A 57,349-nucleotide genomic window follows, 5' to 3' on the forward strand; every position below is an offset into this window, starting at 1 on the left:
AGAGTGCCCAGACGCCGCTGTTTTGTTTACACTTTAGTTTTTAGCCGGTTCGGCAGGCTTCTGATCTTTGCCTTCCTTCGCATTTTTGGCATCCTGCTCCTGCTTGGCTTTAATATAAAATTCCTGGCCTTTTTCCTGCATCGTCTTGAGCGCGTCGTCCACCGATTTCTTGCCTTCGATGACGGACTGGATTTCGGTTCCGGCCAGCTCGTTAAACGGTTGATAAAATCCCGACGGGATTTTGCTGTAGTTTTTGTAAAGGCTGTTCTCGCTCATTTTCAGCATATAGAACGGCTCCATACTGCGGCCCTCGCGTTCTTTGGCATAAGCCGTTCGGGAAAGCATCGCCCCGTCTTCGGACTTGGTTAACAATTTGGCCATTTCCTCGCTGTTGATATACTTGACGAGCTCCCAAGCCGCTCTCGGATTGGACGAGTTGGCATTGACTGCGAACAGCCCGGAAAGGGAGACGGAGTTCGAAACTTCCGGATTTTTCGGATCGACCGGTACGGTGACGACATCCCAGTTGACAGGCGTTACATCTTTCAGCGTTTCCTTGGTGCGTTGAAGGCTGCTGATCATATAAGACCCTCCAACCGTCATGGCGAGTCTTCCGTTGGCGAACAAATCTTTCTTCATATGGTCTTCCATCGACATCGGCTTATTCGGATCGAATTTTTCGTCGTTGCCGGCAAACACCGCCCCCGATTTTAAAGCTTCGACTGTCGCTAGAAGCGCCTCTTTCCAGCCATCCGATTGGATCGTGACCGCTCCTTTGTCCGGATCAACGAAGGATAATCCGCTGGTCCCTCCGATACTGTTCATCATTTGAAAAGCAATCTGTTTCTTGTCATCCATAAAAGCATACGATGCGTTCTCCGCAAAGCCATAGATCCGGTTGTCGCCTTGCCCGTCCTTCGGGAACCGCTTGGCGAGGTCCAGCACTTCGTTCCAGGTCATCTTGTTTTTCGGCAGCGGGACGCCGTGCTTCTCGAATAAATCCTTATTATAAAATAACGCCTGGCCGTAGAAGGAAGGGGTCAGCCCGTAAATATTGCCGTTGCCTTTCGCTTTGATCTGCTCCACGACGCTCGGCAAAATATTTTCGATGTCGAACTTGTCCTGACGAATGACGTCGTCGAGCTGGTACAGCTTGCCGTCATTGGCCCACTTCTCGAACATATCCGGCGATTGGAACATCAGCACGTCCGGCTTCTCTTCTTCGACAAGCTTCTTGAATTCCTCGTCCGGATCCTTGCCGTCGGAGTAGAACCCTTGCATGGAAACAACTTGCACGTCAATATTCGGAAACTTTGCCGAGAACAAGTTGCCGTACTGCTGGAAGAAGTAGCTTTTGTCCCAGTATACGACCTTGATGCTCGCTTTCTCGTCTTTGCCGAGCTCCTTAAGCGTCTTGGACGGTTTGTCTCCTCCCCCGGAATTACATCCCGCAATCAACACGGCTACAGCCAGTCCGGCCGTGAGCCCAATACGACTTCGTTTCATTGCTTTTCTCCACCTTTTCCGAAAGACAGCATATTACCTTGCCGCGCCGTCTTTTCCAATTATTTCTTTATCCCACACTAATAGACGGATGAAAGGCAGAAAAGCATTCACTTTTCTTTCTAAAATTTTCTTTATAATTTCTTTACAATTTATGTTCAGGGTCGATTCGCAGCGCTTGGAGCTCGAAAAATTTAGCTAAAATAGGCAATCTTACTGCCCGCCAGCATGCAACATTTGGCAGAACGAAACGTCAATACCATTTAGATGCGAACTCCAAAGGGGGTTATTTTACTGAAAACGTATTTCCTAACCTTGTCGTCCGCCGTGGTATTTGCCGTCACTCTCTCGTTAGCCGGGTGCTCGGAAAAAAGCCCCGTTGAGCAGCCAGCCGCCATACAAGGAGGTCCGACAACCTCGACGGAAACGCCTTCCACTGCACTGAACGGTCAGGCGTCCTTAGGTGAACAAGCGATGAAGGAAGACGTGCGGATCCGGATGAAGGATGAGCCTCGGCTGCAAGCTCCCGTCGCGACGAATGTTGCTCCGACGAAGCAGCAGTTTACGTTGGAATTCCGCGAAGCGATGGACCGGGCTTCGGTAGAAGCCGCCTTGCTGGAACAAGCCAAGCGGTATACGGAGAAGGAAGGAGCCTTCGGGGATGGGATCGTGCCTTCCTTCGATTACCGGTGGGTCAACGATCGGGAGCTGGATTTGACGGTGGGGGAAATTTCACTGCCTGATCCAACGTTTCATTCTTATCAGCTAAGCGTCTCGGGAGCGAAAACGAAGAGCGGGAGGACGCTTGGCGAAACTCCATCGTTCAAAGGCGTGATAGAGCAGCCGAACCAATTGTGGAAAATGTCCGTAGACGGCAAAAGCTCGGAGCCGCTCACTTCGTTCGATCCGCCTTACGGAATCGAAATGCTGGACGAATCGGGAAAGTTTTTGCTGCTCAGCCGCACGACCAACTACTGTTCTTGCGACGCTCCTTTTGAAGGCATTTACACTGTGTACGACGTGCAGGAGAAAAAATTTATCCCGTACCCCAACAAATTGATGACCCGTTATATGGGTGGCGGGAACTTCATTGCCGACCGCCGAGGCTTCTTTTACGAGCAGCCGGAGCAGGGGACGGAAATTCCGGCGAGCGATACGGCCGCTGCGGTCCGATTGAACGATTACGTGCATGGAGCGGGCTTCAGCCAAGACCGGACCCGGCTGATTATGGCCGTTGGGACAAGAGAGCAGGAACGGGATCTCGACCTGCTTGTTTTCGATCTGAAGTCTGGCAAGGAACAGCGATTGTCCAAGGTCTTGGTCGGAAGAGTGCCTTTCAGTCAGTCCAGCGATGCGAGGCTTCCGGTTACCTTCACAGACGATGGGGAGCGCGTATACGTCATGATGGATACGGACACTGGCCACGAAAAGCGGTACGTGTACACCTGGAAGACCGGGAAGCTCGAGCCTTTAAAACTGCCGCTGCCCGACGATTCTTGGGGAGGATTTACCCGGACGACGGACGGAGTGTATCAATTTTATTACAACGCCGGAATTTATAAAGGTGCCGTCAAAATATCGGAGGATACCCGGGGAGACGGAAAGTGGATTAGCGGAACTCATCTGCTCCTCAGAACGGAAGAGAACCCGGATGCACCCAAGGATTCGGCTTATAATCGAGATATCGTCGTGTTCGACGCGGACAAACGTGCGGAGCGCAAGATTGCCTCGGGCGTGTGGAACGGTACCTCGGTGATTGGAAGCAGTCCTGACGGAAAGTGGATTTATCTCATTTCTGGCAAGCATTTAACGAAACCGTAAACGATCAAGAGCGCTGAAGCGATGGCACCGTGTTGTGTGCGGCAATCCATCCGGCTTCGGCGCTCTGCATTTCTTCGTCGCCTGTAGACGTGATTCACGAAAAACTCCCATCCAATCTATGAATTGTACAAGCAGAGTCCGACAGGTTTTGGTAATCTGGATGTTGTAAGTGTTGTAAAAATAAACCTTTTCAGGAGGTGCGACGTATGAAAAAAAGTTGGCGTTTCCGCTTGTCCTTTCTATCGTCCGTAATGCTGCTTGGCTCGGCGTTCCTCTCGGTTTCCGCTTCGTCGAAGGCGGCTTCCGTCACCTGCAGCACGGCTTCGTGCTTAACTAACGCACTGGCCCAGGCGGCGCCGGGAGACGTAATTACTTTAGCGGCGGGCGTGACGTTCAACGGCAAATTCGTAGCGGCGGCTAACGGAACTCCAACCGGCAAGATTACGCTGCAAAGCGCCAGTTCCTCGAACAAAGCCGAGCTGAACGGCGGCGGTACGGGGAGCGGCTATACGCTGCACGTGACAGGCGATCATTGGGTGATCAAGGATCTGAAAATTACGAACGCCAAAAAAGGGATTATGCTCGATCACGCGAACTATACGCTGATTGACGGGGCTGAGGTGTACCAGATCGGGGAAGAGGGCGTTCATTACCGGGACGGCAGCTCCTACAATACGATTCGGAATTCGTATTTTCACGACATCGGCACGGTAAACCCAGCGTTCGGAGAAGCGATTTATGTCGGATCCGACAAAGGAAAGTGGGGCACCTTTAACGCAGCGACCAACCATAACACGATTGCGAACAACACGATAGGACCGAATGTCGCCGCCGAGCATATCGACATTAAGGAAGGCTCAACGGGGACGCTTGTCGAGAACAACACGTTCGACGGTACCGGCATGAGCGGAGCCAACGCTGCGGACAGCTTCATCGATGTGAAAGGGAACAACGATGTGATCCGGGGCAACATCGGCTACCGCAACGGTAACAGTAACATTAAAGATGCGTTTCAGGTTCATCAGCGGGCGGCCGGTTGGGGACAAAACGCTATTTTCACGAACAATACGGTCTATTTGGACAACACGACCGCTTATGTCGTTAACGCTGCCAGCGGAACGACCGCCAGCGCCTCCGGCAATACGCGCTATCCGGCCGGAAACATGTACACCGGCAGCGTCACGGGCGGGGCAAAGACGGGACATTCGTCTGCGTCGAGCATGCCTTAAGCGTCATGCCATTGACTCGCTGAAGTCAGCCGAAAGCATAAAATTATTACTTATAAAAAAACGAAAAGAACCGTCTGCGCTTTGGCGCGGACGGTTCTAAATCTGTTGAGTGAGTGATCATTATATAAATAGAGAAGCATACGGAGGTGGGGTATCTACTGGAGGAGCGACAGCGTTCGCCTTTGTCTGCGGGAAATATCCGCTGCTAAGCGGCTTCCAATAAAGATTTCCTGCAGACAAGAGCGACCGGAAGTAGATACCCCACCCCCACGTACACCTCTATTCTCACAATTGACCACTTTCTCACCAGGCACAACCGTCCGCTTTACGTGGACGGTTCTTTTCCGCTTCCTCCTACGATCCGAACTGTGCCTGGTGCAGCCGGCTATACACGCCTCCCGAAGCCACCAGCTCGTCATGGCGCCCCTGCTCGGAAACCCCTTCCTCGGTAACGACGACAATCCGGTCGGCGCTGCGGATCGTGGCGAGCCGGTGGGCGATGACGAGCGTCGTACGACCGGCGGACAGCTCGGCGAGCGACTGCTGGATGGCCGATTCCGTCTCGGTGTCTAACGCCGAGGTCGCTTCGTCGAGAATAAGGATCGGCGGATTTTTGAGGAACATCCGCGCAATGGCGAGCCGCTGCTTTTGACCGCCGGACAGCTTCACGCCGCGTTCGCCGACGGGCGTCTGCAGGCCGAGCGGCAGCGAGCGGATGAACTCTTCCAGCTTCGCCCGGCGGGCGGCGTCCAAGATTTCGGCGTCCGTCGCGTGCAGCTTGCCGTAAGCGATATTGTCGCGCAGCGTGCCGGAGAACAGAAACACGTCCTGCTGCACGATGCCGATATGCTGCCGGAGCGACGAAAGCTTCATTTTCCGGATGTCGAGGCCGTCGATGGCAATGCTGCCGGATTCGATTTCGTAGAAGCGGGGCAGCAGGCTGCACAGCGTTGTTTTGCCCGCGCCGGACGGTCCGACGAAGGCGACGGTTTCCCCGGCCCGAATCGAGAGATCGATATTTTTCAGCACCTTGGCATGATCCTCGTACCCGAATGTCACCTTCTCGAAGCGGATATCTCCGCGTACCCGGTCAACCTTTACGGCGTCCGGGGCATCGGCAACGTCCGGCTCCGTATCCATAATTTCGATAAACCGCTTGAATCCGGCCATTCCTTTCGGATAGCTTTCCAGGAACGCGTTGATCTTCTCGATCGGCTTGAAAAAAATATTGATCAGCAGCAAAAAGCCGACGAACTCCCCGTAAGACAGCTCCCCCTGAACGACGAACCACGCGCCGCAGATCAGCACGAACAGCGAAATCAGCCGCATCAGCAGGTACATGCCGGAGGAGCTGACCGCGATGATTTTATAGGAGCGGAGCTTCGCCTCCCGGAAATTGCTGTTGCTTGTCATGAATTTGCCCATCTCGTGCTCCTCGTTCGTGAACGTCTGCACGACGCGGATGCCGGTAACGCTATCCTCCACTTGCGCGTTCACGTCGGCGATGTCCGAGAACATCCGCTTGGCGGCTTTGACCAGCTTCATATTGCAAACGACCACGAGCCAAATGAGCAGGGGCACGATCAGGAAGGTGAGACAGGCCAGCTTCCAGTTGATGAACAGCATCATCGTGAAGGCGCCGCAAAGCGTCATGATCGCAATAAACACGTCCTCCGGGCCGTGGTGGGCCATTTCGCCGATTTCGAACAAATCGTTCGTCATGCGCGACATCAGATGGCCCGTTTTGTTGTTGTCGAAGAAGCGGAACGACAGCTTCTGGATATGGCCGAACAGCTGCCGGCGCATGTCGAATTCGATGTTGATGCCGAGCCTGTGGCCCCAATACGTAACGATATACTGCAGCCCAGTACTGGCAAAATACAGCACAAGGAGGCCGACGCACGCTGCGACGATCAGCCCCCAATCCTTGCCGGGCAGCAGCTTGTCGACGATCAGCTTGACCGCCAGCGGAAAGCAGAGCTCCAGCAGCGCCGCCAGCACGGCGCAGGAGAAGTCGAGCACGAACAGCTTCTTATATGGCACATAATAGCTGAAAAAACGGCGAACCATGTCCTCACACTCCCATAATCTCTCAACGACGACGATTTTATTTTCACGTGACATTATATAGTCGGATCGGTACGGGCACAAGAGAAAAAACATTATAAACGCTTTCGTCCCCTCCGCTCGAAGGGCCAAATTCCGATTGACACCTTCGAAAGCGCGGTGGTACTATGAAAGTGTCAATTATATAAAACCTTGGTTTATTATACAAAACCAACTGCATTTTGGAGGAAGCATGGACAAGAAATATTGGGTACCTGCCCTCGAAAAATCCAACCTTGTGCTCCAAGCGATCTCGGAGCAGCCCTCCAGCCTGAAGTTGATCGATCTGTCGAAGCGGCTCGGGATCAACAAAAGCTCGATGTTTTCCCTGCTGGCCACGATGGAAGCGCTGGACTGGGTCGTACGGGAGGATGACGCGACGTATTCGCTAGGGTCCAAGCTGGGCTACATTGGAAACGCTTTTTTCAAGCAATTCAGCTTGATCGACCGGTTCCGCAAGGAAGCCTCCGTCACCAAGCACGTCATCAAAGAGACGATTCAGCTGGCGAAGCTGGAACGGAACGAGGTGCTTTATTTGGCGAAGGAAGAGATGCCTTCCCCGGTGCGCTTATCATCGGAGCCCGGGATCAAATATCCCGCTCACGCGACAGCGCTGGGCAAGGCGATGCTGGCATGGGTCGCCGAGCCCGAGCTCGGGACGCTGTACGCTTCGGAAACGCTCGATCCGTGCTTGACGCCGCACACGCTGCAGAAGCGCTCCGACCTGGTTCGCCAGCTTGAAGAGGTGCGGACGAATGGTTATGCGTTCGACTTGCAGGAAGCGGTCATGGGCTTCTGCTGTGTAGCCGCCCCGGTTCGTTCCGGCGACGGGAAAGTCGTCGCGGCGATCAGCTGCTCCATGTTCCAGCATGAATGGGAGGCGAAGCGCGAGCTGGCCCGCCAGGAAATTTGCGCGCTCGCCGAGAGGCTGTCGCAGTACCAAACCACCACTTAACCGAAGGATGTGAACCCTGTGAGATTGCAAAATAAGGTAACGATCATTACCGGGTCCGGCTCGGGCATCGGGAAAAGCACGGCGCAGCTGTTCGCCCGCGAAGGCGCGACGGTTATCGTCAACGATTTGGCGGAGGATAAAGGGCAGGAGACGGTCGAGGAAATACGCCAGGCCGGCGGGAACGCGCTGTTCGTGCAAGCCGACGTGACGAACCCCGAGTCCGTTCAAGCACTGGTGGATACCGTCATCGCCAAGTACGGCCGGATCGACGTGCTGTTCAACAATGCCGGCATCAGCGGCGTGGGGGCGATCCACGAAGTGGAGCCCGAGGCGTGGGACCGCGTCATGACGGTCAATATCCGCGGCACGTTCCTGCCATGCAAGTACGTTCTGCCGCATATGATGCAGCGCAAGGAAGGCTCGATCATTAACATGTCCTCCTGCATCGCCGAAATCGGGCTGGCGCGCAGGGCATCGTATTCCGCAACCAAAGGAGCCGTGCTGGCGCTGACCAAATCGATGCAGGTCGATTACGCTCCGTACAACATCCGCGTAAACGCGCTGCTGCCGGGCACGATCCTGACGCCGTTTGTGGAAAATTATTTGCGGAACTCCTACGACAATCCGGAGGAAGCTTATGAATCGCTGAAAAAACGTCAGCTGAGCGGCGACCTGGGACGCCCGGACGACGTGGCGAAAGCGGCGCTGTTCCTTGCTTCGGACGAATCGAAATTTATGATGGGCTCCCCGCTATATATCGACGGGGGCGTCGTTTTCGGCAAGAACGCGTAACGCATCGTTTTAAGACTAGGCCTACAATAAGCCAAGGAGGCATATTCGAATATGAAACTGCTTACTTTTATCGAGGACGGACAGGAACGGCTCGGCGTCAAGACAGAGCGCGGCGTCGTACATATCGCTAAAGCGCTTGCAGCGGTCCCTGCCGGAAACGCCGACGTGCCGCACACGGTACACGAAGTCATCGAAGGCGGTCCTTTCGCGGTTACGGCGCTGCAAGCTTACGTGGACCAAGCGCTGGCGGCCGGCGGCAGCGAGGCGTATGTGCTGGACGAAGCCGGGCTCACTTACGGCCCGTGCGTTCCGCATCCGAACAAAATCATCTGCGTCGGGCTGAACTACCGCAAGCATGCGGAAGAAACGAACGCGCCGATTCCGCAGTATCCGATCCTGTTTAACAAATTCAACAATACGCTGACAGGTCACGGACAGGATGTGCCGCTGCCGGTCAGCGTGACGAGCAAGGTGGATTACGAGGCGGAGCTGGTCATCGTGATCGGCAAGAAGGCCAAGTACGTGTCCAAAGAAGCGGCGCTGGATCACGTTTTCGGCTACTGCAACGTGAACGATTTGTCCGCCCGCGACCTGCAGATGCGTACCCAGCAATGGCTGCTCGGCAAGTCGTGCGACGGCTTCAGCCCGCTCGGGCCTTACCTGGTGACGGCCGATGAAGTCGGCGATCCGAACAACCTTGCCATCCGCTGCATCGTGAACGGCGAGGTGCGCCAGAACTCCAACACGTCGGATATGATATTCCGATGCGATGAAATCGTCAGCTACATTTCGCAGCATATGACGCTGGTACCGGGCGACGTCATTTTGACCGGCACCCCGGAGGGCGTTGTACTCGGATATCCGGAGGAGAAGCAGGTTTACCTGAAAGACGGCGATGTCGTCACGATCGAGATCGAGAAGCTGGGCTCGCTGACGAACCGCATGGTTAACGAGCAGGCGTAACGGCAGCGGACAAAAGGAGGAACGACGGATGGCAGGACCGATTATTGCAGGCGCGGACGCGCTCGTGATGGACCCGCGCGATCATGTGGCGACGGCGATCAAAGATTTGAAGCAGGGACAGCGGATCACCTTTCGGGTGCAGGAGCAAGTTCAGGAAGTATTGCTGCTGGACGACATTCCGTTCGGACATAAAATTGCGATTCAAGATATCTTGGCCGGGACAGATATCCGCAAGTACGGCGAAGTGATCGGGCGGACGACCACCCAGATCCTTGCAGGGCAGCATGTTCACGTGCATAACGTCGAAGGCATCCGCGGTCGCGGAGATCAGGCGAAAGCGTGAGAAGCGAAGGGAGAACGAATACTCATGAATCACATGATGGGCTATAGAAGACCGAACGGCGACGTGGGCATCCGCAATCATTTGCTGATTATCCCGACCGTCATTTGCGCCAACCAAGTGTGCACCCGGATCAACCAGATGGTTCCGGATACGGTAGCGATCCCCCACCAGCATGGCTGCAGCCAGATCGGCGCGGACAAAGACCGCACCTTCGACGTGCTGGCGGGAACCGGCCGCAATCCGAACGTCGGCGGCGTCATCATCATCAGCCTCGGCTGCGAGGTGGTCGACCCGCATGCGCTGGCCGACGCGATCCGTCTGACGGGCAAGCCGGTCGAAGTGTTCGACATTCAATCGGTCGGCGGTTCCGTGAAAGCGATTCAGCACGGGGTGGAAATCGCGCGGAAAATGCGCGCCCAGCTCGATGAAATGAAGCCCGAGCCGGTACCTTTCAGCGAGCTGATCATCGGGGTGAAGTGCGGCGGCTCGGACGCAACCTCGGGGCTTGCTTCCAATCCGGCGCTCGGCGCGGCAGCCGATTCGCTCATTCAGCAGGGCGGCGGTGTCGTGATCGGGGAAACGACGGAAATTATCGGTGCTGAGCATGTGCTCGCCTCGCGCTGCGCCGCGCCGGACATTTCGGAGAAGCTGTACCATATCGTCGACCGCTTCGAGAAGGAAGTCGAGCGGATGGGTGCCGACATGCGCGGCGGGAATCCGAGCCCGGGCAATATTGCCGGGGGACTGACGACGATCGAAGAAAAATCGCTCGGCTGCATCAGCAAATGCGGCACTGCGCCGATCAAAGGCGTTATCGAGTATGCCGAGGACATTCCGAAGCACGGGCTCTATTTTATGGATTCGCCGGGCAACGACATCGAATGCGTCTCCGGGATGGCGGCAGGCGGCGCGCATCTGGTTTGCTTTACGACGGGACGGGGGACACCTACCGGAGCTGCCGTCATTCCGGTCATCAAAATTACCGGCAATAAACGGATGTTCGAGAGAATGTCGGACAACATGGACGTCGACGTCAGCGATATGCTGGAAGGCACGCTCAGCCTGGAAGCGGCGGGTCAGGTCGTTTGGGAAGAAATTCAAGCGGTTGCGAACGGCAAGCTGACGAAGGCCGAAATTTTGGGCCATACCGAATTCAGCATCAACCGGATCGGACCGAGCTTATAAGGTTACTATACAACGAAGGAGGCTAGGATTTATGGGAAGATTGGCAGGTCGGGTGGCGCTCGTTACAGGGGCCAGCCGGGGAATTGGAGAAGCGATTGCCATTCGTTTGGCAGAGGAAGGCGCGCATGTCGCCGTTAACTTCACTTCCGAGCGTTCGCGCCCGTTGGCTGAGAACGTGAAGAAGCAGGCGGAAGCGTACGGCGTCAAAGCGATGGTGGTTCAAGCCGACGTAGGCAGCAAGCAGCAGGTGGAAGACATGTTCCGGCAGGTGCAGGAGCAATTGGGCGATGTGGAAATTCTCGTCAACAACGCCGGGATCGCGCCGTTCGAACCGTTCTTGAAATGTACGGAGGAAACGTGGGATCGGACGTATAATACAAACGTCAAATCGATTTTCCTCTGTTCGCAGTTGGCGGCGAAATCCATGATCGAAAAGCGCTACGGCAAAATCGTCAACGTCTTGTCGACCGCCAGCCTCGTCGTCACGAGCCCGGTCATTCCGCATTACCAATCGTCCAAAGCGGCGGCGAACATGCTGACGAAGGGAATGGCGATCGAACTTGGCAAATACAACATCAACGTGAATGCGGTCGGCCCAAGCACGGTCGACACCGACATGTGCACCGACTACTTGGCCGACGATGCGATCCGGGCCAAAGAAATCGAAGCGAATCCGATGAAGCGTCTCGGCACCGCCCGCCAGATCGGGGATGCGGTAGTGTTCCTGGCCTCCGAGGAAGCGATGCAGGTTAACGGCCATCTGCTGATGGTCGACGGCGGTCTGACCGTCAAAGCCGCCCAACCGGAAGATCATATGGAGCATTAATAGCTGGCATGAATTGAGCCCTCCGCAAGCCGGGGGGCTCTTTGGCACACCATAGCCTTTGAATATCCCCGTGAGCAGCACAGCTAACGACTCTCCGCATATCCTAATAAATGTTTAAATATTACACGAAACGACACCAATCGACATCAAATCTAATAATCTCCTAATATTTAACTGAAACTTTCATAAATATTCGGAGCTATAGTAGAGATATCAAGCGGAGGTGATTGGTATGAAAGACATGCAGCTGCTTCATCAGGGGAAAGTTTACAAGGGGCAAGTGTCCTATCAAGGTTCGGATTTAATGGAGGTTTCCTTCGCGGAGCCGTCCTCTTTTACAGGCGGGGAATCCGTCATCTGCTTTGATTTTCAGAAAAAAGTGCAAATGCGCGTGCTGCAGGTTTCCAAATCCAAGCTGATTTTAGTGCCGGCGGATTCGGAAATTTTCAATATACAAGCAAGACCGGATGCCGTACTGGACGATATGTATCGCGACGAGAACCTGGCGTTTCCCAGCTTCAAGCTGAACACATACGGCACGCTGATCGACGATTTCCGTACGATGGCGGTTCGCTTTTGCCGGATCAGCCGGCTCGGGTTCGGATTTGAAATTAACGATTTCTCCGTCAAAATGAACCATGTCTACGATACGATGATCATGTGCGACGAAGAAACGATTCATCCGAAGGTCGTGGTCCGGTACGCCCATATTCAAGAAAAAACGATTCGCTACGGCGCCGAAATTTACAGCATCTCGGCCAAAGACTTGAACAAGCTCCGCTTCTACATCGTGACGCAGCAATTTATGGCGCAATAAGCGATCGTCCTAAAAAACAATCCGGCTGTTCCGTTCGAGAAAAAACGGAAGCAGCCGGTTTTTTGTGCGCGATTATTGGTGCAATTCTCTTCCTTGGACCCAGACGCGTTCGAGGTCGAGCTCCGGCGTGACGAGCAGCAGATCCGCCTGCTTGCCGGTTTCGATGCTGCCGGTTTCCTCCAGCAGCCCGAGCTGCTTCGCCGGGTTCCAGCTGGCCATCCGGCTTGCTTCCTCGACGCTGACTCCGACCGTGTTGACCACAAAGCGGAAGGCCCCCATCATCGTCAGCGTGCTGCCTGCGAGGCTGTCGCCGTCGCGAAGCCTTGCGACGCCGTCCTTCACGACGACGGCGAGCCCGCCGAGTTCAAAATCGCCGTCCCCGAGACCCGCGGCGGACATGGCGTCCGTGATCAGCAGCAGATTGTCGCTGCGCTTCGTTTGGGTCAGCAGCCGGATGCAGGCCGGATGGACGTGGTGTCCGTCGGCGATGACTTCCGCGCAGATCTTGTCCTCGGTCAGCACGGCGCCGACGACGCCGGGCTCTCGGTGGTGCAGCCCTTTCATCGCGTTGAACGTATGCACGGCATGGCTCAGCCCATGCTTGACCGCTTCGCCGATCTGCGCATAGGTCGAATCCGTATGGCCGCAGGCGACGACGATGCCTTGTCCGGCGAGGAAGGCAATAACCGGCAAAGCACCTTCGGTTTCCGGTGCCAGCGTAACGAGGCGAATCAAGCCCGGATAGCGGCTGGTCCATTCCTTCACCCATTCGAGCTTCGGCGTGACGATAAAGCTCGGATTTTGCGCGCCGGGCCATTTCGGACTGATGAACGGTCCTTCCAGATGTACGCCGGCCAATTGTGCATACGGCATCCCTTTTTCCCGGTACGCCTTGACGCTCTCCAGCACTTGGCCGATCGCTTCGGGGGAGCCGGTTACCGTGGTCGCCAGCATCGTGGTCGTCCCGTGGCTGGAGTGAAAGCGGGTAATATTTTCAAGCGATTCGCTCGTTCCGTCCATAAAGTCGCTGCCGTAGCCGCCGTGCACATGCACGTCGATGAAGCCGGGCAGCAGCCAGCTTCCGCGGGCGTCGATTTTCGTGCCGGCCGCTTCGGCCAGCGCTTCGTTCAGCTCGGCCATCGAGCCGAGCGCTTCAATTTTACCGTCCTTGACCGCGGCATACCCGGCGGGGATCACCGTATCCGGTGTGACGACTTTGGCGTTGATGATCAGGGTGTCCCATGCTTCGCGACTCATTTTAGCAAACCTCCTGCTTCGGAATCCAGCAATACGACCACATGCGGATGCGTCTGCAGCAGCGAGGCCGGACAATCCGTCGTGATCGGGCCTTGCAGCGCCCGCTGTACGATTTCCGCTTTATCCGCGCCGCGGACGACGAGCAGAATCATTTTCGCTTTCAGAATCGTTCCGACTCCCATCGTCAGGGCGTGCGTCGGCACCTGCTCCGGCTTGTCGAAAAACCGCGCGTTCGCCGAGCGGGTCGATTCTTTCAGCTCCACGAGATGCGTGCCGCCCTCGAGCGTGGCGTCCGGCTCGTTGAAGCCGATGTGCCCGTTATGGCCAAGACCGAGCAGCTGCAGATCGATCTGTCCGTACTGCTCCAGCAGGCTGTCGTAGCGGGTACATTCCGCCTGCAGATCCGACGCGATTCCGCTTGGAATATGGCATTGCTGCGGGGGAATGTCGACGAGACCGAGCAGGTGCTCCTGCATGAACGTATAGTAACTGGCCGGATGCCCCGGCTCGAGACCGACGTATTCGTCAAGATTGAACGCCGTCGCTTTGGCGAAGCTGACCAGCCCTTGCCGATGCGACTCGACAAGCTCCCGGTAAATGCCGATCGGCGTGCTGCCTGTCGCAAGACCGAGCACGGCTCTCGGATTCGTTTGCAGCAGTCCGGTAATGATGCCGGCACCGGCTTTGTTCAATTCTTCTTGTGTGCGGAAAGTTAAAATGTTCATGGCTCATCTCCCTTTTTCTTTGCGGTATTTTTTCACTTCTTGAAACGATTGCTCCAGAAGCGGAACATAATCGTCAAAGTGCAGGCTGAGCAGCGCAGTAAACAAAATGTCCACCACGTGCAGCTGAGCGATCCGCGAAGCCATATCGCCGCGGCGCATCCCTTCCTCCAGCGAGGAGGCGTACAGCCGGATGTCCGCAAGCTGCGAAATCCGGTTGGCCCCGAACTTGGTCAGCGAAATCGTTGTGGCTCCTCGTTCCTTGGCGCACAAGAGGGCGTCGAGCGTTTCCGGAGTTTCGCCGGAATAGGAGAAAGCGAACGCCACGTCACCTTCGCCGAGGCTCGTTGCTGACGTGATCTGCATGTGGGAATCCGACCAATGCTGCGCCATTTTGCCGATGCGCACCAGCTTTTGCTGGCAATCGTACGCGACCATCCCCGAGGTTGCCATCCCGTACAGATCGATGCGCCGGGCATCGTGCAGCGCATCCACGGCCCGCTGGACTTCCGTGAGGTCGAGCTGCCGCGTCGTATCCGAAATTGAGCGCAGATGGTTCGTTTCAATCGCCTGGGCGATACTGTGAAGCGTGTTGCCTGCGACAATGTCCTGATAGGAAGGCTTCGCCGAAACAGGCTGGACGAGCTCGGCGGACAGCTTCATGCGAAAATCCCCGTAGCCCTTGAATAGCAGGCTGCGGCAAAAACGGGACACCGTCGCGGTGCTCGTTCCCGAACGTCCGGCCAGCTCCGTAATGCTCAAATGAACGGCCTCATGGGCATGCTCCAAAATAAATTGCGCGAGAATTTGTTCCTTCGGATTCATCTGGTGCTGCTGTTCCCGTAAGGCTTGTAGAATACCGGACATCAGATCACCTGTTTTGCAAAGATTTTGTAAATCATTTTCTTCATGCTGATAAAAATAATGAAAAATATTTTCTTCTTCATCATAGCCAATATGACTAGTTTTCGCAACTGTTTTCGGCCTAAAGCGGCATGATTTTGAGTCTTTCGAACTCTTGCGGATCGGGGCGCCGGTTTCTAAAATTATGACAATATTCACCCACAGGGGCAGTAAAATAAGGTAAAATAAAGTAATAGCCTCATAGAGCAATCCCTGTGATTTTGTGCAGAAGGAGTGAAGTACAAGTGGATTTGGTCGACCGGGTCGACGTTTCAGGTATTTATTCTCGTGCAAGCTTCAAAAGAAAAGGAATGCTTTGGATTCTCGCAATCATCGTCTGCCTCAGTCTGCTGCTGCCGCTTCCGGGGCGCAGTCAGGCGTACAGCCAGGACGGGTCGAATACGATGTTCGTTTCCATATCATCCTCTTATTCGCATACCGTTGCCGTACGGGAGGACGGAACCGTATGGACATGGGGAGCGAACGATTTCGGACAGCTCGGCTACGATACCGGCGGGGCCGACCAGCCGTATCCGCGGCAGGTTCCGGGGATCGCGAACGCCTCGGCGGCCGCTGCCGGCGGCAACCCGACGGAGGGCGCCAGAAGCGCGTTTACGCTGGTGCTGACAAAGGAAGACGGGGTCAAAAGGGTGAAGGCCTGGGGAAGCAACAACAAGTACCAGCTTGGTGACGGGACGACGAACGGAAGAACCGCTCCCGGCAATGTCATGCTTGGCGCAGGCTATGACCTGGACGCGGAAGCGGTAGCGGCCGTAGCCGCCGGCTACGATCACGCTGCCTTGCTGTTCGGCGACGGAAAAGTAGCGGCGTGGGGCGACAATACCTACGGACAATTGGGCAGTGGGGATCAGGCGCCAAGCGGTTTTCCGGTTTTTGTGAAAAACAAGGAGGGCACAGGGGATCTCACGGAGATGAAAGAGATCGCTTTAGGCGCTTACCACAGCCTGGCCCGGTCGACAGACAAAACCGTGCTGGCCTGGGGCCGCAACAACAAAGGACAGCTCGGCGACAACACGACGACCGACAAGCGCTTGCCGGTGGAGGTCGTCCGGTCGGAAACGTTAGGCGACAGGCTAACGAACATTTACGGCATTTCGGCGGGGAACGAGCATTCGGTCGCCAAGGGAGACGGGCAAAGCGTCTACGTTTGGGGCAGTAATGAATATGGGCAGCTGGGGCTCGGCCCGACTTTAGGTCATCGAAGCTATGCCAGCCGCATGACGATGGAAACCGGCGATCCGATCGGAGATGCGAGGGGCGCGGCGGCCGGCGGCGATCATACGCTGCTCATTCGCGGGGACGGAGAGACCGCTCCGCGCACGTTGTACGTTACAGGGCTTAACGATTTCGGGCAAGCCGGTCGTCCCGACCGTTCCAACGCTGCCTACCCGATCGCGGTTCCGTTGCCGGGGACCGGAAGTTCCGGAACGGGAATGGGGCAAGATTCGGGCGTATACTCAGGAGAGCAAGTCGAAGGCATTGCCGGCGGAGCGAAAACCACCTATATCCTCTCAAGCGGGAACAAGCTGTACGCTTTGGGGGATAACCGCCGCAGCCAGCTCGGAACGGGGAGAACGGTTGCTCCGGAGTACAGCGCGGCTCCAATCGAAATCGATTTGTCTCCTGTCAAATCGTTGACCGCAACGAATGGAATTCCCGTTCAAAAAGTAGCAAACCGTGAAGGTGCGGGAGCTTACAGCCTTCGTCTTCCGCGCGATATAAACGCTGTGGCCCTCGATATGGTGCTGAGCCATTCCGGGATGAATGTCGAAAAAGTTTCAGCGGGCTCCTCCGGCGCAACCGCGTCTTATACCGGAAACCGGCTATCGATTGGGCAACTGCCTGTGGGACCGAGCAGGATTACATTCGAGGTGGCCGATTCGGTTACGGGAACCAAGGCTGCTTACGAAATTACGGTTGTGAGGCAGCCCGCCGCAGGCGACTCCTTAATGTTGTTATCCGTTGGCGATGTCGTTTCTTACGCCGGAAAGCAGTGGTTGATGGTGGACCCTGCGAGCCGGACCGTGGTCTTGAAGCCGGGGACGCAGGTCGCCAGCCTATATTGGAATAATGCCTATAAAAGCAATATATTTAATGCCGACAATCCGGCTTATCGCTTCGATCCGGCCGCGGAAGGCTCCGTAGGCAAGTATTTGAACCAGGATTTTTACAATAGCCTGGGCGAAACGAAGCGATGGATTGCCGCTTCGCCGTTCGATATCAAGACCTATGATTTTGTGAAAGATCAACTTGTGGAAAAGGGTTCGTTTACCGTTAACGCGAATGTCGGACTTCTGACCAAAGATCAGTTTGCCAAATTATCTGGACTCATAGATCCTAAGCTGCTTTCCGGTCACTGGCTGATCAATCCGCTGAACGATGCTCAAGCGAACAAAGCGTATCCGCTGCTTGTAGGCGCCGAGGGCAAAGCGTGGTTCGATAACCGGGATCAGGAGGACAACGGCACGCGTTCGGTGCTGCCGGTGGTCGCTCTGAAGGAAGGTGTCGTGCTAACGGGCGGATCGGGTTCGGACGGGCAGCCGTATGAAATCACCTTGAATGAAATGAGTATTTCGTACGCCAACGCTCCCTTGACCTACAAACCGGAAACACGGACGTACTTGCTAAACGTGCCCGGGAATGTGACTCAGGTGCAGCTCGGTGTTATGCTGTACGATCCGAATGCGACGTTCTATGTCCCATCCACGGTGACCGGGGTAACCTACGACGTCTACGGGCGGACGATTACGGTATCCGATCTGATCGAGAACCAGACGAGATCGTTTTCCGTTGTCGCGAAAATCGGGAGCGGCTTTTCAAGCAGCTTCCATGTGGAGGTCACCCGGAAATCCGGTCCATCCGGGAATACGGGGCTTCGTTCCGTAACCTACAATTCGGCTCCGCTTGTCATGGTTGCGGCCGATCAATATTTGTTAACCGTAGGTCCTGAGACGGATGCCGTAAGCTTGCAGATCGTTCCGGACGATCCGAGGGCACGGCTTGCGCTCAAAAATCAGCAAGCCAACGTCGAATGGATCGGCGGCATGCTGCATGCCAAATCGCTCATTTTGGGACAAAGGCTTCCTGTCGAGCTGCAAGTGACGGCTGAGAACGGAAATACGGCGTTATACACCATCTTTATCGACCGGGTAAGACCTCCTTTGCCGGTCGTCACCGATTTGGATTCGGCGATGAAAGCGATTCGCGCTCAAACGGACGTTACCGGAGATGGCAAGTTCGACCGGGACGATGTGCTCTTTATTTTGAAGATGATTCATCCGGTTTACATGAAGGAGCCGAATTCGTTTGCGCCTTAAACTGAAAACGGCCGTTTCCCGTGCAAAGACGCACAGGAAACGGCTGTTTTTCCACCGTTATAATAATTTCGCGATTATTCCGTAAACAGCTTCCGCAAATTGTCCCCATACGGAGCCCGGACGATGCCTTTTTCCGTAATAATGGCGGTCACGTACTCGTTCGGCGTCACGTCGAACGCCGGGTTGAACACCTTCACGCCCTGCGGCGCGGTGCGCTTGCCGAACCCTTGCGTAATTTCGTCCTCGTGCCGTTCCTCGATCGGAATATCGGCCCCGGTCGGCGTGTTAAGGTCGATCGTCGACATCGGGCACGCGACGTAGAACGGAATGCCGTGAGCCTTGGCCAGCACGGCGACGCTGTAGGTGCCGATTTTGTTGGCGACGTCGCCGTTGGCGGCTACGCGGTCGGTGCCAACGATGACTGCCTGTACCCACCCCTTCGCCATAACGGCGCCGGCCATGTTGTCGCAGATCAGCGTCACGTCGACGCCCGCCTGCTGCAGCTCGAACGCCGTCAAGCGCGCTCCCTGCAGCACCGGCCGGGTTTCGTCCGCGAACACCTTAAGCGTGATGCCTTTCTCCAGCGCCAGGTACATCGGCGCCAGCGCCGTCCCGTATCTGGCGGTCGCGAGGCCGCCCGCGTTGCAGTGCGTGAGGACGCCCATGCCGTCCTCGAACAAAGACAGCGCGTGCTCGCCGATCAAGCGGCACGTTTCCTCGTCCTCGGCTTGGATGGCCCGCGCCTCGTCCAGCAGCGCCTGCTGCGCGCTCTCCACCGTCGTCTCCTCCAGTACGGCAGCGCCAAGCAGCGCTTCAGCCCGCGCCCGCATCCGGTCCAGCGCCCAGAACAAATTCACCGCCGTCGGGCGCGACGTTGCGAGGTAATCGCATTGGCGGTTGACTTCCGCCAGCAGTGCATCCCGGCTCCTGGAGAAGCTGCGCACGCCGAGATAGACCCCGAACGCCGCCGCGATGCCGATGGCTGGCGCACCGCGGACGGCGAGCTGCTTAATCGCATCCCATACTTGCTCGGAGGTCGTCAGCTCCAAATAGACGATTTCGTCCGGCAGGAGCCGCTGATCGAGCAGATCCAAGCGGTCCTCTAGCGAATTCCAGCGGACCGATTGCAGCCAGTCCGCTTGTTTGGTTTGTTCCGTAGTCAAGGTATCAGCACTCTCCTTTATCTATTTCACGGCCTTCTCGGCGATTTCGATCATTTCTCCGATCGAAGACGCCTGCCGGTTAAGTTTAATAAGCGACGTGCCGATGGCGAGCGCCAGCCGCTGGGCCCGCTCTTTGGCCGCTTCGTCTTGAATTTGATTGATGTCGGCTACCTGCGCCAGGCCGTGCACGCGGCGCACCATCTTGCTGCCGGTGAAGCCAAACGTGTCCCGCAGCACTTCTCTCATGTACCAGTCCTGGTAGCCCGGTGTCCGCGCGATCCGGTCGGTGCCGTGCTCGTTCCACAGCTCCCGGAACTCGCGCTCGAACGTCTCCCATACGTCGCGGATCGTACCTGTCAAGTAGCTGCGGAAATCTTGGCGCGAAGCCTCGTCCTCGCCCCAGCCTTCCTGCGCGGCGAAGTTCAGCAGCAGATTGGCCAATACCGCGCCGATATCGAAGCCCATCGGTCCGTAGTAGGCGAACTCCGGATCGATGACTTTGGTCGAATCCGGCTTGATGAAGATGCTGCCGGTATGCAGATCGCCGTGCAGCAGCGCTTGGGCGTGCGTCAAAAACTTCTCGCGCAGAATCGCCACTTCCAGATGAAGCCCGGTATCCTGCCAGACGGCGGCGACGGCGTCGCGAATGGCCGGCGGCACGTTATTGTTCGGCGAATCCGTATACGGATCGTCGAAAATGAGATCTTCGGTAATTTTGCACAGCTCCGGGTTGATGAACCGTTTAACCCGTTCTTTTTTCTCCTGCTGGTTCATGCCGAGATCGGACGTGTAAAAAAGGGTACGGGCCAAAAACGTTCCGATATGCCCGGCGAACAGCGGGTATTTGTTGCGTTCAATCAAGCCTCTGCGCATAATCGTATGGTCGCTCAAATCCTGCATGACCGTAAGCGCCAAGTCCGGCTCATAAGCGTATACGTGCGGGACAAGGTCGGGGCACAGCGATTCCTGAATCATCAACGCTTCGCTCTCGATGCGGGCGCGGTCCAAGGTCAGCGGCCACGATTCGCCTACGACTTTGGCATAGGGGAGCGCTTGCTTTAAAATGATGCTTTTCCCGGTAGAAGGCTCCGAAATATGGAACACCAGGTTCAAGTTGCCGTCCCCGATTTCGCGGCTCGTGAGCTCGGAATCGGGTTGAAACAGGTCGGGTAAACTTCTTGCATAATCGATAGCTTCCGATTCCGTCAGCGGATGATATGCGGACATGGGGTGAATTCCTCCTTTTTCCATATGAAAACTGCCATTCTCTCTAGTATAAATCAATTTGGTTTGCGTTGGAATAGAGGAAATGCGTTTCCCGGACGGCGATTTGCCCGATCTTGGCTGTGCCTTTTACAAAATGTTCATACCCCGATAATATGCGCTTAACGCTGGAAGATACAATAAAGGTAAATACGCGGAGCTGGAGGTTTTTGATATGGAGAAACTGCTCGGTAAATTGCTGTTTGTCACGGCGTGCTTCGCCATCCTGTGCATGCTCGGGTGGACCTCGCCGGAAAATCCGTCCGTAGCCCTGCATGCCAATCCTTTAAAAGCGAGTCACGAGCAGTACCAGCGAATCTCGGCTTCCAATTATTATGTACAGAACGGAAATTGATCGATCGAACGATTGCATGTGAAAAAGGGGAGGCCTGGGCGCCTTCCCTTTTTGTTTGCCGGAGCAATAGCCCGGGGGTTACTCCGTTCTTCTGCGATGCTCCACCAAGTCAATGGCTCCCAGCACGACGTGTGCGAGCCCAAAACCGACGACCGCCGCGGCCGCCATCGGGAATTTGTTTCGCATAGCCGCGCCGGATGCTGCGACAGCCGTACCGAGAACGGTTGGAATCAGACCTTCGCGCATTGCTCTTCACTCTCCTCGCAGCGAATTGAATGATGTAGCCTTTTTAGCATCGATTTTTGCGATCGTTTTTATGCTCTTTCGGAATTGCAATGTTTTGGCTGGAAATCTATAATAGCGTAAACGAATGGGCTAAACTACGGAAGGGAGGAGACGGCAACAGATGATACCGCAAGGACAGGCGGTCGGGTTGAAGGAATGGGCCGTGGCCGTTGAAGCTTTGAAGCAGGGGAAGCAAATCCTCATTATGCGCAAAGGCGGCATCCGCGAGGAAACCCGGGATTTTCAAGTGGAATCCGACAGCTTTTATTTGTACCCCACCTACGAGCACCAGCGCAAAGAGCTGATCAAGCCGGAGTTCGCGGAGCGGGTGGACGAGCGGGCGCCCGAATGGAGCGGCGAACAAGCGGAAATCGGATGCTACGCCGAGCTTGCCGAGGACATCCTGATCGAAACTGAGGAACAGCTCGCGAAGCTGAAGCCGTTTCACATTTGGACGGATAGGCTGGCCGAAGAAAGGCTGAAATGGAAGCGGACGAAGCCGCTGCATGTCATGCTGCTCAGGGTGTATGCGCTGGACGAGCCTGTACGAATTCCGGTGCTGGACGAATACAACGGGTGCAAATCGTGGATCGGGCTTCCCGAGTCGCTGCATGGGGCACCGCGCCGACCGGTGCTGACTGACGAAGCTTTTGTGATGGAGGCCAACCGGATTCGGGAGGCGCTTGCACAAAAATAGTTCCGGGAAATCCGCGGACGGGACTTTCTTGATTTTACATATTGAGATATAATATTATTATTGAGAATCATTGATAATCAGTTTGTAATGATTATCATTAAATAATAATTAAAACTCGGAGGCACGAAACTATGGCAAACGTACCGCATTTTACTATAGACGGTTTGAAAGCGACTGTCGAGGGCAAAGAGATTTTGAAAGGTCTTAGCTTGACGATCAAGGGCGGCGAAGTGCATGCGATCATGGGACCGAACGGAACGGGCAAAAGTACGCTGGCGTCCACTCTCATGGGCCACCCGAAATACGAAGTAACGGAAGGCAGCGTGACGCTAAACGGCGAGGACGTGCTTGAGATGGCGACGGACGAAAGAGCGCGTGCCGGCCTGTTTCTTGCCATGCAGTATCCGAGCGAAATTACCGGCGTGACGAACGCGGACTTCCTGCGCAGCGCAATCAATGCCCGCCGCGAGGAAGGCAGCGAAATTTCGCTGATCAAGTTCATCCGCCAGATGGAAGCGAAAATGAAAGAGCTGGAGATCAACCCGGAGTTCATGCACCGCTATTTGAACGAAGGCTTCTCCGGCGGCGAGAAGAAACGTAACGAAATTTTGCAAATGATGATGCTGGATCCGAGCATCGTTATTCTTGACGAAATCGACTCGGGCCTCGATATCGACGCGCTGCGCATCGTGGCGATGGGCGTGAACGCGATGCGTTCCGAAGAGCGCGGCTTCCTGATCATCACCCACTACCAGCGCCTGCTGAACTACATCACCCCGGACTACGTTCACGTGATGATGCAAGGGCGCATCGTGAAATCCGGCGGACCGGAGCTGGCTCAGCGTCTGGAGAACGAAGGTTATGACTGGGTTAAGGAAGAGCTTGGAATCGTGGACGAGCGGGTAGGCCAGGACGAAGAGGAATTCAAGATTCCGATGAATACGACGGCTCCGAAATACTAAGCTATCGAAAGGGAACAGGAGGATTAACCATGAGTACACAAACCGTTCTTCCGATCGATCGCGCAAGCTTGGTAGAGCTGTCCAAAGCGAGACAAGAGCCGGAGTGGATGACGACTCTGCGCGGGCAAGCGTTGGAGCTTGCCGGAACGCTCGAATTGCCGACATTGGAGAAAACAAGAATTGACCGTTGGAACCTCGCTTCCTTCGGAACCTATAAAGCGGGCGCCAAGCTCGCATCGCTCGAAGAGCTGCCGGCCTCGGCCAAGAGCCTGCTGCAGAACGACGGGCAAGGACACCCGGACAATCTGATCGTGCAGAAAAACTCGGGCGTCGTCTACAGCAGCGTCTCCGAGACATTGAAGCAGCAGGGCGTCGTGTTTACGAGCCTTGAAGAAGCGCTCCAAACCCACGGCGAGCTGGTGCAGAAATATTTTATGTCAGTCGTAGGCAAGGATGAAAACCGCCTAACGGCGCTGCATACGGCGCTTTGGAGCGGCGGCGTGTTCCTGTACGTTCCGAAAAACGTGCAGGTGGAAGTACCCGTACAAGCGCTGTTCGTGACGGACGACGCCGAAGCGAGCTTTTCGCCGCACGTCTTGATCGTTGCCGAGCAGCATGCGTCGGTGACTTACGTCGACAACTTCGTTTCCGAAGGCAGCTTGAACGGCCTGGTGCAGAACGGCGTTGTGGAAGTCGTCGTCAAGCCTGGAGCGAAGGTGACCTTTGCTTCGGTGCATAATTTGGACGAATCGATTACCGATCTGACGTACCGTCGCGCGCTCGTAGAGAACGACGGAAGCATCGAGTGGATCGTCGGCGAGATGCACTACGGCAACGCGATGTCGGATACGACGTCGATTTTGAAAGGCAACGGCTCCACCTCCGATGCGAAGGTGATCTGCGTCGGTACCGGCGAGCAGAAGCTGAATGTGTCCACCCGGGCCGTTCACTTCGGCAAAAGCTCCGACAGCCAGATGATTACCCGCGCCGTCATGCGCGACGGGGCAACGGCGATCATCAACGGCATTACCAAAATCGAGAAGGGCGCGACCAAAGCGAACGGCGAGCAAACGGAAAAAGTGCTGATGCTCAGCCCGAAAGCGCGCGGCGACGCCAACCCGATTCTGCTGATCGACGAGGACGACGTTACGGCGGGCCATGCGGCCAGCGTGGGTCAAGTGAACCCAGAACAGGTATACTATATGATGTCGCGCGGCGTTTCGCGTGAAGAAGCCGAACGGTTGATCATTTACGGCTTCCTGGCACCGGTGGTGTCTCAAATTCCACTGGAGCAGATCGCGTCACAGCTGCAGCTTCTCGTGGAAAGGAAGCTGGGACAATGAATACGGCGGACATACGCAGTCAATTTCCCATTCTTCATCAGGATGTGAACGGACATCCGCTCGTTTACCTGGACTCGGCAGCCACATCGCAAAAGCCGGTGTCGGTTATCGAAGCCGTCAAACGTTATTACGAGCTTGATAATGCGAATGTGCACCGCGGCGTTCACACGCTCGGCTCCCGTGCGACGGACGCTTATGAGGGCGCGCGCGAGAAGGTGCGCCGCTTCATCAACGCTTCGTCCACGGAAGAAATCATTTTTACCCGCGGGACGACGACGGCGATCAACCTGGTCTCCTCCAGCTATGCGCGGGCCGTATGCGGCGAAGGGGACGAAATCGTCATTACGCCGATGGAGCACCACAGCAATCTCATTCCATGGCAGCAGGTCGCGAAAGCGACCGGCGCTGTCTTGAAATATATCCCGTTGCAGCCGGATGGTACGATTAGTCTGGCGGATGTGGAAAAAACGATTACCGAGCGCACCAAAATGGTATCGGTCGTTTACGTATCCAATGTGCTCGGCGTTGTTAACCCGGTAAAGGAAATCGCGGAAATCGCCCATCGCCACGGCGCCAAAGTGATGGTGGACGGCGCACAAAGCACGCCGCACCTCAAAGTGGACGTTCAGGCGCTGGGCTGCGATTTTTATGCGTTATCCGGCCACAAGATGTGCGCTCCTACCGGGATTGGCGCGCTTTACGGCAGGAAAGAGCTGCTGATGGAAATGGAGCCGATCGAATTCGGCGGCGAGATGATCGACCATGTCGGCTTGTACGACTCCACATGGAAAGACCTTCCTTGGAAGTTCGAAGGCGGCACGCCGATTATCGCAGGCGCCGTCGGGCTGGGAGCGGCAATAGATTTCCTCGAAAGCATCGGCTTGGAGGCCATAGAGCAGCATGAGAAGCAGCTGGCGGCTTACGCGATGGAACGGATGCTGCAGATCGATGGCTTAACGATTTACGGTCCACAGCAAAATCGTGCGGGGCTGATCACGTTCAACTTGGACGATGTGCATCCGCATGACGTAGCCACCGTGCTCGACGCCGACGGGATCGCGGTACGTGCCGGCCACCATTGCTGCCAGCCGCTGATGCGCTGGCTGAATGTCACGGCAACCGCCCGTGCAAGCTTCTATCTGTACAATACCGAAGCCGATGTAGACCGGTTGGTCGCTTCCCTTATTAAAACAAAGGAGTACTTCGGCTATGCAATTGGATGATTTATACCGCAGAGTCATTATGGATCATTACAAAAACCCCCGCAACCGCGGCACTTTCGAGAATCAGTCTGTCAGTATCGATCTGAACAACCCGACCTGCGGCGATAAAATCCAGCTTCAAATGCAGGTCGAGGACGGCAAGGTCAAGGCGGCCAAGTTCGTAGGCGAAGGCTGTTCGATCAGCCTTTCTTCCGCTTCGATGATGACGGAGGCCGTAAAAGGCAAGACGTTGGAAGAGGCGCTGGAAATGGCCGAGAAGTTTTCCGGTCTGATGAAAGGCGAGCCTGTGGAATTCGAATACGAAGATTTGGAAGCTTTGTCCGGTGTGAACAAATTCCCAGCCCGGATCAAGTGCGCGACATTGGCTTGGAACGCGCTGCGCAAAGGAATCGACCAAGTGAACACCAACAAATAAGGAGGTATGGCACCCATGGCAAAGAAAATGCCGGAAATGGAAGAATATAAATATGGGTTTCGCGACGAGCACAAAAACGTGTTCCAGAGCGGAAAAGGCCTGACCCGCGAAATCGTGACCGAGATTTCCAGAATGAAGGGCGAACCGGAATGGATGCTGGAGTTCCGCCTGAAGTCGCTGGAACAGTTTTTGAAAATGCCGATGCCGCGTTGGGGCGGCAACATGGACGATCTGGATTTCAACGACATTCAATACTACGTGAAACCTTCCGAGAAGCAGGGGAAAACGTGGGAAGAAGTGCCGACCGAAATCAAGGAAACGTTCGACAAGCTCGGTATCCCGGAGGCGGAGCAGAAGTTCCTGGCGGGCGTATCCGCCCAGTACGAGTCCGAGGTCGTCTACCACAGCATGCAGAAGGATCTGGAAGAGCAAGGCGTGCTGTTTATGGACACGGACACGGCACTTAAGGAGCACCCGGAAATTTTCAAGAAATATTTCGGGACGATCATCCCGCCGAGCGACAATAAATTCGCCGCATTGAACAGCGCAGTATGGTCCGGCGGCAGCTTCATCTACGTGCCGAAGGGCGTGAAGGTGGAAATTCCGCTGCAAGCTTACTTCCGGATCAATTCGGAAAATATGGGGCAGTTCGAGCGTACGCTCATCATTGCCGACGAGGGCAGCTTCGTGCATTACGTCGAAGGTTGTACGGCTCCGGTCTACAGTACGAACTCGCTGCACAGCGCCGTCGTTGAGATCATCTGCCTCAAGGATTCCCGCGTCCGCTACACGACGATTCAGAACTGGGCACCGAACATTTACAACCTGGTTACGAAGCGTGCGGTTGCGGAAGAAAACGCGACAATGGAATGGGTCGACGGCAACATTGGCTCCAAGCTGACGATGAAATATCCTGCGGTTGTGCTGAAAGGCCGCGGCGCAAAAGGCATGGTGCTTTCCATCGCCGTTGCGGGCAAAGGCCAGCATCAGGATGCCGGTGCGAAAATGACGCACTTGGCGCCGGACACGACATCTACGATCGTATCCAAGTCGATCAGCAAGCACGGCGGCAAAGTAACGTACCGCGGCTTGGCTTCGTTCGGACGCAACTCGGAAGGCTCCAAGGCGAACATCAAGTGCGATACGCTCATTATGGATAACGAGTCGACGTCTGATACGATTCCATACAACGAAATCATGAACGACAACATTACGCTGGAGCACGAAGCGACCGTCTCGAAAGTATCCGAGGATCAGCTGTTCTACCTGATGAGCCGCGGCTTGACGGAAGCGGAAGCGACGCAAATGATCGTTATGGGCTTCATCGAGCCGTTCACGAAAGAACTGCCGATGGAATATGCGGTCGAGATGAACCGTCTCATCAAGTTCGAGATGGAAGGCTCGATCGGCTAAGTTTTCATTTTCGGGGAAACATGCAAATACGTGTCCGCAGCGACGTTTACGCTTAGGTGTAACGTCGCCCGGATACGTATTTTTTTTAGGACGAATGAGGGAGAGAAATGGACAAAATTCAATACCTGTCACAATTCAATCTGCTGAACTCGCTGTCGATGGAAGATTTGGTCGAAATGGATCAATTAACTTCAATAACAACGGTTGGGAAAAGTCAGTATATCCAAACACCGGATACTTTTGCCGAGGGGCTTTACTTTGTGAAGAAAGGGAAGGTCCGCCTGTACAAGCTTAACGCTGAAGGCAAGCAGTTCACTCTGGACATCCTAAGCGAAGGGAACGTATTCGGTCAAATGGCCGGAATTTCTTTTGGCACACGGGAGCTATACATAGAAACGGTAGAAGAATCTCATATTTGCTTGATGAATAAGGATAGATTCGAGAGTTTTTTAGTTCATCATCCCCGATTTATGATGAGCTTAATGAAAGTTTTGAGCGAGCGGATGATCGATATGAGCAATTTGGCTCAAAATCTGGCCCTTGCGAAGCTGCATGATAAAATTTTGTTTATTCTTGTTAAGCTTTCCGATCAGTTTGGAGTCACGGAGGATTGCGAGTTTTACAAAATCGATATTCCTCTTTCCCATCAAGAAATCGCCAATTTCGTCGGCGCAAGCCGAGAGGCCGTCACGGCAGCCTTGCAGGATCTTGTGAAAGAACAAGTGATTAAGACCGGATTCAAAACAATCTACATTCATCGAGGTAAGCTTTCGGAAAGGAACATCATGTAATGCTTCCGGCAGCAGTTGTAAAGTGGATTACATCTTTCCCTAAAGAAAAAGAAGTATCGTATAGAAGCGAAAACCTATACGATATGGAGAGATGATCTTATGGAAAAGTTGCCGTTTCAAAAATTGCAATCTGAATTGGAAGCAGCGACGGCACAGATGAAGCAGATGCTGCCTCAAGAAGTGCTGGATGCATTCGAGATATCGATCCGGGAGCTTCGGGAATCCGGTGCTGGTACCGGCTTGGAGCTTGGAACTCAGGCGCCTGACTTCACTTTGAACGATCATACAGGGAACATAATCACGTTGTCCGAGGAAACGGCTAAAGGTCCCGTTGTACTTACCTTTTACCGCGGCGCATGGTGTCCCTTCTGCAACTTGCAGCTGCTAGCCTATCAGAGAATATGGAATGACATTCAAGCGACCGGCGCTCAGCTCATTGCAGTTAGTCCCCAAACTCCGGATCAATCCATTCTCCTCAACGAAAAACACCGATTCAGCTTCCGGCTCGTAAGCGATGTGCATAATCAAACAGCAGAAAAATACAATCTGAAGTTTAGAATGCCCGATCATTTGCACGACATTTACAGGTCGCTAGGCATTACACTGGATGTCCTTAACGGAGATCATTCATGGGAGCTCCCCGTACCCGCTACTTTTGTTATCGATACAGCACGAATCATCCGTGCAGCGCAGGTGGATGCAGATTACAAAAAGCGCATGGAGCCTGCCGAAATCATGCAGATTTTGAACTCGATTTCGTCGTAGCAGGGGGCAGCGATGGATCAGGAAAAGACAGTTATTATATCCGACGTGATTTTACAGCGGAAGGGAGCCCGAAAGGCTGCCGATATCCCGGAAGCCGTGATTCAACTGCTGCAAAGGGGGGAGCTGCAGACCGTCAATCTTACGGAGTGGCTGGCAATCGATCATCTCAAGCTGTTGCGGCATGTACTCTGCACGCTCGAATTGCATAAAGAATCGGATGAGATGCTATCCGGTTTGGAACGATTGAACCAAAAGAAGATTATGAGTATGATCCCCGCCATTGCGAGAAAGTGGCTCAGCCTGTTGGACCATGTACCGGAAAAGGAAAACACCCGAATCTTCCATGCATTAGCTGACCATCGTTCAGACAGCATGCGCTGCTGGGCGGCTTATATGATCGGATTGGACGAACGATTAATGGTCATGCAGAAACTAACAGGCATTCGTCCGTTCGCTGCCGATTCCCATTTTGGCGTGCGCGAGATGGCCTGGATGGCGGTCAGGGAATCGATTTCTAACGAATTATTGCAAGCCCTCGATATTCTGCGTGAGTGGGTGTGCGATGAGCATTCGAATATCCGGAGGTTTGCGGTCGAATCGCTCCGTCCGCAAGGGGTCTGGGCCAAGCATCTTTCCGTATTGAAAGAGCAGCCCCAACTGGCGCTCTCGCTTCTGGAGGAGGTCAAGTCCGATCCGGTCAACTATGTTCAAGATTCGGTAGGAAATTGGCTGAACGATGCCGGTAAAACGAATCCGAACTGGGTGCGTCGAATTTGCGATGCATGGCTGGAAGCTTCGGATACGAAGGAAACGAAACGAATCGTGGCTCGGGCGACTGAAAAAATCAAAGAAGCAGGGGCATTAAGCTAAAGTTGAAAAACCTCCATCGCCACGTTAACGAATAAAGCGGCTATGGAGGTTTTCACGTTTAATTATAGCCCAGGTAGGCAACGACGGTGAAATCACCCGGCGAGTCTAACACAAGTCTATACTGTCCGTCGGGCTGATTCGAAGCCAAAGGAATCTTGAGGCGCGCATATTGACCGGCCACAATGGTTCCTGTCGAGTTGCTACCTACCAGCACATCTCCGGTCGGGGTAACCCGGTACAGCTTAACATTAACCCCGAGGCTGATCTGCCCGACGTTTATGAAGTTACCTTCGATATAAATATTGCCATGGGCTTGGACCGGCGCCCAAGTATCGTTACCTGTACCCGGCCCGCTTGAGGCCGCCAAACCAGAGGAAGCAAAACTGAACAGCAGGACAAGCACGAAAGCGATAGACGCGATTTTTCTTTTCATACCATCTCAAGCTCCTTTTTTCATAGAATGAATTCCACATGCGTTGGTTCTTTTGTTCCAGGCGGATGGTCTTCAACGTTTTGAATTCGCTTTCAATTTGAATGTTGTCGGTTAGCCGAACACCTCCCAATAGTAGCGTCATTGGGATATTCTGGGCTGTCGCAATAAACATACATTACCGTTAATACTAGTGTCTATACAGTTTACCTTAATTTTGTATGAAGTTTTTCTATAGACTGCAATCTTCCGGCAATTTATTCAGGAGGATTGCGCTTATTTGTTTCCAGCCAACCGGACGCATAGCCCCCTGACTCCTGCCTCATCCTATAAAGGGACCGAATTCCGGTGAAGTCACGAATGAGAGGAGGATGGTGCGATGATCGGATCATGGCGGCGTCCGGTGGCGGCCTCGCTGGTTGTATGCTTGCTGGTGGCAGGCTGCGGGCCGCAATTATCGAAGGAACAACGGCTTTCGAATCAACAGGGCATTCCAAGCAACCAGGGCCAAGCCGCAAACCGGTTAAAAAGCGAAGAAATCAACGGAAAAACGACAACGATCGGCCTGAACGGAGGATTTATTCGCATGCAGCCGCAGGGCCGGGTGGAAATGACGATTCCGGCCGTGACGATAGGTGGGACCTCTTATGTGGTCGGTTCCGATTTTGCCAAAATTGTCGGGTTCCGTTCCAATTGGGATCAAGCCAGGGGAGTATTTCAGCTGGGGGAGCACGATGCGTCTTACGAGCTGAAGCCGGGCCAAACGTCAGCACTGAGAGAAGATGAGACGGTGGCGCTTAACGAAGCGCCTGTACTTTTTAATTCCCAGATACATATCCCCGTGTCGGCGTTAAACCCGGTGTTCGCGAAAGATTTATCATTCGAAATTAAGGAACAAGCGGCGGTCGCCCAAGCGACCGACTGGGCGGTGAGCGGGGCGATCGACGGCCCGCTGGAGGCGAGCGCGGGAGCGGAGCTTGATTTCGGCGACGATCCGAAGGACCCGTTTCAAACAACAGGAGGGGCTTCAGCGATGAGGCTGGAGCGTGACCCGCTGCTGGAGGCTTCCGATGCCGTCGAGGCCATGAAGGAGCTGGACGGTTTCTCGGGCAAGGATGACATGGCAGTCCCCGTTCTGAGGCAGGTCGATATGAACGCTTTACTGACCCGGGCGCAGCGATACGTCGGCGTGAACTATTCGTTCGGCGCCGCACCCTATTCGACCTCCGGCAAGTTCGACTGCTCCACATTTACGCGATATGTGTTTACCAAATCCGGCATCACGCTGAACCGGACAGCCCGGGCCCAAGCCAAGCAAGGGACCGCTGTCAACCGAAAACAATTGCGGAAGGGCGATCTGTTGTTCTTTTACGTTCCCGGTAAGTTTCGCAGCCAGAAGACGGTCGGTCATGTCGGCATTTATCTAGGGAACCAGAGAATGATTCACTCGGCTCCGGAGCCGAAAGACGGCGTGCAGATTACGCATATCAACAATGCGTATTGGAAGCAGACGTTTTTGGCCGCCAAACGGGTATCCTCATAAGAAAGAAACAGCCCTGCCGATTGTCATCGGTCAGGGCTGTTCTTCGTATGTAAGGCAAACGTATATTAATCCGCGAAAATGTGCTCGACTTCCAAATCCGTCCGTTCCGACAAATCGATGAACATGCCGTCGAAATTGACGAGCGGCCGGAAAACATCGGTCGGATGGGTGAGTACGATCGTACCCGTTTCGCCGGAGGCCAGTTGAATTTTTTTGCCGATAAAATTAGGGACCATGTGCTGGATAAACAATTGCGTAATATGAGGATCAATTTGTCCGAAGCTGCACCGGTGAAGCTCACGCAGAACGAACAGCAGATCGCGTTTTTTCTGGTATACCCGGCTTGAGATCATCGCGCTGTAAATGTCCGCGACAGCGACGATCTTGGCCAGCGGATGAATTTCATCGCCGCGCAGGCCGTACGGGTAGCCGGACCCGTCGAGCCGTTCATGGTGCTGCAAAGCAGTCAAGCATACTTCCGCGGGCAGTCCCGAACGCTGCAGCAGTTCGTAGCCGTAGATCGAATGCTTTTTCACGCGTTCATATTCTTCCGCCGTCAATTTTCCAGGCTTTTGAAGAATAGCCGGATCGATGAAGCCTTTGCCTATGTCATGTAAATAACCGGCTTTACCGGCGAGCTCAGCATCCGCCTCCGATTGTCCGAGCCATTTGGCAATATAGTAGGAGATCATGCCTACTTGAACGCTGTGCTGATACGTATAATCGTCTGTACTGTTTAACACGAGCAGGAGCGAAACGACGTCCCTCTCCTGATGAACTTGCTCTACAAGTGGATTGAAACCGCTGTCAATTTGATCCTGGTATACGATGCCTTTTTGGGTCGCTTGCTCAAATATGCTTTTCATGCCGTCTACTGCTTCATGGTAGGCTGCTACTGCGGCAGCTGAGGCAGTGTGTTCCGTCTGCGCGGGTGAAGATTCGTCTCTTGCAGCGTCGGGCTCCGGGTCATCCGCACGAACGGCGATGTCCACTTCGTCGATATGATGCAGCTTCAGCTTCTCAATGTCATCGACGGAAAGCTCGGTATGGGCGGATAGGACCAGCAGTCCGTACCCGTTAAACGTATCTGAGCCGAGCCGATCGCCAACCTTGACTTGATGGATCGAAATGAGCACAACGGGTTCACCTCTGTCATGGGGTCACGGGACGTTTGCTGGAATAAACAAGTTGTCCCTTTTGTCTCATGATAACAGGAAAATGAACCCGAGGCACTCGAATTTTGTCGAATAAAAGGTAAAAATTAATTAATATTTAATCTATTTGTAACAATTACATTCCGATATAGCGGCTGTACAAGCTTTTGGCCACAGTAGGGTCTTCGGTGCCCTGCACGATCATCCTGCCGTCCGGGAAAAGCACCAATGTCAACGCTTCGTCCAAATGAAGCTTCAGAAGAAACGGGTTTTTCTCGATCCTTCCAAGCGGCTGAAGCCGTTCCGCCCATTCTTCCAAAGAGAGCGCAGCAGAGGCAACGGGCTGAATTTGGACGGAATTCCGGCCGCACAGCGTCTGGATCGTATCTTCCTCCAGCGAAGCATCCAGGTATTCGAATTGACGTTTCGCGCAGCAAGGGCAATCCGCTTTGCGCGCTTTCGACACGTCGATGGCGGCGTATTGGTTGTACCAGAGGTCCCAATGGACCATCTTGCGGTTTAACTGCTGATGGGCCCCCACAAGCAGCTTGAGCGCTTCGGCCGCTTGGTGGGAAGCGACCGTATGAATGATCGATCCGATCACGCCTGCTGTATCGCATGTTTCCGTCGTGCCCCGGGCCGGCGGTTGGTCGAACAAGCACCGCAGACAAGGCGTTTCGCCGGGAATGACGGTGTGCGAGACGCCGCGGGAGCTTACGGCGCCGCCGTAGATCCACGGAATTCCGTGCTTGACGCTGACGTCGTTAACTAAAAAGCGCACCACAAAATTATCCGTGCCGTCCAGAATAAGCTGGACGTCGGCCAGCAATTGCTCGGCATTGGCGAAGTTCAAGTCGGCCACGACCGGTTCGATGACCACGCCGGAGTTCGCAGCGCCAAGCCGGGCGGCAGCCGCTTCCGCTTTGGGCGCGGAGCCGGCCGCATCGGCTTCGTCGTAAAGCATCTGCCGCTGCAGATTGCTGCGCTCGACGAAGTCGCGGTCGATCAGGCGTACGAAGCCGATGCCGGCGCGCACCATATGATTGGCGAGCACCGTGCCGAGCGCACCCATGCCCACGATGGCGACACGGGCTTGCAGCAGCTTGGCTTGCCCGGCTTCGCCGATAGGGGCGAACAGCATCTGGCGCGAATACCGTTCCCGGTCCGCGACTTGTACGTTCTCCTGCTCCGTCATACTGTCAGATACGTTCATGCCCGCTTTTCTCCTTCCTGCGGCAGACCGGCCGCCGGATTCCAGGGGCCTTGCTGATGTCCCTTCCACTCCGAGCCGTCCTCCCATATTTCCTTTTTCCAGATCGGCACGATTTGCTTCAGCCGCTCGATGGCATAGCGGCTCGCTTCATAGGCGGAGTCGCGGTGCGGGGAAGATACGGCAATGACGACGCTCGTCTCGCCTACCGGCACCGTACCGAGCCGGTGCGTAATCGCGAGCCGCGTACCCGGCCAGCGCGAGGACAGCTCATCGCCGATTTGACGCATCGTTTTCAGCGCCATCGGCTCGTAGGCTTCGTATTCCAGCATCGTGGTCCTTTTGCCATGGGTGAACTCCCGAGTGGTGCCGACAAATGCCAGTGTCGCGCCATGGTCCGGGTGCAGCACTTTGGCCGTCACCTCATCAGCACGAATCGGATCGCGGGTGATAGTGTAGGGCTCCGGCTCGCCGCCGGAAACCGGCGGGATGAGCGCGACTTCATCCTGGCCGGTGATGCGGACCGCATCGTCCGCATATTGCTGATTCACCGCGACGAACGCTTGCTTAAGCACGTCCGTTGCGGCGGGGTAGCGGGTGGCCAGCAGCGCTTTGAGCTCCTGCGGCGTCAGCCCGTCTTGTTCTATGTCCAGCTCCAGTACCGGGGAACCGAAATGCTCGGCCAATCCGGCGAAAAGCAGCAGCTTTAGCTTCATGGTTGTCTACTCCTTTGTTCCAGCGGCCTTTCGAAGTCCGGCGAATGGGTCTCTGTGCGGCAGATGGTTGCTCCGGCCGCGTTAAGCTCGCGATTCACCGGCTTTGCGGGCTGTTCTTTTAAGTTTCAGCATACCATATTTTTAGCGAAAAATGATATAATGGTTGGTGATGTTTCAAGGGAGATGGAGGCGTAGCATGACTATAGAAATCGCAGATGAATACGTCGGCCGCGTCCGGTATACCGTAAGCGAGCTGGCGGCCATCGCTCCGCGAAGGTTCCCGGTGCAGGAGCGGGTAAACGGCGTTACGGGAAAAGCGTTCGACTGGCTCACATGGTACGAAGCTTGGGTTCGAGCTCAGCAGGCGGAGCCGGGACGGACCCCGACCCGTCTGGAGGTTGAAGGAGCGGACGAATTTCAAGCGGGCATTCCTTGGAGCGAATTGAAGCAAGCCTTGGTGCTCTATGAGCAGGAGGACGGCAGTCCATTGGCCAAAGGCTATCCGATCCGCTTGTACGTCCCGGACGGAAGCAGCGAATGCCTCAATGTGAAAAGCGTCGTGCGAATCCGGATTCTCTATGATGAAGAGGCCGCGGAAAAATCGGCGACGTACGGGTTCAAAAATACGATAACACCGGAGCAGCTGCTCAAGCCACGTTCTTGACGGCACGCTGCTCCGTTCATCCACTCGCTACTTGAAGGAAGGTGCCTTTGTGATCGAACGAATGAGGCTGCGCGTCCTTCATACGAACGATATTCACAGCCACTTTGAACAAATGCCCCGCATCGCCTCCGTTCTGCGGAGACTGCGCGCGGAAGCCGGTGAAGAGCGGACGCTTACGCTCGATATCGGAGATCATATCGACCGAATGCGCCCGGAAACCGAAGGGACGGACGGCCGGACGAACGTCGCGGTGCTGAATGCATCCGGGTATGAAGCGGTCACTCTCGGCAACAACGAGGGATTATCCTATACGGAGGACGTCCTTGCGGAGCTGTATGGCCGACAAGCGAGCTTCACCACAGTGATCTGCAACTTGCCTGCAACCGCAACGGGAGCGCTGCCGCCGTGGGCGGTGCCGTTTCATATCGTCCGAAAAGCGGGGGTGCGCATCGGGCTGATCGGAGTCACCGCCTGCTTTCCCGAGTTTTACAACCTGCTCGGATGGGACGTGCGGGAGCCGTTCGACGTCGTGCCGCCCCTTGTCCGGCAGCTTCGTCCACAGGTGGACATCCTTATCGTCATGTCCCATCTCGGGCTGCGCAACGACGAGCGCATGGCGGCCGAAGTGCCGGGCATCGATCTGATTTTGGGCGGGCATACGCATCACTTGCTCGAAGAACCGCTGCGCATCGGCGGGACGCTCGTCTGCGCGACAGGCAAGTTCGGACAATATGTCGGAGTCGTCGATCTGGAATGGGACCCCGCCGAGCAGAAGCTGGTGCGTGCGGAGGGTTCCGTGCAAGCGGTGGCTGCCGAACCGGAGGATGAGGAGATCCGCAGCCTGATCGGGCAGTATGGCGTTCGTGCCGCCGCCGAATTGGACCGTGAGGTTGTCCGCCTTTCTGTCGATATGCAATACGATTGGTATGGCGAATCGCCGCTCGGCAATTTGCTGGCCGGGGGATTGCGCCGATGGATGGGAGCCGAGATCGGTCTGGTCAACGCCGGGCAACTGCTCGGCGGGCTGCCGCAAGGCCCGGTATCGGCCGGTATGCTGCTTCAATTGTGCCCATCGCCGATCAACCCGTGCCGAATGAAGCTGACCGGGGCGCAGCTGCTTCGCGCACTGGAGGAATCGCTGCTTCCCGAGTTTATGGACAAACCGTTGTACGGCTATGGCTTTCGCGGCAAAGTGCTCGGCACGCTGTGCGTAGACGGACTCATCGTTGAGTACGATCCAGAAGGGGCCGATTATGCGAAGATTCGCGCCGTGGACGTCGGCGGACAGCCGCTGGAGGCGGAGCGGCAATATTTGGTCGGCTCCATTGACATGTTTACGTTCCGGGTCGGCTTCACGTCTCTCGGAGAAGGAACGGAGCCTGAGTTTTTCCTGCCGGAATTTTTGCGCGATGTGCTGCTCCGTGAGCTTCGCGACGAAACGTCGCTTCAGGACAGCTTTTCCCGACGGTGGCGTACGCTGGGCGAATCGCGGCACACTCTTTAAGATATGCCCTTCCTTGTGTACAAACCGTAGCAAACAAGCTAAAATATAAAAAGCGATACATGATACGAAATGGATCAATTCGAGGGAGAGAGTAGGAGGAGCGCATGCACGATTGGTGGGTAGCGGTGATCATCGGCATCGTGGAAGGCTTGACGGAGTTTTTGCCCGTTTCGTCGACGGGTCACATGATTTTGACGAGCACGCTGCTGGGAATTCCGGATACGGACGAATTGATCAAAACGTTCGAGATCGTCATCCAGCTCGGCGCCATACTGGCCGGGGTCGTCGTATACTGGAAGCGGATATTGCGGCTGTTCGGCCTCAGCAAGGAGAAGCCCAAAGCAGGCAAAGGGATGAACTTGCTGCACATTATGCTGGCGATCGTGCCGACGCTGGCGATCGCGTATTTGACGAAAGGCTTTATTAAGGCTCACCTCTTCTCGCCGTCCACCGTCCTTATAGGCTTGATCCTTGGCGGTGTGCTGCTCATCGTCGGGGAGAAATTCCAGCCGGAGGTAACGGCCCACGATGTCGACGAGCTGACGTACAAGCAGGCGTTCTTCATCGGTCTATGGCAGATCATTTCGATTTGGCCGGGCTTCTCCCGTTCGGGCTCGACGATTGCCGGAGGAATGCTGGCCGGGGCGAGCCGCAAGGCGGCTGCCGACTTTACGTTTATTATCGCCATCCCTGTCATGGTCGTGGCTACCGGATACGAGCTCCTAAAAAACCTGGATATGTTCTCTTCCGGAGATGTCGGATTTTTTGCCATCGGCTTTATCGTGTCGTTCGTCGTAGCGCTGCTCGCGGTTGTCACGTTCATTAAATTCGTACAAAAGTTCAGCATGTCGTATTTTGCGTATTATCGTTTTGCCGCTGCCGCGCTGTTCTGGATCTTCGTGCTGCGGTAGTTTGTTCGGAATTCGACGATATTTTGCCGGAAATAGGGGAAATTCTCTTATTTCCGGCTTTTTTCGTCCGATGTTCATATAAATTTTGTCAAAACCTGAAAAAACATATTGCTCTTTTTAGTCGAATTCGATACGCTTAATCATATCGATATTTTTCTAAATTTTTCTTTAGAAAGAAGACGTGGTTCGTTGATGCGTTTGCTTCCGCTAAGCATGGTCAAACCCGGCATGCGCCTTGGGAAAAAAATATACAACTCGGACGGGTTGACGCTGCTTGGCGAGCGGGTGGAATTGACGCAAACGCTTATTACCCGCCTGGGCGAGCATGGCGTGGACTTTGTATATATCGACGATCCCCGAACCCGAGATCTGATTGTTCACGATGTCCTTACCGAAGAGACGCGGCTCCAAGCGATTACCGAGATCCGGACCTCCTTCCGTAAAATGATGGAGGATCAGGTCAAGCGCAAGTTGGTGGGTCAGCTGCAGGTCGGCAAGGCGTTTCGCGGGATGATGAGCATGATTTTGGACGACTTGAGCCAGCACAAGGATGCCATGATTATGCTGACCAATATCAGCCTCATGGACGAATATTTGTTTCAGCATTCGCTCAATGTATGCATCTATGCGACGATGCTCGGCATGGCGCACGGCTACGACCGGGAAGAGTTGATGACGCTCGGTCTGGGGGCGCTGCTCCACGATGTGGGCAAAACCCAAATCCCGCTTGAGCTGCTGCGCAAAAAAGGAAAGCTGTCGGATATCGAATATGAGCGGATCAAGCATCATACGGTATTCGGCTTTCAGTTTCTGAAGGACGAGCCCAACATTCCGCTGCTCGCCGCGCATTGCGCTTTTCAGCATCACGAAAGACTGGACGGCAGCGGGTACCCGCGCGGACTCAAGGGCTCGGAAATTCACGAATACGCCCGCTGGATCGGCCTGGTCGATTCTTACGACGCCATGACGACCCACCGCGTGTACCGCAGCGCCATGCTTCCGCATCAAGCAATGGAAATTTTGTTTGCCGGATCGGGCACCTTGTACGAGCCCCGGCAGATCGCGCTGTTCCGCGATAAAATCGCCATCTATCCGATCGGAGTCACGGTCACTTTAAATACGGGCGAAACGGGAGTGGTCGTCGATTTGAATGCGAACGTGCCGCAGCGCCCGGTCGTACGTCTGCTGCTGGATGCGGAGGGACAGGAGCTGAAGGATACGCCCGAAATCGATTTGTCCAAAATGCTGTCGGTCATGATTACCGGCGTCAACCATAAACCTATATAGTGTCAAGTCGTGCAGAGGCAGCTTCCCGGAAGCTGTCTTTTTTGGCATTGGGGGCGCTTTGAAGGGCTAAGTTATTGGATTTTAATTTGAAGCATAGCTGATTTTTTAGTATAATGTTAAATTATAAACTAACTTCTCTTTCGTAAGGAGGTGATCAAGTGGACCCAATTTCAAACGAAGAGGAATGCATGGCTTCCGTGGAGGAGGCGCTCCAAATTTTCGGAGGCAAATGGTCGTTCCTGGTTCTCCGTCAGCTGTTTAAAGGGCCGCAGCGGTTCAATCAATTGCGCCGCAATCTGGACCATATCAGCACCAAATCGTTGACCGATATTTTGCGTCATCTGGAGGAGCATGAGATTATCCGTCGTCAAGTGTTTCCTACGGTACCGGTAACCGTCGAATATTCCTTAACGGATAAAGGCAAAGACTTTCAAACCATACTTGTGGAAATGGGAAATTGGGCAAGAAAATGGGGAAAGCCGCGCGGCATCGACCTTTCCGAACAGACAGAGTAAGGTGCAGCGCGACAGGACGTCGGTTTTCTTTTCAATCGTATTACGATACAATGGGTAATATATTATTGTTAGATTTTACTTTTTAAAGAAGTCAGGTGTGAAAAAACAACATGTCCGATCGCTTAATCGTCAACGATTTGCCCGTATTGCCCCAGATAACGCCCGAATACGATCCGTGGGACCCGCTGCGCTCCTTGCAAACGCATGGCGAACATCGGTTGACGAGCGTCGAGCTGACCGTGACGAATTTATGCAACATGCGCTGCGAGCATTGCGCCGTCGGCGAATCGCTCCTGGTATCGGAAGGGCCGCGCATCCCGCTGAATGTCATCTTGAAGCGGCTGGACGAAGTCGAGGGCTTGGAGACGATCAGCATTACCGGCGGAGAGCCGAGCTATCACGAGCAGACGGTGCGCGAATATATCGTCCCCCTGCTGCGTTACGCCAGGGAGCGGGGAGTTCGTTCGCAGATCAATTCCAACGTGACGCTGGACCTTTCACGGTACGAAGCGATGGCTCCTTATCTCGACGTGATGCATATTTCGTTCAACTATTTGAACGCCGACGATTTCTACGAAGTCGGGTTCGTCCGGACAGACCGAAGAGTATCCGCCACGACGGCGGCCAAGTTATATGAACGGATGGTCGAAAATGCGAAAGCGCTCGCTAGCGGCGGGATGTTCGTTTCGGCGGAATCGATGATCAATTACCGGACGCACGGGAAGCTAAGCGGAATCCATAAGCTAATTCGAGAGATGGGATGCCGCCGCCATGAGGTGCACCCGATGTATCCAAGCGCTTTCGCCTCCAATTTGCCGGTGCTGACGCTGGATCAGACGCGGGCTGCGATTCATCGGCTGCTCGACGACCGCGACCGCGATCTATGGATGCTTTTCGGCACGCTGCCCTTTTATGCCTGCAGCCCGCTGGAGGAGGACCGGGAGATGGTAACCCGTCTTCGCCGCGAGCCGAACGTGACCGTGCGCAACGACCCGGACGGGCGCAATCGCCTCAACGTGAACCTGTTCACGGGCGACGTTTTCGTCACCGATTTTGCGGATGTGCCGGCGCTCGGCAACATTCATGCGGACCGGCTCGATCAAGTATTCGCGCGCTGGAAAGATCATCGCCTGAGCAAAACCGTAAGCTGCCATTGTCCGGCGGCCAACTGCTGCGGACCGAATCTTCTGGTCGTCGATACGTATTATAAAGACGTCGATTTCGGCCAGCGGAAAGCACTTGTGTAATTCAGCCATTATTCCATTTTACTTTTGCAAAGGAGACTGATCCTTCTTGGAAAGTCACAGTACAGGGTTCGATTTCGGATTAATTTCGCTTAATCTTTTACTGGTCGTGTTTTTGGTGCTGCTGAACGGTTTTTTTGTCGCGGCGGAGTTTGCATTGGTGAAAGTCCGGGCTACGCGCCTGCAGCAGCTGGAGAGCGAGGGTAACCCGAAAGCCAAGTATGCGCTCGCCGTAACCAAAAAGCTGGACGCTTATCTGTCCTCCACACAGCTCGGCATTACGCTGGCGTCGCTCGGCTTGGGCTGGGTAGGAGAACCGGCCGTCTCGCATCTGATCGTTGAACCGGCTCTGGCGGCTCTCGGACTCGGAGGAGCCTGGTATGCCAATGCCTTGTCGTTTGCGATCGGATTCGCCGTGATCACCTTCATGCATATCGTGCTCGGCGAGCTTGCGCCCAAATCCATGGCTATTCAGAAATCGGAAGCAACCTCTCTATGGCTGTCGGCTCCTTTAATGCTGTTTTACAAAATCTTTTATCCGGCGATCTGGCTATTGAACGGCGCCGCGAACAAGCTCTTGAAGCTGGTCGGGATTCAGCCTGCGACCGAGCAGGAAGCCCATACGGAAGAAGAAATTCGGATTTTGATGGACCAAAGTGCCCGCAGCGGTATCATCGATAAAGACGAGCTGGCGCTTTTCGACAATATATTTGAGTTCTCCGATCGGGTGGCGAGGGAAATTATGCTGCCGCGGACCGATATGGATTGTTTGTTTACCGAGCTCAGTTATGAGGAAAACTTAAAGATCGTTTACGAAACGAAGCATACGCGCTACCCGGTGGCTACGGACGATAAAGACGAAATCATCGGATTTGTCCATATGTCGGACTTGCTCACGTGCGATCCGGACAAGAAGCACGATATCAAAGATTTCTTGCGTCCGGTGCTCATGGTGCCCGAATCGATGGAAATCAGCCACGTGCTGCGGCTTATGCAGAAGAAGCGCTCCCAGCTTGCCGTCGTGATCGACGAATACGGCGGAACGGCCGGGCTCATTACCACCGAAGACATTCTGGAGGAAATCGTCGGCGAGATTCACGACGAGTTCGACGAAACGGAGCGGCCTGAGGTGGAGAAGATCGGAGATGCTTACTCCGTTGACGGGCGCGTGCTGCTGGAGGATCTTGACGACAAGCTTGCCCTTGGAATCGAAGACGACGAGGTGGATTCGATCGGAGGCTGGCTGTTCAAGCAGCTGGAAGGCTCCGTCTCCAAAGGCAGACGACTGGAGCAGAACGGCTTCCTGTTCGAAATTACGGAGGTCGAGCGATTGCGTATTTTGCGTGTGAAAATTCAACCCGTTCAGAAACAGCCCGTTTCGGGTCCGCTAGCCGGTCAAAACCATCCTGACGAATAGGGAGGTACCCGTTCGATGTCGCTTAGAACGATCGTATTTTGTGTGCTTGGCGCCGTGCTTTTGTACGGAATGTTCACCATCGGCTTCCCGTTTTTGCTCGCCATGTTGATTGCCCTGTTGCTCGAACCGATCGTTCTGCTGCTGACACGAATGTTCCGCAGCGGACGTGTGACGGTTTCCGCCGTAGTCTGTACGCTTTTTACCGGCTCGCTGCTTGGTTTCGTTTATCTGATCGGCTTCAAAATCGTCACGGAGCTCATTCAATTCTGGAAGAACGCTTCCGTATATTTGAGTGACGCCAAGTTGTTTATTGAGGATTCTTCGGTAAGAAACAAATTGTTTTATAAGCTGCTGCCGTACGACGTTGCCGAGCAGGTGCAGCGATACGTGGAAACGGGAACCGGAATGCTTACGGAAAATTTAAAAAGCATCGTGGCCGCCATCTCCGGCTATTTTCTCGACGTAGCCAAAACAATTCCGAATGGGTTCGTGTTTTTTTTCGTATTCGTGATCGGTCTTTACTTGATTTCGTTCAGCTTGCCGCAGCTGCATCAATCGTTTCTGAACCTGTTCGAGAAGCAGTCGAGGCCCAAGGTGGCCGCGGTGCTGAACGATCTGCGCCGTGCTATTCTAGGCTTCCTGTTCGCGCAGGTGCTGATCAGTCTGTTAACGTATGTGGTGACGTTGATCGGCTTGCTTGTTCTGAATGTCGATTATCCGCTTGCCGTTGCATTGCTTATCGTGCTGGTGGATATTTTACCCGTGCTTGGCACAAGCGCCGTGCTCGTTCCGTGGGCGGGGTACAGCATGCTCGCGGGAGATATGCGGCTCGGAATCGGGCTGATCATTCTGCTGCTCGTCATCATGGTGTTCCGCCGTCTGATCGAACCAAAAATTATTGGCGACGCCGTCGGGATCAATGCTTTGGCGGCGTTGATCAGCATGTATGTAGGCTTTCAGCTTGCCGGAGTGATCGGCCTTATTCTGGGGCCGGTGCTAATTATCGTGTACCAGGCGCTTCGCCGGGTCGGCTTGCTTAAAATCAACATCAAATTGGAACAGTAACTATAACAAAAAATCTTGTCGTTCATACGGTCTTACGGCAATCTAAGGGGGAGAAGCAATGCAGGCAGGTCTAGAAAAAGCCAAGCAGCATTCCAAATTATCGTTGCCCAAACTGGTGAAACGCGCCGTCATTATTTTGTTGGGGGCGGCGCTCGTCTCGGTCGGCCTGGAAAACTTTTTGGTGCCCAACAACATCATTGACGGGGGAATCGTGGGCATCTCGATTATTACCTCGCATTTGTCGGGTATTCCGATCGGCGTATTTCTCTTATTATTCAACCTTCCGTTCCTGTTTATCGGGTATAAGCAAATCGGTAAAACGTTCGCGTTATCTACTTTATTTGCGGTTTCCCTAATGTCTGTCGGCACATGGCTGCTTCATCCGGTGCCGCCGCTGACGACCGATCCGCTGCTTGCGGCCGTATTCGGCGGCATTATTCTCGGTATCGGCGTCGGTATGGTCATCCGTTCGGGAGGCTCGCTTGACGGCACGGAAATTATGGCGATTCTATTCAGCAAGAAGACGCCGTTCTCGGTCGGCGAAGTGGTCATGTTTTTTAACCTGTTCATCCTGAGCAGCGCCGGCTTTGTGTTCGGATGGGATCACGCGATGTATTCGCTTATCGCTTATTACATAGCCTTCAAGCTGATCGATATTACGATCGAAGGCTTCGACGAATCCAAATCCGTCTGGATCATCAGTGAGAACAGCCGCGAGCTTGGGGACGCCATTATGCACCGTTTGGGCCGCGGCGTCACGTATCTGCAAGGCGAAGGCGGATTTACCGGCGGCAACAAGCTGGTCATCTTCTGCGTCATCAACCGGCTGGAAGAAGCGAAGCTCAAGTCGATCGTTGAGGAACTCGATCAATCCGCATTTCTCGCGGTCGGCAACATCCACGACGTGAAGGGCGGGCGCTTTAAGAAAAAGGATATTCACTGACGAAAAAACCGTCACGGTCATTCGTTCCAAGGCAGGGAGCGCATTATGCACGCCTGCTTGGAACGAGGGCTGCGGACGGTTTTTTTCGTAAACGGCGATCGACGCCGGGCTCGTTCAAACCGTCGAATCCGGGAAAACGGAAGAAACCGCGATCAGGCAAGAAGCGGAGACGGTTAGCAGCAATCATTTTGTAAACGCTTTCCTAGACGAGGCACTTCAGCTCCTTTTTTTACTTCTGAAGGGGGCAGATTAAGTTGTCGTCATTTTATACGCATAATGGACGAGCGGCAATGTATAGATATTGGTAGATCGCTAAAGGAGGCATTTCCGGCCATGGATCTTGAGAAAGAATGGTATCCGTATGTCAGCCCCTTCGACCCTTGTCCGCCGATTACGGTGAAGACCTATGTTATTCCGCCAAATCTGTATATTCAGTTTCAACCGCCGGGGCTTCCTCAATATCCCCCGCTTCAGGCGCTCCGGTGCGGTACGCTCTGGCCTGCGCTGTATAGTCCTTACGAATCCAAACATTGCTAAAAGGATAGGAGGTGAACCGTATGAAACAACCGCTGCCCCCTCATTACTACACGCTGCTGGAGGAGCTGCAAGCGATTGATTTCGTGTTGGTGGAGCTGACACTCTATCTGGATACGCACCCCGAAGACGCCCAGGCATTGGAACAGTTTAACCAATGTGCGCAGCAACGCCAGCTTCTGGCCCAACGGTACGAGTCCGAATTCGGTCCGCTTCTACAGTTTGGTCACAGCTATTCGGGATATCCATGGCAATGGTGGGAGCCGCCGTGGCCGTGGCAGGTCTGATGCAAAGCCGAACCAGGAGAGGAGACTTGTGCGATGTGGATCTATGAGAAAAAGCTGCAGTACCCGGTCAGGGTTAGCAAGTGCGACCCGCACATGGCAAAGCTGCTGATCGAGCAGTACGGCGGTGCGGACGGCGAGCTGGCGGCGGCGCTGCGGTATTTGAATCAGCGATATACGATACCGGATAAAGTGATCGGGCTTCTGACGGACATCGGGACGGAGGAGTTTGCGCACCTGGAAATGATTGCCACAATGGTCTATAAGCTGACCAAGGACGCTACGACGGAGCAATTGAAGGCCGCGGGACTAGACGAGCATTACGTGAACCACGACAGGGCGCTGTATTACAGCAACGCGGCGGGCGTACCATGGACAGCGACCTATATTCAGGCCAAAGGCGATCCGATCGCCGACTTGTATGAGGACATTGCAGCGGAGGAAAAAGCGCGCGCCACTTATCAATGGCTGATCGACATGACGGACGACCCGGATTTGCAGGACGGCCTGAAATTTTTGCGCGAGCGCGAAGTCATTCATTCGCTCCGGTTCCGCGAGGCGGTGGAGATTTTGAAGGCGGAGCAGGGAGCGAAAAAGGTGTTTTAAAGGAAATTCGGGCTCGGAGGGTAAACAGGGGCGAACGGAATGAAGCAGTAAATCATACCGTTCGCCATCGTTTATTTTCGCGGTTCGTAGCTTTAAGTTAGAGCCTGCTGTAAAACGGCGCGGTGCCGAACGATCCAAGCGGCTGACCGGAACGCCAAGCCAAACCCCACAAAGACCCTTGACGATCCGGAGTAATGCATACTTCGATCGCTTCTTCGGAAGTTTCGCGGACAACGATCTCCAGAATGAGATCGTAGAGCAGGCGCCGCTGATTGGCGGGGAGGCCAAAGGGTAAACAAACATATTCATTTTGTATGTGAGGACATCGTTTGACAATCTGTGACAATCATGGTTCTATAAGACGTGATATGTTTATGCGGATGTCAGGAGGAGAAAGGGAATGTCAACCAACAAGAGAACGCCGGAAGCGATGATCTTCGATTTGGACGGGACGCTGTTTCAGACGGAAACGCTGCTGCTGCCGGCTTACCACGCTACATTCGAACAGCTGCGTGCGGAAGGGCTGTTTCAAGGGGAAACGCCGGATGAGAAATACATTTTGAGCGGGCTTGGCATGCTGCTGGAGCATATATGGCAGCTCGTGATGCCGGACGCCGATCCGGCGGTTCACCACCGTGCGGACGAGCTATTGCTGGATCTGCAAGTAGAGGGGATGGCGCGCGGTGAAGGCAAGCTGTATGACGGCGTTGCCGACACGCTGCAGGAGCTGCGTCGGAGGGGTGTGCGGCTGTTCATTGCCAGCAACGGTCTGGAGGCTTACGTCAAAGGCGTTATCCGCCATCAAGGTCTGGAGCCGCTTTTTGAAGCCGGCGGCTTGTACAGCGCAGGGGAATATGCGACCCGCTCCAAGGTGGATCTCGTGCGTCAGTTGTTGGACAAGTATGGTATCGAAAACGCTTGGATGGTCGGTGACCGTTCCTCGGACGTCGAGGCAGGACATGCGAACGGGCTGTTCGTGGTCGGCTGCGATTATGCGGGCTTCCGCGAAGAGGGAGAACTGGATCGGGCCGACGTCCGCATCGCGGATTTCCGTGACCTTCCGGCATTGCTTGAGGCATAAAGGGCTTGGCGGCACCAAAACATCGATGACTCATCGACCGATGACGCATCGGTGTTTTTTTTTATGGACAAAACCGGAAATCCGGTCAAAAAGAAAAGACCGCTGCTTCAAACAGACCGGTCTCAGTGTGATTCGTTTTGTTGGGATTGCGGTGCAAGGTCCAACGGTTTGGTATCGGCTTTAGGCGCTGCTTTCTTTTCGAGCAGATGGAGAGCGAATTCGATGGGTCGGCGAATTGCCCTGCGGTAGGTTTGCAGATCTCCGGTTAGCCGGAACACGTCGCGCGAAGGCTTCGGATTGACTTCCAGCAGCCAAACATGCCCCGACGGATCGACCGCCAGATCGATGCCGGCTTCGCAAAACGTGCCGAACTTCGTTTCGAGATGCTCTGCGATATGGAGCCCGAGGGTGTAAGCCGCTTCTTTGATGCTCTTTACTTTTTCCTCTGTACCGAAACGGTTTTTGAGCATCGTTTCCATCGAGATCGCGGTCCCGCCGCCGTGCAGATTGGAAGTGACGGAAAACGGCGGTCCGATACGGCCGGCGCATCCGGTTACCTGCCACTTCCCATGGCCGTCTTTTTGCACCAGCATCCGATAGTCGTGCACCCGGCCATCCTTCAGCTCAAGTGGAATGCCCTGCTGCACGATGTATTTGCTCTGCAGCCCCCAGCCGGCAAGCCGCACCGGAATGTTTGCTGCGGTCACCTTGGTGGCCGGCAAAATGCGACGCTCCGCATCTCTCCCCTGCATGAGATAGCCACGGCCTCCCCGCAGCCGCTGCAAGCGGACAATACCACGCCCCCCGGTGCCGCTTTTCGGTTTCAAATACACGATCGGGTGCTTCTTCAGAAACTGTTCCAGCTGCTTCCGGCTTTTGTAATGAATGGTGGAAGGCAGATGCGGAACGATGTTTTCATTTTCTGAGAGCAGGCGGTGTATAATCCATTTGTTGGCAAGTGGCCGGCTCAGGTAACGGAGCTTGGTATATTTTTGACGGAAGCGCGTGATTTTGCGGTAATTGTCCGCCCCGTGATACCGGCACCGGTCATAGATGATCGGCGGAAAGCCGATCCACCTGCGGGTCCATGATCGGGCCGCTTGGTTATAGGCGAGCGCGTGAATCCGCGATCGGTTGTCATCCACATCATCCGGGGTAAATACGAACACGTCCACCCCGAGTTTTTGTCCGTAGATGCTAAGTTTACGGTAAAAGGAAAGCTCTTCCAGCTTTCGTCCAGGCATATACATAGCCAGCACGCCAAGTTGGGTACTCAAGTGCCGCTCACCTGCCTATCTTTCTTATTTATCGCGTTCGCCGTTGGTTTGAGCCAAGGGAAAGGCATCCGTTTTTTTGAGAGGGCGTTTCGGCTTGCGCTTGGCCAAATAGATGGAGTACAGGATCAGATTTTCGAGCGATTTTTTGCGGATGGGCGGCTCGTCGAATTTCATCGGCTTGGAATTTGCCTCGAAAAACCAAATGTGCCCTTCTTGATCGACACCGAGGTCCATGGACATTTCGCCTAACATATGCCCGCTGGACTTCTCGATCTGCTTCGCGATGGTGAGCGCCGCTTTTTTGGCACGGGCGATGATGCGTTTGCTGCCGAGCCCGCCGAAGGAATAGGTAAGCAGCTTGGCGGGATCGTCAATCGAACCGCCCCGAGGAACGTGAGTCGTGATGCTGAGCTTTCCGGCCAATCTGGCGCCGACCCCTGCGACGCTCCATTGGCCTTTGCCGTTCTTTTGCACGAGAACCCGCAGATCGAACGGACGCTGCTTATAGCTGGAGAGGGGAATTCCCTGTTGGATGATGTAGTCCTTGCCCCCGATCAGCTCCTGTACTTCCGACCACAGCCGGGAGACGCTCGGGTAACGGGAGATGTGACTTTTTGTCTTTTCCTGAATACTGAGCTCAAATATTTTGGACTTCGTATCGAGAGGGCTTCGGCTTACTTTCATGATGCCCTTACCGGCTTTGCCGCGAATCGGCTTAAGATACAGAAACGGATACTCGGCAAGCAGCTTATCGAGCTCCTCACCGGAGGAGAGCCGTCTCGTGGCGGGAATGTAGCCCTGCGTCTTCTTGGCATGATTGAGCCATTCGAACAAAGTCCATTTATTAAAGAAGGACGGGTTGAAAAAGCGGATCCTTCTCTGCCGCATGCAGGTTTGAATCACCTGCTGCACCTCGGGGAGCAGCTCGAATTTGCGGTAAGGAATCCGGTTATATATGACGTGGGGGGCGGGAAGCAACCCTTTTTTCCACGTTTTGTCGGCCACACTGTAGGTGTATCCGACGGCTTTGCGTCCGGACAGCTTGAAATCGCTCGTCGTCATAACGTAGACGAGAACGCCGCGCTCTGCCCCGGTTCGTATCAGGTCGATAAAATTTTCTTGATTCCCGCGAAAAACTCGCGTTTCATCCGAGTGAGTAAGAATGGCCAACGTCGGAATTTCTCGCTTGGACGGTGCTTTGGTGTTGGTATCCACTCAGGAATCCCTCCTTGACCGAAATCGGCTCAAGTAGAGGCAGTAGTCATAGATGTTTTGCAGCGAGGCTTTTCCTTGTTCCTTAAGCGCCGGATGCTTGAAAATGGACCGTCCCGGCTTGGAATTCGCCTCGAACATCCAGAGGCGCTCGTTCTGGTCGATCCCGATATCGAAACCGAGCTCGCCCAAAGTATGCCGGTAATTTTGCTCGATATCCTCCGCTAGCTTGACGGCGGTTTCTTTGGCATTGGACAGTACCGAATCCGCCCGGTTGCCGAAAATTTGCCGGAGCACCTGTTCGGGCGTCATGAGCTGCCCGCCGGTACGCACATGGGTCGTGACGCTGCCTTTGCCCGCTTTCTTGGCCCCGATGGCGGCAACGACCCATTGGTTGGTGCTGTTCTTGGTCATGTGGAAACGGAAATCGATCGGACAGCTGTCGATTTCGATCAGACGAATCCCCTGCTGGGCAACGTAGTTGTTCAGTTTTCCACTTTGCCGGTTGAGCAGCGCCATGAGGGCCTCGAACTGGTTGAACCGGAGCAGTACATTGCGCGCTCCTCGCCGGAAACGGACATAGTAGCCGCGTTTCGGGTTGTACGTCAGGCGGAAAATGCCGATGCCGAGGCTGCCGGCGGTCGGTTTCAAGTAGATGAATTTATGCTTTTCCAGCATTTCCTTGATTTGCGAAGAGGTGGGGTTGATCCGGGACTCGGGAACGTAACGGGAAGCTTCGGTGCCTTCCAGCAAATTGTACACATCCCATTTGTCGAAAAACGTCCAGTTGAAGAGCGGAATCCCTCTGCGAATAAACCGCTGCTTGAAAGCGTTCATCGACTCGAGCCGCTCCGCTTTCCGGCTGGGCAGCCGGTTGTAGACGACATCGGGCAACGGCATCGTCTTGCGCACCCAGCCGTTTTCGCCGCGCGGGAGAAGGGCGGTGACGGTCGCTTGAGACCAATTGACGCTTTGGGGGGAAAAGCCGTAGTAGAATGCTTTGTCGGAGCCGGTGCGCATAAACTGCCGGATAAACTCCGTCCGATTGCCGAACGGAGCGCTCTCCCCACCCGTAACGCTGGTCAAGATCCCGATCAGCGGACCGATGCGGATGTCTTTGCCGTTGCTGCACGTGATCATGGTGGTGCCGGCCCGGGGAATGCGAAGCTGCGTGTAAAGGAATGACGGCAAGTACAGATGGTTGCCGCTCTTTTTCAGCAGCTTTAAACCTGCGTATACGCTTTTGCCGCCGAGGTGCAGATGTATGTTTCGTGATTTGGATACTTTAAGCGCCCGCGCCAATTCGCCGGAGAGGTAGACGACCCGCTCCTGACGCTGGGTGACATGAATCGTGCAAGTTGTCAAGCTCATGTTGAACCTCCTAAGAGTTTTGCCGCAGGCAAAACTTTCTCCGAAAGCGTAGGCTGAGTTTTGCCGCAGGCAAAACTTTCTCCGAAAGCGTAGGCTGAGTTTTGCCACAGGCAAAACTTTCTTCGAAAGTACTAGGTAGAACTTTGCCGGGCATTCGTCAAGGCTGCTTTCGCCTGACGTTCGCCTGCGCACGCGGTTGCCGCAGCAAATACCGCGCGTAGCGCAGCGGGTTGGCCAGTGCGTCCAGTTTGGCTTGATCGTCCTGTAAATAAGTAAAGATGGAGCGGCCGGGTTTGGAATTCACTTCGAGAATCCAACTATTGCCATTCGTGTCGACACCGAAATCGATGCCGAGCTCGGCGAGCCGCCCGTGACAAGATTCCAGCGCCTCCGGAAGCCCCATAGCGAGCTGCTTCAGCTCGTGAACGAGCTCCTCGGCGCGTGCCGACCCGAACTCGCGGGCCAAGAACGGTCCGATGGGTTCCACCGTGCCCCCGCCGTGCAGATTAGAGGTCAGGCTGCCGTTCTGCCCCCGGCGGACGGCCATGCCGGTCAGGTTCCAACGGCCGTCGCCGTCTTTTTGCACGAGCGCGCGCACGTCGTAAGCGTCGCCGTTTCGAGACTGCAGCGGCAAATACTGCTGCAGCAAATAGCTGCGCTGCGCGACGAAGCGGCGCAGCCAGCGAAGCAGCGCCCCGGCGTCGGCGAAGCCGCATGCGACGGCGCGGTTGCGCGGGTCCCGCCCTCGGACGGTGAACGCCGCTTTGGCGGGGTTCGCCGTGCCCGCAGGGGACGGGCTTTCGCGGCGCACGAGCAGCACGCCGCGTCCCTGGGAGCCGCCGCGCGGCTTCAGAATCGCTTCGCCGCGCTGCCGGAGCCAATCCGCGAGGGTACGCATACTGCGTAGCGGCTGCGTCTCCGGCAGGTGGCGGTCAAATCGGCCGTCCTGCCGAAGCGCTTGCTGAACGTCCCACTTGCCCTTCAAGCCGTGGCCGAGCAATCGGACGAAGGCCTGCCGTTTAAGACCGTGCAATGCGTGCTGATAATCGGCGAATTGCTTTCGGGCGGTGAAAAAACAGCGGTCATATACGATAGCCGGCAGGTCGAAGGTCCGGCTGCTCCACTCCTTGAGTGCCGCATCATAGACATACCCAGTCACTTGCGGCCGGGACCAATCGATGCCCTGCGGAGTAAATACGAATACCGTCAAGCCGCTGCGGCTTCCGAGGATGCACAAGCGGCGGTAGAAACCACGATTGGCAAAAGGCGGATGTTCATCGGTTTCCGTCGTCATGATGCCGACGGTACTTTCGTGTGGGCGGTCTGGTTTCATCATGCGCTTTACCTCGATCCGTTGAAGCTGCATCGTTGTAGAACCCCGAACTTTCCCATATACGGGCGCAGGTTATCGGGGGGAGGTCCGCTTTCCGGCCCGCCGACCGGAAGTTTGGCGAACCGGTCAAAACTTCGCCGCGAAGCGGGCATATTGCACCACCTTCTTGACGGAGGGGCGGATCTTGCTCCCGGCCCCCAGCGGCGTATTGTCCTCCTTCGACGGCTTCGAATTAACTTCAAGCAGCCATACTCGGCCATTCGTATCGATCGCCAGATCGATTCCGAGCTCGGCATAATGGCCAGGGACCTGCTCCTCGATGCCCATGGCAATTTGGATGGCTGCCCGCCTCAGCTTGCCTAAGCCGCCGGCCGCCCCGGCCGTCCCTGAACGTTCCAAAGCGTTCTTGGCCGTCGTCAGCGTGCCGCCCCGCGCCAGATTGGAGACGAAGTGATGCGTGCCGGCTATGCGGGCTACGATGGACGTAATACCCCATTGTCCGGTTTCTCCCCGCTGCACCAAGGCCCGAAAATCGACGGGCCGGCCGTTCACGGTCAGCAAGTCGAGTCCTTGCTGAATTTGATAGCGTTGGCTTTTCAATTTGCCCGAGATGGTGCTGTACAGCTTGCCGAGGGTGGAAAAGGACTGCTTATGGGCGCCGCCCAGATTCGTAAAATGGCAAATGTATCCGCCCGGCTGTTTTTTAATCCGAATGATGCCTTTCCCGAGGCTGCCGGTAATCGGTTTGAGAAATACGGTCGGATGCTTCGCGCACATCGATTTGAGAAGCTGGAGGTTCCGCAGCAAATGCGACTCCGGCAAGTACGGCTGCAGACCCGTTTCCTTGTAGAGGGCGTCGAACACTTCCGTCTTGTTTAAATACTTCTCATTGAAGAACACCGCATTATGGCGGCTCTTGGCTTGCGTCACAAAGTGCTGCACGTTGGCCCGGTTTTCCAGCTTGCGCGAGGTCAGACGGTTATATAGCACGTGCGGCACCGGAAACGTCGTTTTTTCCCAGCCTCCGTTAGCCTTGATGCGCCATCCTCGAACTTGGTCGCTCTGTCCGCGCAAATCCTCAGGCGTGCTGAAAAACACCGATGCGCCATACAGCTTGCATGCCTCGGAGAGCTCGCGGCTGAAGGCGGTGTTCGCCCCGAACAGCTTGTCGGCGGAATCGGCGTAAACGCGGCTGACCATGACGCCGATCAGCGGGCCGAGATGAATCGTACGGGTTCCGGTTTTGTATTGAAGACAGAGCTCATCCCCGTGGGCAAGCCCCCATCTGGAAGCTAACGAACCGCTCAAGCGCAGCACGCCGACCTTGGACGAAGAGATGACCGAAATTTCCTCCCGGGCAGAGCCGAAACGGAGTTGGAGAGGCTGCTCCAGCGGAATCTTCCATCTTTTCACTACAGATTCGCTGAGCGTCAAAACGGAACCGTCCGAGGAAGTGCCGGCGCTTTGGATCTGGATCTTCACCTTTGTTCTTTTCATGCGGAACTCCTTCCCAGCACCGGCTTGCCGCAAGACATGCCGCAACATGCTTTGAACATTGAGAAGCGAACTACTTCATCATATGAGGGCGTCTAACCCTTGGTGAAAGAAACCACCTATATCGGGCCAGTGCCCGCAGGCCCCGAGACTCCCGCCAGAACTGGAATAAAATTACCGGAGGAGGGAAAACCTAACAAGCGATATGTACCGCCGGGAGGAGGAAACTTATGTCGCAGCAAGATCCTTTTGAGTCTTTGCGTTCCGTTCTGGAGCGGCATGGTCAACTGCAGACGCGGAGCATCCCGAATGCGCAAGGGACATGGATGCTGCTGTATTACGGAGACTTGGCCGACGCCAAAATTTTGCAGACGCAAGTGATTCCTCCCATGCAGGAAAAAGCGCCTGGTGGAGTCTCCTTGGAAACGCTCATTCGCCATTTGCCGGTGGACCAGCAGGAGAAAGCAGAAGATATCGACCGGGTGGTAAAACGGCTGATCTCGGGCTGGACATTGCTCCTCTCCAACGCGGAACGCGGAGGCTATTTGCTCAACACGGCGCTGAAGATCGACCGCAGCGCTACGAGCCCCGAAGTCGAATCGCAGATCATGGGCCCGCAGGTGGCGCTGACCGAGTCGCTGCAAACGAACATCTCTTTGATCCGACAATATTTGCCCGACACGCGGCTTCGCTATGCGTCGTATCAGATCGGCGAGAGCACGCATACCGAAGTGATGCTGCTTTACATGGAAGGCGTTGCTCCGGCCGACGAAATTTCCTTAATGAAAGATAAGCTGGCGAACGTGAAATTCAAAGGCGTTACCGACAGCTCGATGCTTTTGCAAAAAATCGACGACAATCCCGAGTCGCTGTTTCCGCAAATGATTTCCAGCGAGCGGCCCGACCGGATCGTATTGAACTTGATCGAAGGTCGTCTGGTCATCCTCGTCGATGGCAGTCCGTTCGCGCTGTTAGGACCGTCGCGCTTTTTCGACTTTTTCAAATCGGCCGAAGACCGGTATTTACGCACAAATATGGCGTTGTTTTTGCGGCTGCTCCGCTTGGCTGCTATTTTCATCTCGGTTTTTTTCACGCCGCTGTATGTGGCCGCCTTGACGTACCATTACCAGCTGATTCCATCCAATATGCTGGTACCGCTGGCGCAATCGCGGTCCAAGGTGCCGTTTCCTCCGCTGATGGAGGCGCTGCTGCTGGAGTTCATCATCGAACTGCTGCGGGAGGCGGGGGCGCGGCTTCCGACCAAGGTCGGTCAGACAATGGGTATCGTGGGAGGTATCGTGATCGGACAGGCGGCGGTTCAAGCCGGATTTACCAGCAATATTCTGATCATCATCGTCGCGTTGGCTGCGCTTTCGTCTTTTATAACACCGGTCTATATTATGGGTGCGGCGATCCGCATCTTGCGCTTTCCGATGCTGCTGCTGGCCGGGGCGTGGGGGGCGGTCGGGATCATGACGGGGGTCAGCTTCCTTCTGATTCATCTGCTGCGTGTCAAGACCATCGGCCAATCCTACTTGTACCCGCTCTATCCGTTTCATATCGGCAAAATGCGGGCCAAGCTGCCAATCAGCTTCCGGAGCCTGAGTCAGGACATTTACGAAGAACCGGCAGGTGATTCCCGGTGAAGACCAGCAAACGGACGAAGCCGCTCAACGCTTACGTCCTATTCTTCATCATTTCGGGGACGCAGCTTGGCGATCCTGCGCAAAACTTTCAACGAAACGTTTTCATCGCGGCCGGCCACGACGCCTGGGTGTGCATGATTTTAAACGGGTTGCTGGTTAGCGCGGCCTTGTATGCGATGATCAAGACGATGGAATGTTATCCGGACAACGATTTGTATCAGATCCATCAGGAGCTGTTCGGCCGCTGGTTGGGCAAACTGTTCAATTTCGCGTTCGTGCTGTATTTTTTTGTGCTTTGTTTTACCGTGCTCCATTCGTATGCCGAAGTCGTCCATACCTGGCTTTTTCCGGACATGAACAGCTGGCTGTTCAATACGCTGATGAGCCTGCTGTTTCTGTACGGCGTGACTGGGGGAATACAGGTTGTCGCAGGGTTTGCGGTCGTGTCGTTTATTTTGTGGCTCTGGGTATTCCTGCTGTACTATTTTCCGTGGAAATATGCGCAGGTCGATCAATTGCTGCCGCTGTTCGAGGCGGGGCCCGGGCAAATTATAAACGGCATGCGGTCAGCCACTTATCCGATGCTTGGTTATGAGCTGGTGTACTTCTTGTACCCGTTCATCCGGGATAAGCAGAACGTGCAGAAGTATTCCCAGCTTGCCATCGGTTTTACGATATTCACTTACTGCACGCTGTTGATCAATGCCATTGTGTTTTATGCGGGTGAGCAGCTGAAGCATACGGTATGGGCAACTTACTCCTGGTACAAAATCGCGCAAATACCGTTCGTTGAACGGTTTGAGATCGTCGGGGCCGCCTATTGGATGATTCTGGTGCTGCCGAACAATCTGGTGCTGCTGTGGGCATCGACGCGCGGCATGCGCTCCGTCTTCAAGGTGAAGCAAAAGTATGCCCTCTATGTCTGCTGCTTGATTTTTATGCTGTCATCGGAGCTGTTTTTTACGCATGAGCAAGTGGAATGGATATCCAATCTGCTTGGAGAAGTCGGGATTTATCTCGTCTGGCTCTATCCCATCGCGCTGTTTGCGCTTGTCCGTTGGAAACACGGCCGCAGGAAGAAGAAAGGAGCGGAGGTATGAAGCTGAAACGAACAGCCATGACGGCGTCCATGCTTCTGCTGGCGGCTTCCGTCGCGGCGGGCTGCGTGCAGACCCGGGTGCTGGAAAGGCTTGGGCTGGTCATTGCCGCCGGATACGACGAAGCTCCGGGAGACAAAATTCTTGGTACATCGGTGCTCTACGAGATCGATCCGGGAGCGAAGGAGCGCTCCAATGTGATTACGTCGACTGCGTATACGAGCAAGGGGCTCCGGTACAACAACAACGCCGAATCGCGTAAAAAACTGACCTCGGGCCAGCTCCGGGTCGTCGTGTACCATGAGGACTTGGCGCGCAAAGGCTTAACCGAGCTCGTCGATACGATGCTGCGCGATCCGGAGGTCGGCTCGGCCGTCTATTTGGCCGTTTCCAAAGGCCGGGCTTACGATCTCATGACGAGACGGTATCCCGAGATCAGCAATGTCGGCGAATATTTGTTTCAGTCGATCCGGCAAAACGTAGAAAGCGAGGAAATGGTCTCTCCG

Annotated in this window: 54 protein-coding genes (1 of these 54 cut by a window edge); 37 read left to right on the plus strand and 17 right to left on the minus strand. The window is 54.9% G+C overall.

Annotation, left to right across the window (positions count from 1 at the left end; genetic code table 11):
- Positions 1-33 precede the first annotated feature (33 nt).
- Positions 34-1,506, minus strand: a complete 1,473-nt coding sequence (locus QMG93_RS05385; protein ID WP_281934237.1) for an ABC transporter substrate-binding protein — start codon at positions 1,504-1,506, stop codon at positions 34-36.
- Positions 1,507-1,977: 471 nt separating this feature from the next.
- Here QMG93_RS05385 and QMG93_RS05390 point away from each other — a divergent pair, with 471 nt between their 5' ends.
- On the plus strand, positions 1,978-3,324 hold the full coding sequence (locus tag QMG93_RS05390) for a hypothetical protein (RefSeq protein WP_281934240.1): 1,347 nt from the start codon (positions 1,978-1,980) through the stop codon (positions 3,322-3,324).
- A gap of 206 nt (positions 3,325-3,530) precedes the next feature.
- Entirely contained in the window at positions 3,531-4,553 is a 1,023-nt protein-coding gene (locus QMG93_RS05395) for a right-handed parallel beta-helix repeat-containing protein (protein WP_281934242.1), read from the plus strand.
- 354 nt (positions 4,554-4,907) lie between these two features.
- Here QMG93_RS05395 and QMG93_RS05400 read toward each other — a convergent pair whose 3' ends face one another.
- Positions 4,908-6,623 (minus strand): ABC transporter ATP-binding protein, encoded by a 1,716-nt coding sequence (locus QMG93_RS05400; RefSeq protein ID WP_281934244.1) that lies wholly within the window; start codon positions 6,621-6,623, stop codon positions 4,908-4,910.
- 229 nt (positions 6,624-6,852) lie between these two features.
- Here QMG93_RS05400 and QMG93_RS05405 point away from each other — a divergent pair, with 229 nt between their 5' ends.
- The 7 genes from QMG93_RS05405 (at position 6,853) to QMG93_RS05435 (ending at position 12,540) form a co-directional block, all read left to right on the plus strand.
- A complete protein-coding gene (locus QMG93_RS05405; RefSeq protein WP_216797662.1) occupies positions 6,853-7,614 on the plus strand; it encodes an IclR family transcriptional regulator in 762 nt (253 codons plus the stop codon).
- Between the two features lie 18 nt (positions 7,615-7,632).
- On the plus strand, positions 7,633-8,406 hold the full coding sequence (locus QMG93_RS05410) for an SDR family NAD(P)-dependent oxidoreductase (RefSeq protein WP_281934248.1): 774 nt from the start codon (positions 7,633-7,635) through the stop codon (positions 8,404-8,406).
- Positions 8,407-8,457: 51 nt separating this feature from the next.
- A complete protein-coding gene (locus QMG93_RS05415; protein ID WP_281934250.1) occupies positions 8,458-9,369 on the plus strand; it encodes a fumarylacetoacetate hydrolase family protein in 912 nt (303 codons plus the stop codon).
- A gap of 28 nt (positions 9,370-9,397) precedes the next feature.
- A complete protein-coding gene (locus tag QMG93_RS05420) occupies positions 9,398-9,712 on the plus strand; it encodes a UxaA family hydrolase (RefSeq protein WP_281934252.1) in 315 nt (104 codons plus the stop codon).
- A 24-nt stretch (positions 9,713-9,736) separates the two neighbouring features.
- Positions 9,737-10,897 carry a UxaA family hydrolase gene (locus QMG93_RS05425; protein WP_281934254.1) on the plus strand — a complete coding sequence of 387 codons (1,161 nt, stop codon included), beginning with the start codon at positions 9,737-9,739 and terminating at the stop codon, positions 10,895-10,897.
- Between the two features lie 31 nt (positions 10,898-10,928).
- The gene (locus QMG93_RS05430) at positions 10,929-11,723 is read left to right on the plus strand and encodes an SDR family NAD(P)-dependent oxidoreductase (protein WP_281934256.1); all 795 of its coding nucleotides are present in this window, start codon (positions 10,929-10,931) and stop codon (positions 11,721-11,723) included.
- 232 nt (positions 11,724-11,955) lie between these two features.
- Positions 11,956-12,540 carry a hypothetical protein gene (locus tag QMG93_RS05435; RefSeq protein ID WP_281934258.1) on the plus strand — a complete coding sequence of 195 codons (585 nt, stop codon included), beginning with the start codon at positions 11,956-11,958 and terminating at the stop codon, positions 12,538-12,540.
- Between the two features lie 72 nt (positions 12,541-12,612).
- Here the strand turns inward: QMG93_RS05435 and nagA are convergent, their stop codons facing one another.
- The 3 genes from nagA to QMG93_RS05450 are packed head-to-tail and all read right to left on the minus strand — an operon-like array spanning position 12,613 to position 15,386.
- Entirely contained in the window at positions 12,613-13,797 is a 1,185-nt protein-coding gene (gene nagA / locus QMG93_RS05440) for an N-acetylglucosamine-6-phosphate deacetylase (protein ID WP_281934260.1), read from the minus strand.
- Positions 13,794-14,522, minus strand: coding sequence for a glucosamine-6-phosphate deaminase (gene nagB / locus QMG93_RS05445; protein ID WP_281934261.1), 729 nt, complete (start codon positions 14,520-14,522; stop codon positions 13,794-13,796). Before nagB ends, nagA begins: the two co-directional genes overlap by 4 nt.
- A gap of 3 nt (positions 14,523-14,525) precedes the next feature.
- Positions 14,526-15,386: a MurR/RpiR family transcriptional regulator gene (locus QMG93_RS05450; RefSeq protein WP_010492196.1), complete on the minus strand. Its 861-nt coding sequence runs from the start codon at positions 15,384-15,386 to the stop codon at positions 14,526-14,528.
- A 281-nt stretch (positions 15,387-15,667) separates the two neighbouring features.
- Between QMG93_RS05450 and QMG93_RS05455 the strand changes: the two genes are divergently transcribed.
- Positions 15,668-18,760: an RCC1 domain-containing protein gene (locus QMG93_RS05455; RefSeq protein ID WP_281934265.1), complete on the plus strand. Its 3,093-nt coding sequence runs from the start codon at positions 15,668-15,670 to the stop codon at positions 18,758-18,760.
- 74 nt (positions 18,761-18,834) lie between these two features.
- On the opposite strand, the gene mtnA is transcribed toward QMG93_RS05455, so the two are convergent.
- Both mtnA and mtnK read right to left on the minus strand, forming a co-directional pair.
- Positions 18,835-19,923, minus strand: coding sequence for an S-methyl-5-thioribose-1-phosphate isomerase (gene mtnA, locus QMG93_RS05460; protein WP_281934267.1), 1,089 nt, complete (start codon positions 19,921-19,923; stop codon positions 18,835-18,837).
- Positions 19,924-19,944: 21 nt separating this feature from the next.
- Positions 19,945-21,150: an S-methyl-5-thioribose kinase gene (gene mtnK / locus QMG93_RS05465; RefSeq protein WP_281934269.1), complete on the minus strand. Its 1,206-nt coding sequence runs from the start codon at positions 21,148-21,150 to the stop codon at positions 19,945-19,947.
- Between the two features lie 211 nt (positions 21,151-21,361).
- Here mtnK and QMG93_RS05470 point away from each other — a divergent pair, with 211 nt between their 5' ends.
- Positions 21,362-21,541: a hypothetical protein gene (locus tag QMG93_RS05470; protein ID WP_281934271.1), complete on the plus strand. Its 180-nt coding sequence runs from the start codon at positions 21,362-21,364 to the stop codon at positions 21,539-21,541.
- A 78-nt stretch (positions 21,542-21,619) separates the two neighbouring features.
- On the opposite strand, the gene QMG93_RS05475 is transcribed toward QMG93_RS05470, so the two are convergent.
- Positions 21,620-21,787 (minus strand): asparagine synthase, encoded by a 168-nt coding sequence (locus QMG93_RS05475; protein WP_216797649.1) that lies wholly within the window; start codon positions 21,785-21,787, stop codon positions 21,620-21,622.
- A 160-nt stretch (positions 21,788-21,947) separates the two neighbouring features.
- Here QMG93_RS05475 and QMG93_RS05480 point away from each other — a divergent pair, with 160 nt between their 5' ends.
- The 9 genes from QMG93_RS05480 to QMG93_RS05520 all read left to right on the plus strand — a co-directional run bounded on the left by QMG93_RS05480 (position 21,948) and on the right by QMG93_RS05520 (position 30,305).
- The gene (locus QMG93_RS05480) at positions 21,948-22,523 is read left to right on the plus strand and encodes a DUF1802 family protein (protein WP_281934274.1); all 576 of its coding nucleotides are present in this window, start codon (positions 21,948-21,950) and stop codon (positions 22,521-22,523) included.
- A gap of 131 nt (positions 22,524-22,654) precedes the next feature.
- Positions 22,655-23,485, plus strand: coding sequence for a Fe-S cluster assembly ATPase SufC (gene sufC, locus QMG93_RS05485; RefSeq protein ID WP_281934276.1), 831 nt, complete (start codon positions 22,655-22,657; stop codon positions 23,483-23,485).
- A gap of 29 nt (positions 23,486-23,514) precedes the next feature.
- Positions 23,515-24,828: a Fe-S cluster assembly protein SufD gene (gene sufD / locus QMG93_RS05490; RefSeq protein WP_281934278.1), complete on the plus strand. Its 1,314-nt coding sequence runs from the start codon at positions 23,515-23,517 to the stop codon at positions 24,826-24,828.
- Positions 24,825-26,051 (plus strand): cysteine desulfurase, encoded by a 1,227-nt coding sequence (locus QMG93_RS05495; protein ID WP_281934279.1) that lies wholly within the window; start codon positions 24,825-24,827, stop codon positions 26,049-26,051. Before sufD ends, QMG93_RS05495 begins: the two co-directional genes overlap by 4 nt.
- Positions 26,038-26,466, plus strand: coding sequence for a Fe-S cluster assembly sulfur transfer protein SufU (gene sufU, locus QMG93_RS05500; RefSeq protein WP_010492177.1), 429 nt, complete (start codon positions 26,038-26,040; stop codon positions 26,464-26,466). Before QMG93_RS05495 ends, sufU begins: the two co-directional genes overlap by 14 nt.
- A 15-nt stretch (positions 26,467-26,481) precedes the next feature.
- Positions 26,482-27,879 (plus strand): Fe-S cluster assembly protein SufB, encoded by a 1,398-nt coding sequence (gene sufB / locus QMG93_RS05505; protein ID WP_281934283.1) that lies wholly within the window; start codon positions 26,482-26,484, stop codon positions 27,877-27,879.
- 107 nt (positions 27,880-27,986) lie between these two features.
- A complete protein-coding gene (locus tag QMG93_RS05510; protein ID WP_281934284.1) occupies positions 27,987-28,670 on the plus strand; it encodes a Crp/Fnr family transcriptional regulator in 684 nt (227 codons plus the stop codon).
- A gap of 99 nt (positions 28,671-28,769) precedes the next feature.
- Complete coding sequence (locus tag QMG93_RS05515) at positions 28,770-29,435, plus strand: peroxiredoxin-like family protein (RefSeq protein ID WP_281934285.1); 666 nt, start codon at positions 28,770-28,772, stop codon at positions 29,433-29,435.
- Positions 29,436-29,447: 12 nt separating this feature from the next.
- Positions 29,448-30,305 carry a DNA alkylation repair protein gene (locus QMG93_RS05520; protein ID WP_281934286.1) on the plus strand — a complete coding sequence of 286 codons (858 nt, stop codon included), beginning with the start codon at positions 29,448-29,450 and terminating at the stop codon, positions 30,303-30,305.
- 58 nt (positions 30,306-30,363) lie between these two features.
- Here the strand turns inward: QMG93_RS05520 and QMG93_RS05525 are convergent, their stop codons facing one another.
- Positions 30,364-30,738 carry a hypothetical protein gene (locus QMG93_RS05525; protein ID WP_281934288.1) on the minus strand — a complete coding sequence of 125 codons (375 nt, stop codon included), beginning with the start codon at positions 30,736-30,738 and terminating at the stop codon, positions 30,364-30,366.
- A gap of 376 nt (positions 30,739-31,114) precedes the next feature.
- Between QMG93_RS05525 and QMG93_RS05530 the strand changes: the two genes are divergently transcribed.
- On the plus strand, positions 31,115-32,278 hold the full coding sequence (locus tag QMG93_RS05530; protein ID WP_281934290.1) for a C40 family peptidase: 1,164 nt from the start codon (positions 31,115-31,117) through the stop codon (positions 32,276-32,278).
- Positions 32,279-32,343: 65 nt separating this feature from the next.
- On the opposite strand, the gene QMG93_RS05535 is transcribed toward QMG93_RS05530, so the two are convergent.
- The 3 genes from QMG93_RS05535 to moaD all read right to left on the minus strand — a co-directional run bounded on the left by QMG93_RS05535 (position 32,344) and on the right by moaD (position 35,358).
- A complete protein-coding gene (locus QMG93_RS05535) occupies positions 32,344-33,414 on the minus strand; it encodes an HD-GYP domain-containing protein (protein WP_281934291.1) in 1,071 nt (356 codons plus the stop codon).
- Positions 33,415-33,568: 154 nt separating this feature from the next.
- Positions 33,569-34,645: a ThiF family adenylyltransferase gene (locus QMG93_RS05540; RefSeq protein WP_281934293.1), complete on the minus strand. Its 1,077-nt coding sequence runs from the start codon at positions 34,643-34,645 to the stop codon at positions 33,569-33,571.
- On the minus strand, positions 34,642-35,358 hold the full coding sequence (moaD, locus tag QMG93_RS05545) for a molybdopterin converting factor subunit 1 (RefSeq protein WP_281934295.1): 717 nt from the start codon (positions 35,356-35,358) through the stop codon (positions 34,642-34,644). Before moaD ends, QMG93_RS05540 begins: the two co-directional genes overlap by 4 nt.
- Before the next feature lie 196 nt (positions 35,359-35,554).
- Between moaD and QMG93_RS05550 the strand changes: the two genes are divergently transcribed.
- From QMG93_RS05550 to QMG93_RS05610, 13 genes are all read left to right on the plus strand, one after another.
- A complete protein-coding gene (locus QMG93_RS05550) occupies positions 35,555-36,022 on the plus strand; it encodes a hypothetical protein (protein WP_281934297.1) in 468 nt (155 codons plus the stop codon).
- A 61-nt stretch (positions 36,023-36,083) separates the two neighbouring features.
- Positions 36,084-37,526 (plus strand): bifunctional metallophosphatase/5'-nucleotidase, encoded by a 1,443-nt coding sequence (locus tag QMG93_RS05555; RefSeq protein ID WP_281934845.1) that lies wholly within the window; start codon positions 36,084-36,086, stop codon positions 37,524-37,526.
- 104 nt (positions 37,527-37,630) lie between these two features.
- Positions 37,631-38,437, plus strand: coding sequence for an undecaprenyl-diphosphate phosphatase (locus QMG93_RS05560; protein WP_281934299.1), 807 nt, complete (start codon positions 37,631-37,633; stop codon positions 38,435-38,437).
- A gap of 192 nt (positions 38,438-38,629) precedes the next feature.
- Positions 38,630-39,724, plus strand: coding sequence for an HD-GYP domain-containing protein (locus QMG93_RS05565; protein ID WP_281934847.1), 1,095 nt, complete (start codon positions 38,630-38,632; stop codon positions 39,722-39,724).
- Between the two features lie 158 nt (positions 39,725-39,882).
- The gene (locus tag QMG93_RS05570) at positions 39,883-40,239 is read left to right on the plus strand and encodes a winged helix-turn-helix transcriptional regulator (protein WP_281934301.1); all 357 of its coding nucleotides are present in this window, start codon (positions 39,883-39,885) and stop codon (positions 40,237-40,239) included.
- 110 nt (positions 40,240-40,349) lie between these two features.
- Positions 40,350-41,486 (plus strand): radical SAM/CxCxxxxC motif protein YfkAB, encoded by a 1,137-nt coding sequence (yfkAB, locus tag QMG93_RS05575; RefSeq protein WP_281934303.1) that lies wholly within the window; start codon positions 40,350-40,352, stop codon positions 41,484-41,486.
- Between the two features lie 46 nt (positions 41,487-41,532).
- Complete coding sequence (locus QMG93_RS05580) at positions 41,533-42,900, plus strand: hemolysin family protein (RefSeq protein ID WP_281934305.1); 1,368 nt, start codon at positions 41,533-41,535, stop codon at positions 42,898-42,900.
- Positions 42,901-42,915: 15 nt separating this feature from the next.
- Positions 42,916-43,965 carry a sporulation integral membrane protein YtvI gene (gene ytvI, locus QMG93_RS05585; protein WP_281934307.1) on the plus strand — a complete coding sequence of 350 codons (1,050 nt, stop codon included), beginning with the start codon at positions 42,916-42,918 and terminating at the stop codon, positions 43,963-43,965.
- A 58-nt stretch (positions 43,966-44,023) separates the two neighbouring features.
- Positions 44,024-44,908: a YitT family protein gene (locus QMG93_RS05590; protein ID WP_253407598.1), complete on the plus strand. Its 885-nt coding sequence runs from the start codon at positions 44,024-44,026 to the stop codon at positions 44,906-44,908.
- Between the two features lie 333 nt (positions 44,909-45,241).
- Complete coding sequence (locus QMG93_RS05595) at positions 45,242-45,445, plus strand: spore coat associated protein CotJA (protein WP_281934310.1); 204 nt, start codon at positions 45,242-45,244, stop codon at positions 45,443-45,445.
- Between the two features lie 20 nt (positions 45,446-45,465).
- Positions 45,466-45,729 (plus strand): spore coat protein CotJB, encoded by a 264-nt coding sequence (locus QMG93_RS05600; protein ID WP_281934848.1) that lies wholly within the window; start codon positions 45,466-45,468, stop codon positions 45,727-45,729.
- Positions 45,730-45,762: 33 nt separating this feature from the next.
- A complete protein-coding gene (locus QMG93_RS05605; protein ID WP_281934312.1) occupies positions 45,763-46,332 on the plus strand; it encodes a manganese catalase family protein in 570 nt (189 codons plus the stop codon).
- A gap of 400 nt (positions 46,333-46,732) precedes the next feature.
- Positions 46,733-47,413 (plus strand): HAD family hydrolase, encoded by a 681-nt coding sequence (locus QMG93_RS05610; RefSeq protein ID WP_281934314.1) that lies wholly within the window; start codon positions 46,733-46,735, stop codon positions 47,411-47,413.
- A 122-nt stretch (positions 47,414-47,535) separates the two neighbouring features.
- Here QMG93_RS05610 and QMG93_RS05615 read toward each other — a convergent pair whose 3' ends face one another.
- The 5 genes from QMG93_RS05615 to QMG93_RS05635 form a co-directional block, all read right to left on the minus strand.
- On the minus strand, positions 47,536-48,690 hold the full coding sequence (locus QMG93_RS05615; protein ID WP_281934316.1) for a YheC/YheD family protein: 1,155 nt from the start codon (positions 48,688-48,690) through the stop codon (positions 47,536-47,538).
- 24 nt (positions 48,691-48,714) lie between these two features.
- Positions 48,715-49,905 carry a YheC/YheD family protein gene (locus tag QMG93_RS05620; RefSeq protein WP_281934317.1) on the minus strand — a complete coding sequence of 397 codons (1,191 nt, stop codon included), beginning with the start codon at positions 49,903-49,905 and terminating at the stop codon, positions 48,715-48,717.
- Positions 49,906-51,273 carry a YheC/YheD family protein gene (locus QMG93_RS05625; RefSeq protein WP_281934319.1) on the minus strand — a complete coding sequence of 456 codons (1,368 nt, stop codon included), beginning with the start codon at positions 51,271-51,273 and terminating at the stop codon, positions 49,906-49,908.
- Between the two features lie 157 nt (positions 51,274-51,430).
- Positions 51,431-52,639: a YheC/YheD family protein gene (locus tag QMG93_RS05630; RefSeq protein ID WP_281934321.1), complete on the minus strand. Its 1,209-nt coding sequence runs from the start codon at positions 52,637-52,639 to the stop codon at positions 51,431-51,433.
- Between the two features lie 93 nt (positions 52,640-52,732).
- Positions 52,733-54,103 (minus strand): YheC/YheD family protein, encoded by a 1,371-nt coding sequence (locus QMG93_RS05635; protein ID WP_281934323.1) that lies wholly within the window; start codon positions 54,101-54,103, stop codon positions 52,733-52,735.
- A 227-nt stretch (positions 54,104-54,330) separates the two neighbouring features.
- Here QMG93_RS05635 and QMG93_RS05640 point away from each other — a divergent pair, with 227 nt between their 5' ends.
- The 3 genes in view from QMG93_RS05640 to QMG93_RS05650 are tightly spaced (each overlapping or abutting the next) and all read left to right on the plus strand, a layout consistent with a single transcriptional unit that may run on beyond the window.
- A complete protein-coding gene (locus tag QMG93_RS05640) occupies positions 54,331-55,746 on the plus strand; it encodes a spore germination protein (protein WP_281934325.1) in 1,416 nt (471 codons plus the stop codon).
- Positions 55,743-56,846: a GerAB/ArcD/ProY family transporter gene (locus QMG93_RS05645; RefSeq protein ID WP_281934327.1), complete on the plus strand. Its 1,104-nt coding sequence runs from the start codon at positions 55,743-55,745 to the stop codon at positions 56,844-56,846. Before QMG93_RS05640 ends, QMG93_RS05645 begins: the two co-directional genes overlap by 4 nt.
- Positions 56,843-57,349: the start of a Ger(x)C family spore germination protein gene (locus QMG93_RS05650; protein ID WP_281934328.1), read on the plus strand. Its footprint extends 630 nt past the window's final position; 507 of the gene's 1,137 nt are visible here — the first part of the coding sequence; it begins with the start codon at positions 56,843-56,845; its stop codon lies off the right edge, out of view. The genes QMG93_RS05645 and QMG93_RS05650 overlap by 4 nt, the downstream gene beginning before the upstream one ends.

Source organism: Paenibacillus tyrphae (assembly GCF_027925525.1).
Classification (GTDB): domain Bacteria; phylum Bacillota; class Bacilli; order Paenibacillales; family NBRC-103111; genus Paenibacillus_G; species Paenibacillus_G tyrfis_B.

What these genes read in the sequence shown, in the direction of transcription:
- QMG93_RS05625 (WP_281934319.1), bottom strand. Translation starts at nt 51,273, where the DNA reads ATGAGCTTGACAACTTGCACGATTCATGTCACCCAGCGTCAGGAGCGG.
- QMG93_RS05435 (WP_281934258.1), top strand. Translation starts at nt 11,956, where the DNA reads ATGAAAGACATGCAGCTGCTTCATCAGGGGAAAGTTTACAAGGGGCAA.
- QMG93_RS05425 (WP_281934254.1), top strand. Translation starts at nt 9,737, where the DNA reads ATGAATCACATGATGGGCTATAGAAGACCGAACGGCGACGTGGGCATC.
- QMG93_RS05595 (WP_281934310.1), top strand. Translation starts at nt 45,242, where the DNA reads ATGGATCTTGAGAAAGAATGGTATCCGTATGTCAGCCCCTTCGACCCT.
- QMG93_RS05640 (WP_281934325.1), top strand. Translation starts at nt 54,331, where the DNA reads ATGTCGCAGCAAGATCCTTTTGAGTCTTTGCGTTCCGTTCTGGAGCGG.
- QMG93_RS05530 (WP_281934290.1), top strand. Translation starts at nt 31,115, where the DNA reads ATGATCGGATCATGGCGGCGTCCGGTGGCGGCCTCGCTGGTTGTATGC.
- QMG93_RS05475 (WP_216797649.1), bottom strand. Translation starts at nt 21,787, where the DNA reads ATGCGCGAAGGTCTGATTCCAACCGTTCTCGGTACGGCTGTCGCAGCA.
- QMG93_RS05385 (WP_281934237.1), bottom strand. Translation starts at nt 1,506, where the DNA reads ATGAAACGAAGTCGTATTGGGCTCACGGCCGGACTGGCTGTAGCCGTG.
- nagA (WP_281934260.1), bottom strand. Translation starts at nt 13,797, where the DNA reads ATGAGTCGCGAAGCATGGGACACCCTGATCATCAACGCCAAAGTCGTC.
- QMG93_RS05560 (WP_281934299.1), top strand. Translation starts at nt 37,631, where the DNA reads ATGCACGATTGGTGGGTAGCGGTGATCATCGGCATCGTGGAAGGCTTG.
- yfkAB (WP_281934303.1), top strand. Translation starts at nt 40,350, where the DNA reads ATGTCCGATCGCTTAATCGTCAACGATTTGCCCGTATTGCCCCAGATA.
- QMG93_RS05420 (WP_281934252.1), top strand. Translation starts at nt 9,398, where the DNA reads ATGGCAGGACCGATTATTGCAGGCGCGGACGCGCTCGTGATGGACCCG.
- QMG93_RS05450 (WP_010492196.1), bottom strand. Translation starts at nt 15,386, where the DNA reads ATGTCCGGTATTCTACAAGCCTTACGGGAACAGCAGCACCAGATGAAT.
- sufC (WP_281934276.1), top strand. Translation starts at nt 22,655, where the DNA reads ATGGCAAACGTACCGCATTTTACTATAGACGGTTTGAAAGCGACTGTC.
- ytvI (WP_281934307.1), top strand. Translation starts at nt 42,916, where the DNA reads ATGTCGCTTAGAACGATCGTATTTTGTGTGCTTGGCGCCGTGCTTTTG.
- QMG93_RS05555 (WP_281934845.1), top strand. Translation starts at nt 36,084, where the DNA reads ATGAGGCTGCGCGTCCTTCATACGAACGATATTCACAGCCACTTTGAA.
- QMG93_RS05635 (WP_281934323.1), bottom strand. Translation starts at nt 54,103, where the DNA reads ATGAAAAGAACAAAGGTGAAGATCCAGATCCAAAGCGCCGGCACTTCC.
- QMG93_RS05430 (WP_281934256.1), top strand. Translation starts at nt 10,929, where the DNA reads ATGGGAAGATTGGCAGGTCGGGTGGCGCTCGTTACAGGGGCCAGCCGG.
- QMG93_RS05495 (WP_281934279.1), top strand. Translation starts at nt 24,825, where the DNA reads ATGAATACGGCGGACATACGCAGTCAATTTCCCATTCTTCATCAGGAT.
- QMG93_RS05540 (WP_281934293.1), bottom strand. Translation starts at nt 34,645, where the DNA reads ATGAACGTATCTGACAGTATGACGGAGCAGGAGAACGTACAAGTCGCG.
- mtnK (WP_281934269.1), bottom strand. Translation starts at nt 21,150, where the DNA reads ATGTCCGCATATCATCCGCTGACGGAATCGGAAGCTATCGATTATGCA.
- sufD (WP_281934278.1), top strand. Translation starts at nt 23,515, where the DNA reads ATGAGTACACAAACCGTTCTTCCGATCGATCGCGCAAGCTTGGTAGAG.
- QMG93_RS05600 (WP_281934848.1), top strand. Translation starts at nt 45,466, where the DNA reads ATGAAACAACCGCTGCCCCCTCATTACTACACGCTGCTGGAGGAGCTG.
- QMG93_RS05415 (WP_281934250.1), top strand. Translation starts at nt 8,458, where the DNA reads ATGAAACTGCTTACTTTTATCGAGGACGGACAGGAACGGCTCGGCGTC.
- QMG93_RS05610 (WP_281934314.1), top strand. Translation starts at nt 46,733, where the DNA reads ATGTCAACCAACAAGAGAACGCCGGAAGCGATGATCTTCGATTTGGAC.
- QMG93_RS05510 (WP_281934284.1), top strand. Translation starts at nt 27,987, where the DNA reads ATGGACAAAATTCAATACCTGTCACAATTCAATCTGCTGAACTCGCTG.
- QMG93_RS05565 (WP_281934847.1), top strand. Translation starts at nt 38,630, where the DNA reads ATGCGTTTGCTTCCGCTAAGCATGGTCAAACCCGGCATGCGCCTTGGG.
- QMG93_RS05590 (WP_253407598.1), top strand. Translation starts at nt 44,024, where the DNA reads ATGCAGGCAGGTCTAGAAAAAGCCAAGCAGCATTCCAAATTATCGTTG.
- QMG93_RS05400 (WP_281934244.1), bottom strand. Translation starts at nt 6,623, where the DNA reads ATGGTTCGCCGTTTTTTCAGCTATTATGTGCCATATAAGAAGCTGTTC.
- nagB (WP_281934261.1), bottom strand. Translation starts at nt 14,522, where the DNA reads ATGAACATTTTAACTTTCCGCACACAAGAAGAATTGAACAAAGCCGGT.
- sufU (WP_010492177.1), top strand. Translation starts at nt 26,038, where the DNA reads ATGCAATTGGATGATTTATACCGCAGAGTCATTATGGATCATTACAAA.
- moaD (WP_281934295.1), bottom strand. Translation starts at nt 35,358, where the DNA reads ATGAAGCTAAAGCTGCTGCTTTTCGCCGGATTGGCCGAGCATTTCGGT.
- QMG93_RS05550 (WP_281934297.1), top strand. Translation starts at nt 35,555, where the DNA reads ATGACTATAGAAATCGCAGATGAATACGTCGGCCGCGTCCGGTATACC.
- sufB (WP_281934283.1), top strand. Translation starts at nt 26,482, where the DNA reads ATGGCAAAGAAAATGCCGGAAATGGAAGAATATAAATATGGGTTTCGC.
- QMG93_RS05480 (WP_281934274.1), top strand. Translation starts at nt 21,948, where the DNA reads ATGATACCGCAAGGACAGGCGGTCGGGTTGAAGGAATGGGCCGTGGCC.
- QMG93_RS05515 (WP_281934285.1), top strand. Translation starts at nt 28,770, where the DNA reads ATGGAAAAGTTGCCGTTTCAAAAATTGCAATCTGAATTGGAAGCAGCG.
- QMG93_RS05605 (WP_281934312.1), top strand. Translation starts at nt 45,763, where the DNA reads ATGTGGATCTATGAGAAAAAGCTGCAGTACCCGGTCAGGGTTAGCAAG.
- QMG93_RS05525 (WP_281934288.1), bottom strand. Translation starts at nt 30,738, where the DNA reads ATGAAAAGAAAAATCGCGTCTATCGCTTTCGTGCTTGTCCTGCTGTTC.
- QMG93_RS05470 (WP_281934271.1), top strand. Translation starts at nt 21,362, where the DNA reads ATGGAGAAACTGCTCGGTAAATTGCTGTTTGTCACGGCGTGCTTCGCC.
- QMG93_RS05395 (WP_281934242.1), top strand. Translation starts at nt 3,531, where the DNA reads ATGAAAAAAAGTTGGCGTTTCCGCTTGTCCTTTCTATCGTCCGTAATG.
- QMG93_RS05405 (WP_216797662.1), top strand. Translation starts at nt 6,853, where the DNA reads ATGGACAAGAAATATTGGGTACCTGCCCTCGAAAAATCCAACCTTGTG.
- QMG93_RS05520 (WP_281934286.1), top strand. Translation starts at nt 29,448, where the DNA reads ATGGATCAGGAAAAGACAGTTATTATATCCGACGTGATTTTACAGCGG.
- QMG93_RS05630 (WP_281934321.1), bottom strand. Translation starts at nt 52,639, where the DNA reads ATGCAGCTTCAACGGATCGAGGTAAAGCGCATGATGAAACCAGACCGC.
- QMG93_RS05390 (WP_281934240.1), top strand. Translation starts at nt 1,978, where the DNA reads ATGAAGGAAGACGTGCGGATCCGGATGAAGGATGAGCCTCGGCTGCAA.